At 41.4% G+C, this 57671-nt stretch carries 59 protein-coding genes and 1 pseudogene (1 of these 60 running past the window's edge); 24 read left to right on the top strand and 36 right to left on the bottom strand.

Annotated elements, in window-relative coordinates:
• Positions 1–270: 270 nt before the first annotated feature.
• Complete coding sequence (locus ACIQZD_RS21565; protein WP_241593563.1) at positions 271–1146, bottom strand: nucleotidyltransferase-like protein; 876 nt, start codon at positions 1144–1146, stop codon at positions 271–273.
• 177 nt (positions 1147–1323) lie between these two features.
• Between ACIQZD_RS21565 and ACIQZD_RS21570 the strand changes: the two genes are divergently transcribed.
• On the top strand, positions 1324–1677 hold the full coding sequence (locus tag ACIQZD_RS21570) for a YgzB family protein (RefSeq protein WP_101225973.1): 354 nt from the start codon (positions 1324–1326) through the stop codon (positions 1675–1677).
• Positions 1678–1777: 100 nt separating this feature from the next.
• Here ACIQZD_RS21570 and perR read toward each other — a convergent pair whose 3' ends face one another.
• The 5 genes from perR to ACIQZD_RS21595 all read right to left on the bottom strand — a co-directional run bounded on the left by perR (position 1778) and on the right by ACIQZD_RS21595 (position 5545).
• Positions 1778–2221: a peroxide-responsive transcriptional repressor PerR gene (gene perR / locus ACIQZD_RS21575; RefSeq protein ID WP_076371177.1), complete on the bottom strand. Its 444-nt coding sequence runs from the start codon at positions 2219–2221 to the stop codon at positions 1778–1780.
• Positions 2222–2377: 156 nt separating this feature from the next.
• The gene (locus ACIQZD_RS21580) at positions 2378–3322 is read right to left on the bottom strand and encodes a D-2-hydroxyacid dehydrogenase (RefSeq protein WP_402906285.1); all 945 of its coding nucleotides are present in this window, start codon (positions 3320–3322) and stop codon (positions 2378–2380) included.
• Positions 3323–3459: 137 nt separating this feature from the next.
• A complete protein-coding gene (locus ACIQZD_RS21585; protein ID WP_402906287.1) occupies positions 3460–4581 on the bottom strand; it encodes an aminopeptidase in 1122 nt (373 codons plus the stop codon).
• A gap of 11 nt (positions 4582–4592) precedes the next feature.
• Positions 4593–5063, bottom strand: a complete 471-nt coding sequence (bcp, locus tag ACIQZD_RS21590) for a thioredoxin-dependent thiol peroxidase (RefSeq protein ID WP_402906289.1) — start codon at positions 5061–5063, stop codon at positions 4593–4595.
• Positions 5064–5125: 62 nt separating this feature from the next.
• Complete coding sequence (locus ACIQZD_RS21595; protein WP_101225970.1) at positions 5126–5545, bottom strand: potassium channel family protein; 420 nt, start codon at positions 5543–5545, stop codon at positions 5126–5128.
• Between the two features lie 133 nt (positions 5546–5678).
• Here ACIQZD_RS21595 and ACIQZD_RS21600 point away from each other — a divergent pair.
• Positions 5679–6051 (top strand): annotated as a pseudogene (locus tag ACIQZD_RS21600) (acyl-CoA thioesterase).
• A gap of 42 nt (positions 6052–6093) precedes the next feature.
• Here the strand turns inward: ACIQZD_RS21600 and ACIQZD_RS21605 are convergent.
• From ACIQZD_RS21605 to ACIQZD_RS21615, 3 genes are read right to left on the bottom strand one after another with little or no spacing between them, the layout of a single operon-like run.
• Positions 6094–6879: an ABC transporter permease gene (locus ACIQZD_RS21605; protein ID WP_101225968.1), complete on the bottom strand. Its 786-nt coding sequence runs from the start codon at positions 6877–6879 to the stop codon at positions 6094–6096.
• Positions 6880–6883: 4 nt separating this feature from the next.
• Positions 6884–7675: an ABC transporter permease gene (locus ACIQZD_RS21610; RefSeq protein ID WP_402906292.1), complete on the bottom strand. Its 792-nt coding sequence runs from the start codon at positions 7673–7675 to the stop codon at positions 6884–6886.
• A gap of 48 nt (positions 7676–7723) precedes the next feature.
• On the bottom strand, positions 7724–8731 hold the full coding sequence (locus ACIQZD_RS21615; protein ID WP_034305344.1) for an ABC transporter ATP-binding protein: 1008 nt from the start codon (positions 8729–8731) through the stop codon (positions 7724–7726).
• 151 nt (positions 8732–8882) lie between these two features.
• On the opposite strand from ACIQZD_RS21615, the gene ACIQZD_RS21620 reads away from it, so the two are divergent.
• The 4 genes from ACIQZD_RS21620 (at position 8883) to ACIQZD_RS21635 (ending at position 16862) form a co-directional block, all read left to right on the top strand.
• Complete coding sequence (locus ACIQZD_RS21620) at positions 8883–9203, top strand: hypothetical protein (protein WP_402906295.1); 321 nt, start codon at positions 8883–8885, stop codon at positions 9201–9203.
• A 143-nt stretch (positions 9204–9346) separates the two neighbouring features.
• Positions 9347–10636: a glutamate-1-semialdehyde 2,1-aminomutase gene (locus ACIQZD_RS21625; RefSeq protein ID WP_402906297.1), complete on the top strand. Its 1290-nt coding sequence runs from the start codon at positions 9347–9349 to the stop codon at positions 10634–10636.
• Positions 10637–10976: 340 nt separating this feature from the next.
• Positions 10977–15449 carry a glutamate synthase-related protein gene (locus tag ACIQZD_RS21630; protein WP_402906299.1) on the top strand — a complete coding sequence of 1491 codons (4473 nt, stop codon included), beginning with the start codon at positions 10977–10979 and terminating at the stop codon, positions 15447–15449.
• A gap of 321 nt (positions 15450–15770) precedes the next feature.
• Entirely contained in the window at positions 15771–16862 is a 1092-nt protein-coding gene (locus ACIQZD_RS21635) for an FUSC family protein (protein ID WP_214923327.1), read from the top strand.
• A gap of 57 nt (positions 16863–16919) precedes the next feature.
• Here the strand turns inward: ACIQZD_RS21635 and ACIQZD_RS21640 are convergent, their stop codons facing one another.
• Positions 16920–17378, bottom strand: a complete 459-nt coding sequence (locus ACIQZD_RS21640; RefSeq protein ID WP_214747548.1) for a MarR family winged helix-turn-helix transcriptional regulator — start codon at positions 17376–17378, stop codon at positions 16920–16922.
• A gap of 325 nt (positions 17379–17703) precedes the next feature.
• Between ACIQZD_RS21640 and ACIQZD_RS21645 the strand changes: the two genes are divergently transcribed.
• From ACIQZD_RS21645 to ACIQZD_RS21665, 5 genes are all read left to right on the top strand, one after another.
• Positions 17704–18342 carry a biotin/lipoyl-containing protein gene (locus ACIQZD_RS21645; RefSeq protein WP_402906303.1) on the top strand — a complete coding sequence of 213 codons (639 nt, stop codon included), beginning with the start codon at positions 17704–17706 and terminating at the stop codon, positions 18340–18342.
• 40 nt (positions 18343–18382) lie between these two features.
• On the top strand, positions 18383–20002 hold the full coding sequence (locus ACIQZD_RS21650) for a DHA2 family efflux MFS transporter permease subunit (RefSeq protein WP_402906305.1): 1620 nt from the start codon (positions 18383–18385) through the stop codon (positions 20000–20002).
• Between the two features lie 18 nt (positions 20003–20020).
• On the top strand, positions 20021–20551 hold the full coding sequence (locus ACIQZD_RS21655) for an NAD(P)H-dependent oxidoreductase (protein ID WP_063234827.1): 531 nt from the start codon (positions 20021–20023) through the stop codon (positions 20549–20551).
• 13 nt (positions 20552–20564) lie between these two features.
• Positions 20565–20912 carry a hypothetical protein gene (locus ACIQZD_RS21660; protein WP_402906308.1) on the top strand — a complete coding sequence of 116 codons (348 nt, stop codon included), beginning with the start codon at positions 20565–20567 and terminating at the stop codon, positions 20910–20912.
• A gap of 294 nt (positions 20913–21206) precedes the next feature.
• Complete coding sequence (locus ACIQZD_RS21665; protein ID WP_402906310.1) at positions 21207–22127, top strand: EamA family transporter; 921 nt, start codon at positions 21207–21209, stop codon at positions 22125–22127.
• 73 nt (positions 22128–22200) lie between these two features.
• On the opposite strand, the gene ACIQZD_RS21670 is transcribed toward ACIQZD_RS21665, so the two are convergent.
• The 5 genes from ACIQZD_RS21670 to fabL all read right to left on the bottom strand — a co-directional run bounded on the left by ACIQZD_RS21670 (position 22201) and on the right by fabL (position 26483).
• The gene (locus ACIQZD_RS21670) at positions 22201–23949 is read right to left on the bottom strand and encodes an ABC transporter ATP-binding protein (RefSeq protein WP_402906312.1); all 1749 of its coding nucleotides are present in this window, start codon (positions 23947–23949) and stop codon (positions 22201–22203) included.
• Between the two features lie 249 nt (positions 23950–24198).
• Positions 24199–24729 carry a nucleoside tri-diphosphate phosphatase gene (ntdP, locus tag ACIQZD_RS21675; protein ID WP_048685440.1) on the bottom strand — a complete coding sequence of 177 codons (531 nt, stop codon included), beginning with the start codon at positions 24727–24729 and terminating at the stop codon, positions 24199–24201.
• 233 nt (positions 24730–24962) lie between these two features.
• Positions 24963–25217, bottom strand: coding sequence for a YgaB family protein (locus tag ACIQZD_RS21680; RefSeq protein ID WP_207439839.1), 255 nt, complete (start codon positions 25215–25217; stop codon positions 24963–24965).
• 159 nt (positions 25218–25376) lie between these two features.
• Positions 25377–25652, bottom strand: coding sequence for a gamma-type small acid-soluble spore protein (locus ACIQZD_RS21685; RefSeq protein WP_402906315.1), 276 nt, complete (start codon positions 25650–25652; stop codon positions 25377–25379).
• An 81-nt stretch (positions 25653–25733) separates the two neighbouring features.
• Positions 25734–26483 carry an enoyl-[acyl-carrier-protein] reductase FabL gene (gene fabL / locus ACIQZD_RS21690; RefSeq protein ID WP_230178804.1) on the bottom strand — a complete coding sequence of 250 codons (750 nt, stop codon included), beginning with the start codon at positions 26481–26483 and terminating at the stop codon, positions 25734–25736.
• Between the two features lie 68 nt (positions 26484–26551).
• On the opposite strand from fabL, the gene ACIQZD_RS21695 reads away from it, so the two are divergent.
• On the top strand, positions 26552–26776 hold the full coding sequence (locus ACIQZD_RS21695) for a hypothetical protein (protein WP_061461732.1): 225 nt from the start codon (positions 26552–26554) through the stop codon (positions 26774–26776).
• Positions 26777–26940: 164 nt separating this feature from the next.
• On the opposite strand, the gene mutY is transcribed toward ACIQZD_RS21695, so the two are convergent.
• On the bottom strand, positions 26941–28047 hold the full coding sequence (mutY, locus tag ACIQZD_RS21700; RefSeq protein ID WP_402906620.1) for an A/G-specific adenine glycosylase: 1107 nt from the start codon (positions 28045–28047) through the stop codon (positions 26941–26943).
• 220 nt (positions 28048–28267) lie between these two features.
• Between mutY and ACIQZD_RS21705 the strand changes: the two genes are divergently transcribed.
• Positions 28268–29245: a metal-dependent hydrolase gene (locus tag ACIQZD_RS21705; protein ID WP_402906319.1), complete on the top strand. Its 978-nt coding sequence runs from the start codon at positions 28268–28270 to the stop codon at positions 29243–29245.
• Positions 29246–29295: 50 nt separating this feature from the next.
• Here the strand turns inward: ACIQZD_RS21705 and ACIQZD_RS21710 are convergent, their stop codons facing one another.
• Positions 29296–29562, bottom strand: a complete 267-nt coding sequence (locus ACIQZD_RS21710; RefSeq protein WP_101225953.1) for a YfhJ family protein — start codon at positions 29560–29562, stop codon at positions 29296–29298.
• 113 nt (positions 29563–29675) lie between these two features.
• On the opposite strand from ACIQZD_RS21710, the gene ACIQZD_RS21715 reads away from it, so the two are divergent.
• The gene (locus ACIQZD_RS21715) at positions 29676–29831 is read left to right on the top strand and encodes a small, acid-soluble spore protein K (protein WP_034305387.1); all 156 of its coding nucleotides are present in this window, start codon (positions 29676–29678) and stop codon (positions 29829–29831) included.
• A 41-nt stretch (positions 29832–29872) separates the two neighbouring features.
• Here the strand turns inward: ACIQZD_RS21715 and ACIQZD_RS21720 are convergent, their stop codons facing one another.
• A complete protein-coding gene (locus ACIQZD_RS21720; protein WP_063234815.1) occupies positions 29873–30184 on the bottom strand; it encodes a YfhH family protein in 312 nt (103 codons plus the stop codon).
• A 75-nt stretch (positions 30185–30259) separates the two neighbouring features.
• Positions 30260–31057 carry a recombination regulator RecX gene (gene recX, locus ACIQZD_RS21725; protein WP_402906322.1) on the bottom strand — a complete coding sequence of 266 codons (798 nt, stop codon included), beginning with the start codon at positions 31055–31057 and terminating at the stop codon, positions 30260–30262.
• Between the two features lie 125 nt (positions 31058–31182).
• Between recX and ACIQZD_RS21730 the strand changes: the two genes are divergently transcribed.
• The 3 genes from ACIQZD_RS21730 to ACIQZD_RS21740 all read left to right on the top strand — a co-directional run bounded on the left by ACIQZD_RS21730 (position 31183) and on the right by ACIQZD_RS21740 (position 32573).
• Positions 31183–32103: a TIGR01777 family oxidoreductase gene (locus ACIQZD_RS21730; RefSeq protein ID WP_402906622.1), complete on the top strand. Its 921-nt coding sequence runs from the start codon at positions 31183–31185 to the stop codon at positions 32101–32103.
• 53 nt (positions 32104–32156) lie between these two features.
• Complete coding sequence (locus ACIQZD_RS21735; RefSeq protein WP_081088510.1) at positions 32157–32279, top strand: YfhE family protein; 123 nt, start codon at positions 32157–32159, stop codon at positions 32277–32279.
• A 108-nt stretch (positions 32280–32387) separates the two neighbouring features.
• A complete protein-coding gene (locus ACIQZD_RS21740) occupies positions 32388–32573 on the top strand; it encodes a YfhD family protein (protein WP_101225951.1) in 186 nt (61 codons plus the stop codon).
• A 381-nt stretch (positions 32574–32954) separates the two neighbouring features.
• Here ACIQZD_RS21740 and ACIQZD_RS21745 read toward each other — a convergent pair whose 3' ends face one another.
• The 5 genes from ACIQZD_RS21745 to ACIQZD_RS21765 all read right to left on the bottom strand — a co-directional run bounded on the left by ACIQZD_RS21745 (position 32955) and on the right by ACIQZD_RS21765 (position 38321).
• Positions 32955–34538 carry a fatty acid--CoA ligase gene (locus ACIQZD_RS21745; protein WP_402906324.1) on the bottom strand — a complete coding sequence of 528 codons (1584 nt, stop codon included), beginning with the start codon at positions 34536–34538 and terminating at the stop codon, positions 32955–32957.
• Between the two features lie 133 nt (positions 34539–34671).
• Entirely contained in the window at positions 34672–35823 is a 1152-nt protein-coding gene (locus ACIQZD_RS21750) for a thiolase family protein (protein WP_402906326.1), read from the bottom strand.
• 33 nt (positions 35824–35856) lie between these two features.
• Positions 35857–37002: an acyl-CoA dehydrogenase family protein gene (locus tag ACIQZD_RS21755; RefSeq protein ID WP_402906328.1), complete on the bottom strand. Its 1146-nt coding sequence runs from the start codon at positions 37000–37002 to the stop codon at positions 35857–35859.
• Between the two features lie 81 nt (positions 37003–37083).
• Entirely contained in the window at positions 37084–37851 is a 768-nt protein-coding gene (locus ACIQZD_RS21760; RefSeq protein ID WP_402906330.1) for a 3-hydroxyacyl-CoA dehydrogenase, read from the bottom strand.
• Positions 37852–37925: 74 nt separating this feature from the next.
• Complete coding sequence (locus ACIQZD_RS21765) at positions 37926–38321, bottom strand: MerR family transcriptional regulator (RefSeq protein WP_402906332.1); 396 nt, start codon at positions 38319–38321, stop codon at positions 37926–37928.
• Between the two features lie 164 nt (positions 38322–38485).
• On the opposite strand from ACIQZD_RS21765, the gene ACIQZD_RS21770 reads away from it, so the two are divergent.
• The 3 genes from ACIQZD_RS21770 to ACIQZD_RS21780 all read left to right on the top strand — a co-directional run bounded on the left by ACIQZD_RS21770 (position 38486) and on the right by ACIQZD_RS21780 (position 40488).
• The gene (locus ACIQZD_RS21770; RefSeq protein ID WP_137020306.1) at positions 38486–38911 is read left to right on the top strand and encodes a universal stress protein; all 426 of its coding nucleotides are present in this window, start codon (positions 38486–38488) and stop codon (positions 38909–38911) included.
• Between the two features lie 163 nt (positions 38912–39074).
• Positions 39075–39959, top strand: a complete 885-nt coding sequence (gene cidR / locus ACIQZD_RS21775; RefSeq protein ID WP_402906336.1) for a cidABC operon transcriptional activator CidR — start codon at positions 39075–39077, stop codon at positions 39957–39959.
• A 157-nt stretch (positions 39960–40116) separates the two neighbouring features.
• Entirely contained in the window at positions 40117–40488 is a 372-nt protein-coding gene (locus ACIQZD_RS21780; protein ID WP_402906338.1) for a hypothetical protein, read from the top strand.
• A 62-nt stretch (positions 40489–40550) separates the two neighbouring features.
• Here ACIQZD_RS21780 and ACIQZD_RS21785 read toward each other — a convergent pair whose 3' ends face one another.
• The 5 genes from ACIQZD_RS21785 to ACIQZD_RS21805 all read right to left on the bottom strand — a co-directional run bounded on the left by ACIQZD_RS21785 (position 40551) and on the right by ACIQZD_RS21805 (position 44638).
• Entirely contained in the window at positions 40551–41273 is a 723-nt protein-coding gene (locus tag ACIQZD_RS21785) for an amino acid ABC transporter ATP-binding protein (RefSeq protein WP_076371113.1), read from the bottom strand.
• Positions 41270–41926, bottom strand: a complete 657-nt coding sequence (locus ACIQZD_RS21790; RefSeq protein WP_402906341.1) for an amino acid ABC transporter permease — start codon at positions 41924–41926, stop codon at positions 41270–41272. Before ACIQZD_RS21790 ends, ACIQZD_RS21785 begins: the two co-directional genes overlap by 4 nt.
• Positions 41927–42006: 80 nt before the next feature.
• Complete coding sequence (locus tag ACIQZD_RS21795; RefSeq protein ID WP_137024064.1) at positions 42007–42828, bottom strand: basic amino acid ABC transporter substrate-binding protein; 822 nt, start codon at positions 42826–42828, stop codon at positions 42007–42009.
• Between the two features lie 337 nt (positions 42829–43165).
• Complete coding sequence (locus tag ACIQZD_RS21800; protein ID WP_230178816.1) at positions 43166–44185, bottom strand: AI-2E family transporter; 1020 nt, start codon at positions 44183–44185, stop codon at positions 43166–43168.
• A 222-nt stretch (positions 44186–44407) separates the two neighbouring features.
• Positions 44408–44638, bottom strand: a complete 231-nt coding sequence (locus ACIQZD_RS21805) for an excisionase family DNA-binding protein (protein ID WP_283900766.1) — start codon at positions 44636–44638, stop codon at positions 44408–44410.
• A gap of 249 nt (positions 44639–44887) precedes the next feature.
• Here ACIQZD_RS21805 and ACIQZD_RS21810 point away from each other — a divergent pair, with 249 nt between their 5' ends.
• Both ACIQZD_RS21810 and ACIQZD_RS21815 read left to right on the top strand, forming a co-directional pair.
• Positions 44888–45814 carry a glycine-rich domain-containing protein gene (locus tag ACIQZD_RS21810; RefSeq protein WP_402906345.1) on the top strand — a complete coding sequence of 309 codons (927 nt, stop codon included), beginning with the start codon at positions 44888–44890 and terminating at the stop codon, positions 45812–45814.
• A gap of 106 nt (positions 45815–45920) precedes the next feature.
• Positions 45921–46169: a hypothetical protein gene (locus tag ACIQZD_RS21815; protein ID WP_402906347.1), complete on the top strand. Its 249-nt coding sequence runs from the start codon at positions 45921–45923 to the stop codon at positions 46167–46169.
• Positions 46170–46335: 166 nt separating this feature from the next.
• On the opposite strand, the gene ACIQZD_RS21820 is transcribed toward ACIQZD_RS21815, so the two are convergent.
• From ACIQZD_RS21820 to ACIQZD_RS21845, 6 genes are all read right to left on the bottom strand, one after another.
• The gene (locus tag ACIQZD_RS21820) at positions 46336–51006 is read right to left on the bottom strand and encodes a hypothetical protein (protein WP_402906349.1); all 4671 of its coding nucleotides are present in this window, start codon (positions 51004–51006) and stop codon (positions 46336–46338) included.
• Positions 51007–51169: 163 nt separating this feature from the next.
• Positions 51170–52366 carry an MFS transporter gene (locus tag ACIQZD_RS21825; protein WP_402906351.1) on the bottom strand — a complete coding sequence of 399 codons (1197 nt, stop codon included), beginning with the start codon at positions 52364–52366 and terminating at the stop codon, positions 51170–51172.
• 138 nt (positions 52367–52504) lie between these two features.
• Positions 52505–53467: a sensor domain-containing diguanylate cyclase gene (locus ACIQZD_RS21830; protein WP_402906353.1), complete on the bottom strand. Its 963-nt coding sequence runs from the start codon at positions 53465–53467 to the stop codon at positions 52505–52507.
• Between the two features lie 242 nt (positions 53468–53709).
• Positions 53710–54504 (bottom strand): DUF4097 family beta strand repeat-containing protein, encoded by a 795-nt coding sequence (locus tag ACIQZD_RS21835; protein ID WP_402906355.1) that lies wholly within the window; start codon positions 54502–54504, stop codon positions 53710–53712.
• Positions 54497–55051, bottom strand: coding sequence for an HAAS signaling domain-containing protein (locus ACIQZD_RS21840; protein WP_402906357.1), 555 nt, complete (start codon positions 55049–55051; stop codon positions 54497–54499). The genes ACIQZD_RS21835 and ACIQZD_RS21840 overlap by 8 nt, the downstream gene beginning before the upstream one ends.
• Complete coding sequence (locus tag ACIQZD_RS21845; protein ID WP_101225495.1) at positions 55048–55368, bottom strand: PadR family transcriptional regulator; 321 nt, start codon at positions 55366–55368, stop codon at positions 55048–55050. The genes ACIQZD_RS21840 and ACIQZD_RS21845 overlap by 4 nt, the downstream gene beginning before the upstream one ends.
• A 234-nt stretch (positions 55369–55602) precedes the next feature.
• On the opposite strand from ACIQZD_RS21845, the gene ACIQZD_RS21850 reads away from it, so the two are divergent.
• Positions 55603–56661, top strand: coding sequence for a DUF2157 domain-containing protein (locus ACIQZD_RS21850; RefSeq protein ID WP_402906360.1), 1059 nt, complete (start codon positions 55603–55605; stop codon positions 56659–56661).
• Positions 56654–57190, top strand: a complete 537-nt coding sequence (locus ACIQZD_RS21855; protein ID WP_402906362.1) for a GDYXXLXY domain-containing protein — start codon at positions 56654–56656, stop codon at positions 57188–57190. The genes ACIQZD_RS21850 and ACIQZD_RS21855 overlap by 8 nt, the downstream gene beginning before the upstream one ends.
• An 86-nt stretch (positions 57191–57276) precedes the next feature.
• Here the strand turns inward: ACIQZD_RS21855 and ACIQZD_RS21860 are convergent, their stop codons facing one another.
• Positions 57277–57671, bottom strand: the 3' portion of a protein-coding gene (locus tag ACIQZD_RS21860; RefSeq protein ID WP_289348859.1) for a C40 family peptidase. The gene runs 85 nt beyond the window's last position; the window shows 395 of its 480 coding nt (coding positions 86–480); its start codon lies beyond the right edge, outside the window; the stop codon is at positions 57277–57279.

Consider the following 57671-nt stretch of genomic DNA (forward strand, 5'->3'; position numbering starts at 1 on the left):
AATGTTTGACTTGCTCATTTGCTTTTTTGATAGTGTGTGCTCACTTAAAATTTAACGTTGGCGCTTTGTTTTGTTCAGTTTTCAAAGAGCAATTTCGTTGTCGTTTACTTCGTAAGCGACTTTTACATCTTATCATGTCTTCAACGTTGTTGTCAACATGTTTTTTTAAGTTTTTTTATTTTGATGAAGCTGCGAAAGCTGATGTCCCGCAGCGACATGTATTAATATAACACCTATATTACTATTGGTCAACAATAAAAATGCATTTTTTTAAAAGTTTTTTGATACCCGATAAAACCGGTGATATACCTCGTGACCTTTTGTCTCCGCTTTGATGACGTCGATTACCTTCTTCTCTATCAAATATTCCAATAAAACACCCAGGTCGACTGAATAAAACTTAACTTCCGGATGCTCCATAAGCTCCGCAATCGTCCACGGATCTTCTTTCGTCCCCATTATTTCGACCAAATGCTGTGAACCTGCATTCGTCCTCGAATAAATAAGAAATTCGCTCGCAAGGAATAGAAGCTCCAATCTTTTTTCGAGAGTTTCCTCACTGCTGATCAATTCTTTATACAACTTATAGATCTCAGGTTCCATATGCTTCACTTGGTTCCAGACCGTAACCTCCGGATAAAAACCTTGTTCTATTATTTCCAAACGGGCCAAGTGATGCAGGGAATGAACGATATGGTTGTATGCCTCCAGATAATGGCCTTTTTCAAAGAAGCTTTTCCCATCCATGTACCTGCGAATTAACTTCGCAAACTCCATCCCCATCTTTAACTTCCTTCCATAGAAGGGGAACTCCCGGATTTCTGTTTTCAAACGGTCCAAATATTCATTCCGGTCAAAAAGAACCTTCCCGTTATATATCCAGTCAACCACTTTGCGGTTCGTACCTAATAGAAGCCATTCTTTTAATTGGTCTTCCTTTACGATATGTAAGGCTGCCTTTTTATCCCGGTAAGTGTAATGTTTTAAAAACACGGCCTCTTCGGCTTCGTCTGCAATCACAAAAAGGATGTAGTCAAATGTATCGGTAATCGGGCTATTATCATCCCTTTTTTCTATTAACAAGATTCCAAGTGTAGATTTTAAACTTGCTCGCTCTTGATAAATCGGGCGAAGGATATCTTCCATCATAAATTCCTCCAAAACCTTTTTTTTTTTAGATTTTCGACAAAACTCTTCAAATTCCTGCTTATGTCCCTTACCCCAAACCATCTCAATTCAAAAGTAATATGTATCCTTTATTTCTTTTTTGTTCCATCCATTGTTTATGTTATAGTTAAAGTTATATGTTAGGAGGGACAATCCATGGCTAAATATTCTAGCAAAATCAATAAAATACGCACTTTTGCTTTGAGTTTGATTTTCATCGGCTTCATCGTAATGTACCTGGGGCTTTTCTTCAAAACGCATCCTGTTGTCATGACGATTTTCATGGGGCTGGGCCTTTTATTCATAATCGCAAGTACAGGGGTTTATTTTTGGATTGGAATGCTTTCCACAAAATCGATCCAGGTTGTCTGTCCTAACTGCGGCAAACCTACAAAAATACTAGGGCGTGTAGATATTTGCATGCATTGTGAAGAACCATTGACACTTGACAAAAAGTTGGAAGGCGAAGAATTCAACGAAAAATATAACCGGAAAAGCCTGCATGACTAAAGGAATTCGGCTAGCTGAATACCCTTTAAAGAAGTCTTTAACAATTGTATCATTTCTTCATAACATGAAAAAAAGTTCCAACCAAGTGGAGGAACTTTTTTTAATGCGATTCTTTTTTCGCACAATCCGTACAGTCGCCGTAGATTTCCATCCGATGGTGACTAACATTGAAACCGGTGACTTGTGCTGCGAAGTGCTCGACTTCATCCAATGCAGGATAATCGAAATCCACAATTTTCCCGCAAGTTTGGCAAATTACATGATAATGATTCGTCGTTACAAAATCAAACCTTGCCGAAGAATCACCATACGTAAGTTCTTTTACCAAACCTACCTCACGGAACACACGCAGGTTGTTATAAACCGTTGCCACACTCATATTCGGAAACTTGCCTTCCAGCGCTTTATATATATCATCAGCGGTAGGGTGGGACATGGAGCTTATCAAATACTCAAGTATCGCATGGCGTTGAGGAGTTATTCTTACACCGGTATCTTTTAAGGAATCCAACGCTTCTTTTAACTGAACTTCAGACACCGTCATCCACCTCTTTTTCTCATTAAGTATGCATTCTTAAATTATAATGTTTATAAATAGTGTACCTTTTATGCGTTGAATTTGTCAATAATTCAATGGCTTAACCATTCTTTTTTAGTTTATTCATGAACACATTGAATCTTTCCCATTTTTGCATTGAGTTTAGTATCCCCTGGATAAGTCGATTACGTTGGTGAAGTCTTTTCCAGCTTTCAGGTATTCACGCATATTTTTTTCGAATATGGCAAAGGTTCTTGGTAAATATTCTCCGCTTTTACTTGAAAGATGCGGAGTGACTGTAACATTCTCCATCCTCCAAAACGGATGCCCTTTCCCTATAGGTTCCGGATCAAATACATCCAAGATGGCATGAGATAATTCCCCGGCATCCAGCGCTTCGATCAACATTTCATCGTTAATCAGGTCTCCGCGGCCAATATTCACGAATACTGCAGTTTCTTTCATTGCTTCAAAGTGTTCTTTTTGCAGAAGGCCCTTCGTTTCATCCGTACTTGGCAGGACGGATACGATATAATCGGCTCCCGGTATGGCTTCCAATAAATTATCCAGGGCATAAAGGTGATCGATGGATTCCACTGGTTTACCGCTCCGGTTCACTCCTATCGTCGTCATCCCAAAGGCTTTCCCCAGACGAGCCACTTCCCCTCCAATTGCACCCGCACCAATAACAAGCATCGTCTTGCCATTCAATTCCCCTACTTCAATCTTTCTATCCCACAATTCTTCCTTTTCATTCTTCATAAGCAGTTTCAATTTCTTTTCGTATTGCAAAAGCATCCCTATCGTATACTCTGCCATCGGGATTTTATGAATGCCTCTAGCATTCGTCACCAGAATGCCCCGTTTCTCTATGGCTTTAAATGGCATTAATTCCATCCCTGCACTCATGACCATGATCCATTTCAAGTTTTCAGCTTTCCCAATGATTTCTTCAGTTAAGTCTTCACCATATGTAATTAAGATTTCCGCTTCACGAAGCGGCCCATCCGTCCATCCTTTTTGATAAATGAAGCTCAAGTCAGGAAAAGCTGCCGTCATCTTCTTTTGGATGCCTTCATTCGGAATGACAGTTGAAAGTATTAACATGTTTATCTCTCCCTTTTAATTAACATAAAAAAAACACGGGCTCTATGTGTCCCGCGCAACTTTCTCTGAGGAGGTATTCCCTTAATAAAGCATATTCAGGTGTCCCCTTTTTGAGTTGGACAAAAGCCTTAGCCTTATTAAAAAAGGCTATATTTTAAGGAATTTGGGTTTAATGCATCTAATTCCGGCAAAATGAAAACGCCATCCCTTCTGATCAGGACGTCGTCAAAGAAGATGTCACCACCCCCATATTCGGGCCGCTGAATCAAAACCATATCCCAATGAATCGATGATCGGTTTCCATTATCCGCTTCTTCATAGGAAAGTCCAAGAGCCAAGTGCAGACTCCCGCTTATTTTCTCATCGAACAAGATATCGTCCATAGGTTCCAATATGTATGGATTGATCCCAATTGCGAACTCCCCGATAAACCGGGACCCTTCATCAATATTAAGAATTTGGTTCATTTCAGAGTCACGATTGGAAGTAGCTTTAATGATTTTTCCCTTTTCCAAGTTTAATTCTATGTCACTAAAGGTGAATCCTTCATAGGTTGTTGGTGTGTTGAAGGATATCCTTCCATTGAGACTATCTTTTATGGGTGCCGTAAACACTTCCCCATCCGGTAAATTCTTTTTTCCGGCACATATGACGGCCGGCATACCTTTGATGGAAAAGGTCAAATCTGTTCCTGGCGAAACGATCCTGACTTTATCAGTTCGTTCCATCAATTGTTTTAACGGTTTCAAGGCCGTCTCCATTTTCCCGTAATCCATGTTGCATACATTCAAAAGAAAATCTTCGTACCTGTCGAAGGTCATGCCGGCTTTTTGCGCTGATGCGTTGGTGGGATAATTAAGCAAGACCCAACGTCGGTTGTTTACATAGAAAAGAGTGGGCGAATTCATAGCCTCCCCTTGAAGACGGTGCCTCTCGATGGGAACATCGTTCATTTCCACATCGTTTTCTTCCCCGGTGATGATGATGACCGCATCGATATCCTTATATTTCTTCAAGGCCCATTGCGAAGAGGTGTCAAGTTGTTCCTTTACATTCCCTTGTAACAGGTGGCGGCTTATTTCATCGTCTTCGAGTTCTACATATGGGTAAGCACCCACTCTGTAAATTTCATCAATCAGCTCTTTCAATAATGGTTTCGTGTTGATATGCCCCCGTATGAGGATTCTCTCTTTTGGCTGTAATTGTATCGAATGATGAATCAGCCTGGCTGCAAGCTTCGTTATTCGCTCATCCTTCATCTGCCTGTCCCTTATTTTTCGAGGTCGCGAAGAGTTTGAAGAGCTTCTTCGACGTGGCCTTTGACTTTTACTTTACGCCATTCTTTGACTACCTTACCAGCCTTATCAATCAGGAAAGTTGAACGTTCAATGCCCATATACTCCTTGCCGAAGTTCTTTTTCAATTGCCACACATCAAAGATTTCAGCCGCTTCATGATTTTCATCAGCCAGCAGCAGAAAAGGCAATCCATGTTTTTCGATGAATTTTTCATGACGTGCAGCTGGGTCTGGGCTTATTCCAATGATGACCGCGTTCAATTCCTCAAATTGCTCATTATGGTCCCGAAAATCACAGGCCTCCGTCGTGCAACCTGGCGTCATGTCTTTTGGATAAAAATATAAAACAATATATTTTCCCTTAAAATCTGATAGGGACACCATTTCACCATTGTTTGCAGGGAGCTTGAAATCAGGTGCTTTTTCTCCAATTTTAACAGTCATATTGAACCCTCCATTTCTTTCATTATGGTAAGAGTACCCAATAATCGAAAGAAACACAACTTTCATTTATCCTTCCTATCTTTATGCTCCAGATCAATCACCGTCCGGATCACGAACGCTGCCGGCAGTGTATAACCGATGAAAGCCTGAATCGTAGCTATCATCCTGCCCATGCCAATCGGGGCTATATCTCCATACCCTACAGAAAACATCGTCATCGCACTAAAATAAAAAGAAGTCTTCAACTGTTCATAGAAAGTGCCATCCAATCGATTGCCCATATCAAGAATCACCGAATGATTCTGAAGTTCGTATAATAAATAAATCAGTGCAAACCCAACTAATATCGTCGCATATAAATTCCCAAGCCACAGCATATCCTCCAGAGAAAACTTCTTTCCTCCCGACTCAACAAGAAATAACGTACGAATGCTCATCACCATGCAAAAAATGATTCCTGCAATCAAGATGTAGAAAGTCATCCCCCACGCCCCATTTCAAAACGCCACTTCCTCTATACATACTCCCTGTCCAAACAATATATTCTATTTTAGGAACAGACCTCATCCTTATCACCTACACACCTAATAACCGGATACAAATCATCACAATACCATCTTTGGCGGGAAAGTAATGGCCTATGTTGATAAAATAGCCTGCATTTGAGCTATGCGCCATTGTCGAAAACCCGTTGTGACCGCTTCAAGCAACTCTTTTGATTTTTTGGCCCCCATCAAGACGGGGGAATGCGATCAACCTTGAAGCTTATGTCACCTGTGCCCATCGCACATCAATGGAGTATTCGTGAAAGTGGAGCGCGAGAACCTATTAACAGGTGAGAAACAACTTACGGCCCGTGCTTCTTTAACGATGCTGGCCATCGATGAAGACGGTAAGCCGACTAATGTAGGTCATTCCGGAAACCAAAGAGGAAAAGCAGCTATACGCACAAGCAAGATATATTGAAAGAAAGGATAAACGCAACTAAACAAAAACCCCTTCAACATGAATACTGTTGAAGGGGTTTCTTTCAGTTCCCTGCCCCGCGGTACCTCTTCACTCCCTGATTCCATATGAATACGGATATCATGAAAAAGGCTACCCCAATTACAGGTGTGGCAAATGCATATGCATACCACTCTTCTTTTCTAAGGAAATAAGATGCCGGATAGACACCAACAAACGCGAATGGCAGCACCCATGTAAGGACAAAACGAATGACCTTATTATAAATATCAACAGGATAGCGCCCATAGTTCCCGATATTGTACATCATAGGCATGATGGATGTTTTCGCATCCGACCAGAAACCAATGCTTGCTATCGCAACGAATATGGCTGCATAAGCAAGGGCCCCGCCTATTGCAAAAATGATGAAAAGAATCGGGTCATACCACGCAAGCTGCAGATCCAATGAAATCCCCGAATAGAATATAATGATCAATCCGGTCACAACACCAAATAACGCTTCAAGCTCGATTCTTTCTAAAATGACTTGAAACAGGCTATGTATCGGTCTGGTTAATATCCGGTCCATTTCACCTTTGACGATATAGCGGTCATTAAAATCCCAGATGTTGAAAAAAGCTGAAAAAAGGGCGAATGGGATAAGGAAAAATCCATAAATGAATATGATTTCTTCACGGCTCCAGCCGCTTAAAAATTGGGTATGTCCAAAAACGACTAAGATAAATACCAGATTCACGACCTGATTCAGCAGGTCAGATAGGATTTCCATGAAGAAATCGGCTCTATATTGCAGTCTTGTTTTCATATATTGACTCACATATTGAAAAAACATCGATACATAAAACATCCCGTCAACCTCCTTGAATAATCAGCTGTTTTTTTGCGACTATCCATAAAAGCTGAATCGGTATTATGAGAATGATGCACCAAATTAACTGCTGTAAAAGCGCCATGCCAATTTCGCCTGAACTGTACCCGTTCGTAAAAATCATGCTTGGTACATAGCTGATCCCTTGAAAGGGTAAATATTCCATCACTTCCTGCGCCCAAATAGGATAGAAACTGATGGGCAGCAGCAGACCGGAAAATAAATCAATGATAACCCTTTTAGCGCGGATTAATCCGGCATTATTATATAAGAAAAAGGTAGTGATTCCCGTCAATAAGTTGATTTGTGTATTGATGATGAAGCTGAACAGCAAGGAAATACCGAACATCCCCCACGTAGCCGGCTCGTGCGGCAATTCGATAGGGAAAATGAAAGCTACCAGCAGCATCCCCGGAATCGAGAAGAAGAAGAAACGGAATATCCCTTCCCCAAGTCCTTGCATCGTTTTCATGCCTAAATAGTTATAAGGCCTTATCATTTCAATGGCAACCTTGCCGTCTTTAATCTCAGTGGCGATTTCGCGGTCAATATTATTGAAATAAAAAGCGCGCGCCATCCATGCAACCGCGACATAGGTTGTCATCTGCATGCTTGAAAGTCCTTCGATGGAGCTTTTTTCTCCATATATCGCATTCCATAAGAAATAATAAGCACCGATATTAATGCTATAAATTAAAATGCCCGTATAATAATCCGTTCGATACGCAAGCATCATTAAAAAACGCATGCGGATCATGGCAAGATACTTCCCCATGGCCCTCCCCCTTCTTGATAGACACGTTGTTTCTTAATGATAAGAGAGTCAGACAGTGCCTTCTTCGTAAATATTGCGAACGATCTCTTCAATGGACGTTTCATGGATTTTGATGTCTTTTATTTTAAAATGTGATACGACAGCTGAAACAAGCTGTGAAATATGATCACTTTCTTCTTTCAACAAGGCAATGTAAGTTTGATTTTTCTCATCATAAACCCAGTTAGCGGTAAATGGGAGCGCTAATGATTGTAATTCCTTCAATGCAATCGGCTCGATGAATTGAAAATGGATCTGTTTTTCCTCAGCCCAGTTATCCTTCAAACTCTGCAATTCCCCATCATAGATGATTTGTCCTTCATCAAGCATGATTACACGCTCACATAATGCTTCAATGTCTCCTAAATCATGTGTAGTCAAAAGGATTGTCGTATTATATTTCTCATTGATTTCTTTCAGGAACTCACGAATCTTCATTTTCACGAGCACATCAAGTCCAATTGTCGGCTCATCCAGGAACAGCAAAGGCGGATTGTGGATCAAGGCTGCGGCAAGCTCGCAGCGCATTCGCTGACCAAGCGAGAGTTTACGCACTGGTTTGTCCAGCAAAGGACCGATATCAAGCGTCTTGATGACATGTTCCATATGATCGTTATATTGTTCATCCGTAACCTTATAGACCTTTTTTAACAGCCTAAACGATTCTTGAACCGCAATATCCCACCAAAGCTGTGAGCGCTGACCGAATACGACTCCGATTGTTTGAGTGAACTTTTCCCTTTCTTTATGCGGATTCATGCCATTGACCGTGATTTCACCTGCTGTCGGTTCCAAAATACCTGTCAGCATTTTGATCGTGGTCGATTTCCCTGCACCATTTTCCCCGATATAAGCTACCATCTCACCCTTTTTTACAGTAAAATTGATATCATTGACGGCAGGGACGACCTTATAATTTCTGGTAAGTAAATCCCGGAAGGCACCCTTTAGCCCTGAACGGCTTGATGCCGACTTAAATTCCTTCCGAAGCTGTTTCACTTGAATTGCATCACTCATCCTGTTACATCCTCCGTAATCTCTTGTCCTAATGAATTAGTTTATCCAAACCCTCCTTTTAAGACAATAAAAATGCTTGGATGCCATATACCATTTTCAGGGAGAAAATGGCCGTTGTACCAGAAAAATATATAAAGGAGACGAGTATGCTATGAATATCAAAAAATTATTACTATCCCAAATTGAAAAGGTCGTTTTCGACCTTCGATATGACTTCCTTTATGAAGATGAGTACGGTGAATTATTATGCCAGGTCATCCAAAGGGATTCCAGCGGGTCGATCGAAAGCACACCCATCAGTTTCCACCTTCGCATTAATGAAGAGAAAGGAACCGGCCAGCTAATCTATTACCAAGCCCAGGGCGAAATGAACCGCCAATCCTTCGACATCGAAAACCCTGACACCATCTTGGCCATTCTTACTTTCATAACAGGAGTTTTGAAATCCGACCCTATTTCGCAAACAAAATGAAGGCCCGGAACCCTGATGCTTATAGGCTGCAGCTCTTGCATCAGTGAATGAATCACATTTCCCAGCCTTCGACCCCAGATTTACGGACGGAAAAGTGCTATGATTAAGGGGAAATATGTTTATATTTTTAGGAGGTTTTAAGATTGGATTTTAGTAATTCGGAGCTTTTACATAAAGAGGCATTGGAACATATCGTTGGCGGGGTTAACAGCCCATCCCGTTCCTACAAAGCTGTAGGCGGCGGTTCACCTGTTGCGATGGATCATGCCAAAGGTGCTTATTTCTGGGATGTTGATGGCAATAAATATATCGATTACTTAGCAGCATATGGCCCGATCATCACAGGTCATGCGCATCCACATATTACGGAGGCGATCGTTAAAGCAGCAGAAACGGGCGTTTTATACGGCACACCGACCAAACATGAAGTCAAATTTGCCAAAATGTTGAAAGAAGCCATCCCATCCATGGATAAAGTCCGCTTCACCAATTCAGGAACCGAGTCCGTCATGTCCACCATCCGCGTTGCCCGCGCTTACACAGGACGCGATAAGATCATCAAGTTTGCAGGCTGTTATCATGGACACTCCGACCTTGTTCTCGTCGCTGCAGGTTCCGGCCCATCCACTTTAGGTACACCGGACTCTGCCGGCGTTCCCAAAAGCATCGCACAAGAAGTCATCACGGTACCTTTCAATGATATTGAGCCATTTAAAGAAGCACTGGATAAATGGGGCAATGAAATTGCTGGCGTGCTGGTTGAACCGATCGTCGGCAACTTCGGAATCGTGGAACCAAGCCCCGGCTTTTTGGAAGAAGTCATTTCATTATCTCATGAAGCCGGATCACTAGTCATTTTCGACGAGGTCATCACAGCGTTCCGCTTCATGTACGGAGGGGCACAGGACTTTTTGGGAATTCAACCCGATTTGACCGCGCTTGGAAAAATCATCGGGGGCGGGCTTCCTATTGGTGCCTATGGCGGTAAAAAAGAGATCATGGATTCTGTCGCACCGCTGGGACCAGCCTATCAAGCGGGTACGATGGCAGGAAATCCGGCTTCCATGCTTTCCGGGATAGCTTGCTTAGAAGTACTTAAAGAAGAGGGGCTGTATGAAGAGCTGGACCGGCTGGGGAAAATCCTTGAAGAAGGTATCCTGAAAGCAGCCCGCCAATATAATGTACCGATCACCATCAACCGCCTTAAAGGGGCGTTGACGATCTATTTCACTACAGAAAAAATTGAAAACTATGAGCAGGCGGAAAATACGGATGGCGAAATGTTCGCTAAGTTCTTCAAGCTCATGCTCAACCAGGGAATCAATTTGGCACCGTCCAAATATGAAGCCTGGTTCTTGACGATTGCTCACACGGATGATGATATCGCTTATACTCTAAAAGCGGTTGAACATGCATTCAAAAACCTAATATAATAAATCGAATCAGCATAATTATGCATTTTTTTATACACCCTCAGGATGTACATCAATCTTGAGGGTTTCTTATTTCCCTGTAATAAATCTTTAATATTGGCATTTGAAGCCACTCCTTACAAAAATCCCACCAATTACAGCATCCAGTCCATTGTATAAAAAATTGATTTCTGAATATTTAAATGATATGATATGGATACATTTATATACATTTATACACTTTCTTTCAATCTATCAAAACTTGGACTATTGTTCGGGTTTACTAATATTTCCCCCATTAAACACATGCTACAGGAGGTGAAAGGCAGAGAATAAGGGTAACCTTATTCAAGCCACATATATGACCCAACAATGGACACCTGCTACATTCAAAGAATTTCACAAGGAAGAACATGATGCCTGCGGTATCGTGTCCTGCATCGAAAAAAAGAAGATCCCTACTAACGAAAACATCTTTGCCTGTATCGACGCCCTGGTTAAAATGAACCATCGCTGCGGCTTCATCAATGGTGAGGGCGATGGCGCCGGCATCCATATCGATATTCCCCGGGCTCTTTGGAAAAAGAAGCTTGAAGCGGTAAATGTCGATTCAAGCATCGTCGATCAAGATTCCTTCATAGTCGGCCATTTATTTTTAAGCAAAAAAACAGAAGCTAACGACTTAAAAATCGAAGTCAAGGAGAAACTGCTCCAACATGGTCTCTCATTGATATTCGAAACGGATAAAGCCTACCGTTCCGAGGCATTGGGACCGATTGCCATTCAAGAAGACCCAGTGTTCTGGCAATTTGCCTGTTCCTCCACCATCAATAACAACCAGGAGCTTTCAAATGTTCTTTTTGAGCTGACTTCCGACATCGAAAAAAGTGATTTCATCCATGTTGCATCTTTAAGCCAGCATCATGCGGTATACAAAGTGATGGGTGCTGGAGATACGCTCCCTGCCTATTATCTTGATCTTGCCGACCCTTTGGCTGCCTCCACCATGACACTGGGGCATAATCGTTTTTCAACTAATACTCTATCAAGCTTCTTCCGGGTCCAGCCTTTCAGTGTACTTGGTCATAATGGCGAAATCAATACCATCGCCAAATTGCGTGATGAAGCGAAAATGATCGGAGTTCCCATCGCTAAAGACGGAAGCGACTCACAGGATTTAAACAAGACGATCGAAACTTTCATCTGCCGTCATGGCTACTCTTTATTTGAAGCTGTCGATCTTATGTTCCCGCCAATCATCAATGAAATCAAGGAATATCCCGAGCACTTACAAGACTTATATACGTATTTAAGGGAAGCATGGGGTCATTTTGCACAAGGTCCGGCAGGCATCATCTCCCGTTTCGGCGATGAAGCCGTGTTCTCAGTCGACTCTTTAGGCTTGCGCCCGCTATGGAATATTGAAACGGAATCATCTTATATGTTCACTTCCGAACCAGGAATCATCCCTTCCAGTGAATATACCGGAGATCCGAAACCGATGGGGCCAGGGGAAAAAATCGGTTTGAAATGGAACGGCGACCGTATTGAATTGTACACATACAAGGATTACCAGGATAAAGTATTTGAACTCTTCAATGATCGCTTCGTCCTTTCCAATGACAGAGTCCGCTTACAGCCCCAAGTGTTTGAAAAGGTTGTCTCCATGACAAATACGCAAGCCATTCATAATGGTCAGTATAAAGCCTTTGGGTGGGAGAGGGAGCATGTCCAATTAGTGGAACAGATGGCCGAAAAAGGCGCTGAGCCCATTCGTTCACTTGGTCATGATGCGCCACTCGCAGCACTTAATCCCCAACGGACCAACATTGCTGATTTCATTAAGGAAAGTGTGGCCGTTGTAACCAACCCTGCGATCGACCGGGACCGGGAAACCGAGCACTTCTCAACAAGAACGATCATCGGAAAACGTCCTTCCCTTTTCGAAGCGAATAAGGCAGGAAAGGTTACGGAGCTGCTGACTCCCTTATTGATTGAAGGGTCAACGGGTTATGAGTGTTCATCTATCGTATCGCAGCCAAGCTATGATCAGTTCATTAAATATAACCAAGATCAAAAACTCGTGCACTTCATTTCAAGCACGTTCAAAGAGGATGAAAACATCACGGATGCCTTGACCAGGATTACGGATGAAAGTGTCAATGCAGTGGATGAAGGAAAAACGCTGCTCGTTTTGGATGATGCCCTTGCCCATCAAAACGGAAACCTTTGGCTTGATCCCCACCTTGTCACTTCAGCCGTCGATCAAGCGTTGGTCCGCACAGGGAAGCGCCGTGATTGTTCCATCCTTTTACGTTCAGCATCGCTAAGGTCACTGCATGATATCATCGTTTCTTATGGTCTTGGGGCCAACTTAATCAGCCCCTATTATATGTTCCTTTCCTTATCTTCGGATGACCTCAAGGGGGTTACCAATCTATATAACTCCTTGACGAAAGGTCTTGAGAAAGTCATCTCCACCATTGGCATTCATGAGCTGCGCGGCTATGGAAGACTTTTCTCAAGCATCGGTTTACATGAGGAAATCGCGAAATATTTAAATGTGGCTAACTTCTTCGGATCCAATGATCTGGACTATAATTTTGATAAAATCAAGGCCGATGCCATCCAGCGTGCAGAAGATTACGGCAATGAAAAAGAACGGATGGGCAAAACCTTCCATTTGTTCCCAAGGATTTGGAAGTCTATCGGGGAAGTTGCTTCAACCGGGGACTATGATGCTTATCGCGAAAAGATCACCGAACAGGAAGAATCCAATCCTACGACGATCCGCCACTTGACATCATTAAAAACTTCAGATGCTACCATCCCTTCTGAAGAAGTCAGTCTTTCTGTCGGCGAACAGGAATTGCCGTTCGTCATAGCCTCCATGTCTTTTGGATCACAAAATGAGATTGCTTTCCGTGCCTATGCAGAAGCTGCCGAGAGGTTAGGCATGATCAGCATGAATGGTGAAGGCGGGGAAATAAAGGATATGCTTGGCAAGTACCCGAAATCCCGCGGACAGCAAATAGCTTCCGGGCGTTTCGGTGTCAATGCAGAACTATTGAACTCTTCAAATCTATTGGAAATTAAAATTGGTCAAGGGGCAAAACCTGGTGAAGGCGGTCACCTTCCAGGTTCCAAGGTCACAGCGAAAATCGCAGAAGCCCGAAATGCAACAATCGGTTCCGATTTGATCTCCCCTTCCAATAATCATGATATATACTCAATTGAAGATTTGGCCCAAATGATCCATGAGCTAAAAACGGCAAACGACAAGGCAAAAGTTGCCGTCAAAGTACCGGTCGTTCCAAACATTGGTACGATTGCTGTCGGCGTCGCAAAAGCGGGGGCCGATATCATAACGCTTTCCGGTTTTGATGGCGGAACGGGTGCTGCCAGGATCCATGCACTCGCACATGTCGGTCTGCCAGTTGAGATAGGCGTGAAAGCCGCCCATAATGCGCTGCTTGAGTCAGGTATCAGACAGAATGTCGAAATTTGGGCTGATGGTGGGTTAAAAAGCTCGATGGATGTATTGAAGCTAATGCTGCTTGGTGCAAACCGTGTAGGTTTTGGAACCCTTTCGATGATTGCCGTCGGCTGTACAACGTGCCGCGGATGTCACCTTGATACTTGCCATGTGGGCATCGCCACACAAATTGAATCGGAAGCACAGGCGAAAGAACACGGGCTGCGCCGTTTTGTTCCACGAAAATTTGATTTAGCCGTTCAGGGATTAACGAATATGTTCAGTGCATTTGCAAAAGAACTCAAATCTTTGACCGGATCACTTGGGGTGAAGAATCTTCAGGATATCGTCGGACGTTCTGATTTACTGCAGCAAGTTAAAGGTCAACAATCATTGGATTTAACCTATTTATTGAAAAACTTGGATATAACACCGTTCTCACATAAGGAAACGGCGGCATATTTGAATGAAGGCTCCATGCAGGTAGCCGTTGGCGCTGAATATCTTGATTCGCATGTAGATGATCTGCAGCAATCCCGCAGCTATAGCTCTATCACTTCCGAGCAGCGTGTACTCGGCAGCAGGGTGTCCTGTCACCGCGTTAGGGGCAGATTGGACGGATCATACAAAAAACTTCCCCCCGTTCACCTATCCTACCAGGATGGTTCCATCCCGGGTAATGGACTCGGGGCATACAATACGGAGGGAATTTCAATCAGCGTGAATGGCGGTGCCCAGGATGGTATCGGCAAAACATCGATTGGCGGAAATATTGCCATCTTTAAATCTCCAGGAAAAGATGGAAAGTTCTACAATGGCTCTGTAGGCAAGGGATTTGGTTACGGTGCACAGCATGGTCTTCTCATTGCCCAAGGTGATGCCGATGCCAGGGCGGGAATCCGGCTTTCCGGAGCGGATATGATCATTGGAGGATTATTGAAACAACCGCTTCCTAAAAAGGAAACCGGTAATATTGCGGTAACTTCCAATATAAAGGGATTCGCTTTTGAATACATGACAAATGGAAGAGGTTTGGTTCTGGGAGATCCCGGTCCATGGATTTGCGCAGGGATGACAGGCGGTGTCGTTTATTTACGGCAACAGCCTGAATCTGGATTAACGAAAGAGGTCATTAAGAAGCGGGTTGCGAAAGGGGCAAAGATTTCCATTGAGCCCCTATCCGCAAGGGGCTTGCAGGATGTGGCCGAACTTCTGGGCAAATACACGGCCCTCTTGAAAGATCATGGCCAAACCGAAGAAGCGGCCTCTTTAGAGGCACTGCTTCAAAATCCTGAAGAGCACTTCCTTCAGGTCGTTCCAGTTAAAGAACAGGCGGACCCTGCTGTTTCTACGGAGTGATGCCGAAAATATATATAAATAAAGGCTGATGCTCTTTAATGCGAGCATCAGCCTTTTCCAGTCATATACCTCTGGAATGTCTTCAAACGATGGAAAAACAAACTTGAAAGCAATCAAGAAATTGCCTATCGTTTCTTTATATATTAAACTTGATTTTAGCTATTGTAACTCTTAGGGAAATCCTGTATATTACTTTTTGTTTACATCTTCTTATTTTAGTGTAAAGTACTAACAAATAAGTTAGAATACAACTTTAAGCAGAAGCCTATATATAAATAGAGCCACGATCCATTACAATACAAAGAAAGGATTAACCCATATATGAAGTTTGGTGCCCGCATTCTCAAAACAGGAATAGCAATCGTTTTAGCGCTTTATCTCTCGGAACTGCTTAACCTTCCTGCTCCTGTCCTTTCTGGGATTGCTGCAATTTTTGCAATACAGCCGACCATTTACCGTTCATATCAAACGGTGTTGGAGCAAATTCAAGGAAATATCATTGGCGCATTGGTTGCTGTCTCCTTCGTTTTGTTGTTCGGAAATGATATTTTTATGATCGGTCTTGCCGTAATGGTTGTCATAACCATCAATTTAAAATTGAAAATGGATAAAACGATCGTCCTTTCCATCGTGACGGTCATCGCCATCATGGAAAGCCAGGACGGGGAATTCCTGAATTTTGCCTTTATTCGTCTCTCATCCGTTTTGCTTGGAATCGTTTCTTCGTTTATCGTGAATCTGGTTTTCATTCCTCCAAAATATGAAGCAAAGCTGTATACACGCATTACAGATGTAACCGAAGACATCTTGAAATGGATTAGAATCAGCACAAGACATGCTACAGAACACACTTTATTAAAAAAAGACATCAGCCGATTGAAGGCGGAGTTACTCGATCTGGAACATATCTATTCCATGTACAAAGAGGAACGGGAATATTTCAAGAAGAACAGTGTAGCTAAAGCCAGAAAGCTTGTCGTTTATCGGCAAATGATCATAACGACCAAAAAAGCGTTTGAAACCTTGAAGAGAATCCATAAATTCGAAAATGAAGTATATCAAATGCCTGAGGATTTCCAACGGAGTATCTTACAGCAGCTTGATTCCTTGATCCGCAAGCATGAACAGTTGATATTACTGCATATCGAAAAGATCAAGTCCATCGAGGAGATTGAAGATTGGGACCAGGATTGTTTAAGTCGTAAAGAGCTGCTCGCCCACTTTTTCGAACAGCAGAATCAAGTGGACGAAATGCATGATAATCTGGGCCATCTCTCTGCCCGCCTTGTACCATTGATTTCTGCGGTCATAGAATATGACGAGCAATTGGAACATCTTGAAAAGCTGATCGTCAGCTTCCAGTCCTTCCATAAGGAAGATAACGAAATATCTGTCCATTATGAAGAAGATTAAAAAAGACGGTTCCCGGGAACCGTCTTTTTTCGTCTCTATTTAGAGCATGCCCCTCATTCAATCATCCAAAAGGTTCTTATCTGCCGCCTTTTCAATCGTATCCAATTTCTTCAAAAGATCCTGCAGCTCATCTTCTGAGAATGAATTGAAGTTCTTGCCCATCAATTGGTTATGCTCCGCAAGGACTCTCCCCAAAATCGCTTCCCCTGCTTCTTTCAATTCAAGGTTGATGACCCTGCGATCCTTATCAGAGGGCTGCCTTTTTACATAATCCATTTCGACCAACTTATCTACAAATACGGTAATCGCACTTGGCTTAACGGTTAAGAAGTCAGCCAGCTGGGTCGATTTGATCGACCCCTCTTTTTTCAATATCAATAATATGAAAAACTGAGGCGATGTTAATCCATAAGGCTGAAGATTTTTTGCAACGATGGCCCTAAGCTTCTTCCTAATCCGAAAAATCTGCATTTCTATACTATTAGTTACTTCCCATTTAAATTCCAGCCTTCTCACTCCTTATATAGGACAATCCTACCTCTTAAATTTAATTAAATGGCATTCCAATGTCAACTTTACTTTCCATATATCCTTAAAACTAAAAAAAATTCAAATTTTTACTATTTTTACTGTATTTATTTCCCACTAATATTCCGAATAAATTACATGACAAAAAATAATTAAACTGGTAAACTCTTTACTTAATAATATTAATACTTATAAAAGTTAATATTTATTTAATTTAACAAATAAACATTAGAATAGGAGGGGTGTCATTTCTAGCTAATGAACAGTATCGAAAAAAGGAATACATCATCAATATTTTTTGGAGGCGAAACAAGTGAATAGAGGACGTTTAGTTTTAATCAATGTCATTGGTTTGGTTATTATCATAGCGGTACTAGCCGGTGGGGCTTATTACTATTATGAAAGCACGAATTTCATTAAAACGGATGAAGCGAAAGTGTCGGGAGAGCTATATACCATCGTTGCCCCCGCTGCAGGTAAACTAGCAGATTGGGACTTACATGAAGGAGACAGTGTAAGTAAGGATGACAATGTTGCCAATGTAACAACCTTAGACGGAAAAGAAGCGGTAAAAACCGCAGCTCAAGGTACAATCGTTAAAACACAAGTGCATGATGAGCAGCTTGTTCAAGCGGGTCAAACGCTGGCTCAGACCATCAATATGGATGATCTGTCCATAACGGCTAATATTGAAGAAAATAAATTGAAGGATATCGAAAAAGGTGAAACCGTAGATATTATCATCGATGGAGATCCCGATACTGTCTTCGAAGGTACATTGGAACAAATCGGTTATGCTACAACGTCTGTCTTTTCAGTGATGGGCAATCAAAACAGCAGCGGAAACTATACGAAAGTCACCCAAAAAGTACCAGTTAAAATTTCCATCAAAGCACCATCCGATAAAGTTCTGCCTGGAATGAACGCAGAAGTGAAGATTTCAACTAAATAAAATGGCTACACAGTTATACAGAAAGGAGGCTTTTCTTTAAATGGCTTCTCAAACCATCACAGTAAATGAAAACAAGGGAATGAAGCAGTTTGCCCCCATGTTAATTATCTTAATGCTAGGTTTGTTCATGGTCATTTTGAATCAAACCCTGCTTAGTGTCGCCATGCCCAGGATGATGGCAGAATTCAATGTAGCTGCGACTACGATTCAATGGTTATCAACTGGATTCATGCTCGTGAATGGAGCCTTGATCCCACTGTCCGCTTTTTTAATAGAACGGTTTGGCACGCGCATTTTATTCCTTGCTGCCATGTTTTTATTCACCGTCGGGACATTCATCTGCGGCATCGCACCAAATTTCCCTGTCATCCTTACAGGCCGGCTGATTCAGGCGGCTGGCGGCGGGATCCTGCAGCCATTGGTCATGACGATCATTCTTTTCATCTTCCCTCCGGAAATGCGCGGGAAAGGAATGGGAATCTTTGGACTTGCCATTATGTTTGCCCCTGCAATCGGCCCGACTTTATCTGGTTGGGTCATTCAGGAATATAGCTGGCGGGTCATGTTCTACGCAATGGTGCCATTAGGCATGATAGTCATGACACTCGCCTTTTTTAGTATGCGTAATGTAGCAGAACCAAAGAAAATCAAATTGGATTTGTTGGGTGCGTCTCTATCCTTACTGGGAGTTGCATCATTACTTTACGGTGTCAGTGAAGCGGGTTCCAAAGGCTGGACGGATCCCATCGTTCTTGGAACGATCATCATCGGGCTGATCCTTTTGACGCTTTTTGTGGTTCAACAGCTAAAATCGGAAACACCTATGCTCGACTTCCGTGTATTTAAGTATGACATGTTCGTATTATCGAATATCATTTCCGCCATCGTCACAGTGGCCATGTTTACCGGGATATTCTTATTGCCTATATATTTGCAGACTTTAAGAGGCTTCACACCAGTTCAATCCGGCCTATTGATGTTACCCGGAGCCCTTGTGATGATGGTGATGTCACCCATTTCAGGAGCATTATTTGACAAAATCGGACCTCGTCCATTAGCACTAATTGGTTTAGCGATTACTGCCGTCACAACCTTCGAATTCGCTAAATTGACTACGGAAACAACCTATTCGACTTTGGTCATCATCTATGCCATCCGCGCACTTGGAATGTCTTTACTGATGATGCCGATCATGACTGCTGGGATGAACCAGCTTCCTAAGCATTTGAATACACATGGTACGGCAATGAGCAACACGCTTAAACAAGTGACCGGAGCCATTGGTACGAGCTTCGTGACGACCATTTATACTACCCGTGCTTCTTTCCATGGAACTGCTTTAGGAACGGAAATGAGTACGAGTGATCCCGGATTTGTTCAGAATTTCCAAACAATCGTTCAATCCATCATGAGTTCGATGAATCAAACTAGTGAACAAGCACAGGAAACTGCCATGTCGCTTATTTCTTCACAAATCCAGGGTCAAGCAAATGTGATGGGAATCAACGATGCATTCTTTTGGGCAACAGGCTTCGCAATTGCCGGTATCGTTCTTTCACTGTTTTTGCGTGACGTTCGGAAGGACAAAGCAATGAAAAAAGCTAAACAAGAACATTTGGATGTACCTTTGCTTCCTTCACCAGTAAAAAAATCGGTTTAATTTAATGGGGGAATAAAAATGAAGATCTATGTTGTTTACGACAGTGAAGGCAACCATACGAAAGCACTTGCCGAATCAATAGCTCAAGGGGCCGCCGCGGTCCCTGGCGCTGAGGTTCTCATTGACCATGTGAACGAGGCGGATGTTTATAAGCTCCAGGAAATGGATGCCATCATTTGGGGCTGTCCCGGTCATTTCGGCACCATCAGTTCGAGTTTGAAAACATGGATCGATAAACTTGGGTATCTATGGGCGGAAGGTGCGCTGATCAATAAAGTGGGTGCTGTGTTCTGTACGACGGCCACCGTACATGGCGGACTCGAGGCCACCATGCTGAACTTAATCACCCCTATGCTTCATCAAGGCATGATCATTGTCGGCTTGCCCGGCACTGTCCCGGAAAACGCCTTATATGGTTCCTACTATGGAGTAGGGATAAGCTGTCCGCCCGGTGTGGATGACAACATTACCAAAAATGACTTGCAGCTTGGAGAAGCATTAGGAAAACGGGTTGCCCATGTCACCCGTTCATTCATAAACGAGCTCTAGGAGGCTTGATTCAATGGGCATAATTCTAATTATCATCGTTGCCATATTAGCGGTTACGGGCTTGATCACATACAATATCAAAGCCTTATCGCCTGAAGGTAAGCCGCCGGCAATCGAGGAAGAGAACTCGTTGGAAGAGTCCGCTTTCTCTTCGGCTGATGATTCCGTTAGCGAAATCATCTCCCCAACAGACAATGATGAATTGAAAATGAAAGATCAGGATTATCGTTTGGCACTTTCCAAGCTTCACAATCAAAAGCCAAATGATGAGCCAACTGCAGAAAAAAAGCCTAATCTTCGAAAAATGAAAGACGAGGAATACCGTGGTACATTGGAAGACTTCCGGCAATATGGCGATTGAAGCACTTCACCCCATTCGGCATATTCGCCTTTTTAGGGGTTTTCAATTACTTTGGGTGAAAGGAACATCTCCTACCTCTTACACCACCTTTAGCTTAAAGATCGACCTGCAGGCTTAACTTATTTTTCTGGTTGACAAATATTCACAAAGACTTTAAGCTAAGGTAATGCAACACAAACATTTTTTTAAACTCAGCTTTTGTTGAGAGACGGAATTTTAAAAGGATTTCCTTTTTTCGTTCGTCACTTGCCTTTTTGGCAGGTGGCGATTTTTATTTTTACAGGGGTGAAAAACATGCAACTTTTGAAGTATTCCATAATGGTCTTAATCGGTTCGATCTCATATGGCACATTATCCACCATGATGAAGTTTGGATTCATGGATGGCCATTCATCCGGAGAACTGGTCGGCAGTCAATACCTCGTCGGTTGGCTGATTGTCTCCGTGTTATTTCTTTTTTCGTTTAAATATAAAGTTTCATGGAAGAGTGCCGGATTACTTTTAATCACGGGCATGATGTCCACTTTCGTCGGAAAGGCATATGCCGTTTCCGTATCCGAGCTTCCCGCTTCGATTGCCGTTGTCTTTTTATTTCAATTTACCTGGATAGGCGTCCTTATTGAAAGTTTCATAAATAAAAGACGCCCGGATAAAAATAAACTCATTGCCATTTTCGTTCTCTTCATCGGAACATTATTGGCAGGCGCTATCTTTGGTCAGCCTCTATCCGGCTTAAGCCTAAAAGGCGTATTGTTCGGTCTATTGTCTGCCTTGCTTTTTGCGCTATATATGTATTGCAACTCTCAATTCGCAGTTGGGGAATCTTCAATGAAACGGCTGTTTTTCATTGCAACGGGTGGTATGCTGACTGCTGTATTCACGACTAACCCCGTCACACTTGTGACGAATCTTGTCCAAACGAACCTATGGTACTACGGTCTGCTGCTCGGCACATTGGGTGTTTTAGTTCCTTTCCTTTTCTTTGCTATCAGTTTGCCCAAAGTGGGTGTCGGGCTTGGAACGATTCTTTGTGCTGCTGAACTGCCTTCAGCGATGGTCGTTTCCGTCATCTTCTTGAATGAACAGGTTACGTCACTGCAATGGTTCGGGATGTGCTTGATCATCGTAGGCATCGCCTTGCCTGAGGGGATAAAACATCTGCCTCAATTCCTTACTGACAGAAAAAAAACGCTGCATGAAAAAAGGATTTCATAACGTGCATGCACAAGAAAGACCATTCCGTTAGCGGAATGGTCTTCTTTTGTATATTGTTTTATTCCTATTCTTCTTAAGAATCCAATTGTTGTACTTGAAACAGGTTGTAGTAATGCCCTTGCTTTTTCATAAGTTCTTCGTGTGTTCCCATTTCCGAAATTTCCCCATTATCGATATGAACGATCCGATCGGCATGGGTGATAGTTGATAACCGATGGGCCACGATGATGGTGGTCCGGTCTTTCGCTAAAATATCCAGCGCCTCCTGGATATAGTGTTCACTTTCCAAATCCAATGCGGATGTGGCTTCATCGAGAACAAGGATTGGCGGGTTTTTCAAAAATACCCTCGCAATGGCCACCCGTTGCTTTTGGCCTCCGGATAATTTAACTCCCCGCTCCCCGACTTTCGTTCCATATCCTTCTTTCAGACCCATGATGAAGTCATGGGCATTCGCCGCCTTTGCCGCTTCAAATACTTCTTCATCAGTTGCATCAGGTCGTCCCATAAGGATGTTGGCCTTAACCGATTCACTAAATAAAATATTATCCTGTAGAACCATTCCTATTTTATCTCTTAGGCTGCGGACTTGATACTTACGGATATCCGTCCCATCCAATAATACCCTTCCCTCCGTCACATCATAGAAACGGGAAATCAAACTGACAATCGAGGATTTCCCGCCGCCGCTCATTCCGACAAGTGCAATGGTTTCCCCTGGTTTGACATCCAAGTTTATATGTTTCAAAACGGGTGCCTCTTTCTCGTCATAAGCAAAGGATACATCCTGAAAGGTTATTCGGCCTTCCACATGCTTTAGCTCTTTCGCCCCTGGCTGGTCATCGATATCATACTTCTCATCCACAAACTCAAAAACCCTGTCCATGGACGCCAATGTCTGGGTCATTGTCGTCGAAGAGTTAACTAAACGTCTGAGGGGATTATAAAGCCGGTCAATAAAACCGACGAAGGCAACCATGGTACCCAGTGACAATTGTTCATGAATGACCTGATAACCGGCAAATCCTATAACGAGCAAGGGCGCAATATCCGTGATCGTATTCACGACAGCAAATGACTTGGCATTCCAGCTTGTATGCTTTAGGGCCTTATCGAGGAAATTCTTGTTTTGCTTCGCAAACAATTCCTGTTCCCTGTCTTCTATCGCAAAGCTTTTGATGACTGACATCCCTGAAACCCTTTCATGAAGGTGACTCTGTACATCAGCTAACGCTTGGGACCGAATCCTTGTATAGGTTCTCAGCTTGCCAAAGAAATGCTTAATCGAAAATGCGTAAAATGGAAGCATGATGATCGATACAACGGTTAACTTCACGTCCATCGTAAACATGATGACTATCACTATGATGATCGTTGCGATATCGAGCCAAAGGTTCATCAAACCCGTGATGACAAAGTTCTTCGTTTGTTCCACATCCGTGATCATCCTCGAAATGACCTCGCCCACCCTTGTATTGGAATAATATTTAAAACTCAGTTTCTGTATATGAGTAAATAAATCATTACGAATATCATATAAGATTTTCGTTCCGGTCCATTGCGCAAAATATTGTCTGTAATACTCAATCGGCGGTCTAACTGCAACGAAAATGAAAATCATGATGGCCATTGCCCATAAAAGGCGTTCGGACTTCACGGCTTTGGACAGGTCACCATTTCCGATGATGTCATCCACTATATACTTACTGAGCAATGGAAGCAAAAGCGGAATCGCGAACTTTAGCAATCCAATCAGTACCGTCCCGATTATCTGCCATTTATATGGTTTAACGAATTGCAAATATCTCTTAATGCTCCCCACGGAATCCCTCCTTTTCTGAATCATTAAATCCAAATGAAAAAAAGTCCATACCAGTCAATTGGAATCTTATAAGCACTTGTCCAATTATATTTTCCTTTTCGATGATTAAGTATCAAAAGGATTTCATTCACAAACTTTCACACACATTTAAAGGACTTTAATGGTTCCTGCATCGGGATAGATTGAATCAGTTTTGTAGATATGTTACACAATGAAAAAGCCTGCCAATTAAGCAGCAGGCCTTTTCTATCATCGATAGGTTAAAAAGCGTTCATACCAACTATCAATAAACTCTGCGGAGAATGGTCCTTTTCGCTGGCGTATCATATAAATCAAATAGTCTACGTTCTGTTTCAATATTGAATCGATGGCATCCGGGTAATTCATTTCTTTCCGATGCCTTTCATATTCATCCTCATCCAGCAAATTAAACGTCATATCTGGGAATACTTTAATGTCCAGGTCATAATCAATGTATTTCAATGCTCCCGAATCGTATGTGAACGGCGAACTGATATTGCAATAATAATAAACCCCGTCCTCTCTCAACATACCAATAACATTAAACCAATACTTTGAATGAAAATAGCAAATCGCCGGCTCTCTCGTAATCCAGGTCCTTCCATCTGATTCCGTTACCATAGTACGGTCATTCGCTGCTATCACCAGATTTTGGGTCCCTTTTAAAACGGTTGTCTCTTCCCAGATACGATGGATATGTCCATTATGTTTATAGCTATGGATTTGGATTTTTCCTCCTTCGGCAGGAACAATCCCCATTTATCTCTCCCTACTTTCTATAGACACCCTGACAGCGTACTGTGCCCTATTCCGTTTGCAGTTGTTGTGTGTATTTAAAATATATACTTTTTTCCATTTACCCTATATTCCTATATTATAGCGATTTATTCATAAATTTAAAACAAAAGTGGCTAATCTCCCAGTGAAAATGTGTAAATAAGTCGAAAAAGTCTGACCATCCACCCATTTTAACTAAGAAATTAGCCGGTTATTTATCGTATGGCTGCCTGTCCTTGCTGAAAATAACGTATGACTTCTTCCGTTTGCTTCTCGAACATATCATGGATACTTTTCAATTCCTGCTTTTTGAGTTGAATCTCTTCCTGAATGGTGACTGCTTCAATCTCCTCTTCCAGGGCAAGGAGTTGCTTCTCTATATCTTGGCATCTTTCGATTTCGGATTGTAAAAGTAAAAGCTTATCCATCGTTTTCAACTGGTTGTTTATAAGCCGGTTAAATTCCTCCATGAATGCACCTTCCTAATCTGTATTTTTTCTATAGTATGTATATTCTATTTTTATCCGTCTTTTCCTTTGACATAAAATGTAAACACGACGAAACATTTGTCGAATCCAATGGAAGGCAAAAAAAGCACCCTTCAAAAGAAGGATGCTTTTCATCGGCAATTAGCCTTGGCTTTTATTGCTTTGAGATTTTTGGTTTTGTTGTTTCACTTCTTGAACGTTAGTTTCAGAAGCAAACTCTGTACCGAATTGGCCTTGTGCTTGACCTTGACCTTTTTTTTGCTGAGATTGCGCGTTTTGTTGTCTCACTTCTTGAACGTTAGTTTCAGAAGCAAATTCTGTACCGAATTGGCCTTGACCTTGCTGAGATTGCGCGTTTTGTTGTTTCACTTGTTGAACATCAGTACCTGCTTGTGATTTATTCATGTTTTTAGCCATTGATATCACCTCCACGATAATAAGATAACCATTATCCAGGAGTGCTATCCAACAAAAATCATTTAAATTTTTCCAGTTACATTAAACAAGCAATGAAATGCCTCCATCAACTATTACGGTTTGTCCACGAATCATACTGGCTCCATCGGAAATTAAAAACAGGATGGTATTCACCATATCTTCCACCTCGACCATCCGTCCAGCGGGAGTCTGATCTGCCGCCTCAGCAAGCATTTCATCCCGATTCGGGAAAGACTTCAGGGCATCCGTATCGATCACACCGCCTGAAACGGCATTGACACAAATATTTTTTGCAGCCAGTTCGACCGCTAAATATCTTGTCAGGGCTTCAAGTGCAGCCTTGGAAACTCCAACAGCTGTATAATTTTTTAAATAGCGAATGGATCCCAGTGAACTGATGCTGACAATTTTCCCTCCGCCGTTCCTCTCCATTAATTTCGCCGCTTCCTGTGCGCAGAAAAGGAGGGCTTTTGTATTGATGTCCATGGTCCAGTTCCAATGGGATTCCTCCAGCTCCATCAATGGGCGCTGAACTCCAGAGGCAGCATTATTAATGAAAATATCCAAACGTCCATAATAAGCATCGATTTCCTCGAACATGCTTTTCACTTTCGCAACGTCACCGACATTTGCCTTAACTACAAGGGCTTTGCGCCCCAATGCTTCAATTTCGGCTGCCACTTCTAATGCTTTCGACTTGCTCCGGGCATAATTAATAACGAGGTCGTAACCTTCCTCTGCAAGCCTTATTGCCGTGCTTCTGCCTAAACCTTTACTGCTACCTGTAACGAGTGCCACTTTTTGTTCCATACGTTTATTCATCCTTTCTGAGTAAACACCAAGTATTTAAAATCATTTTTTTAAGGAGTGTTACTGTTATGTATGTTGGACGTGATATGACAGAGTTGTCGATGATGAAAAAATCGGATTGGGAAAATAGTGAACTTGCCTATTTTCATCACTCCCTTCAACAAATGGTACCTTATTTAAACCAAGAAGGACAGAGTATCCATAGCGAAATCGTCAAAGAAATTGAAAATAGAGGCGGACTTAATAGACAAGAAGCAGATTATACTCATGGAACAAAAACCATTTACGATTGATTTTATACGGATATCGCTTTAATAATCAACAAAAGGAAGAGGATATCTTAGCGGATATCCTCTTTTAGCATAATATCCCTGTTCCCACGGATTTACAAATCGCACCCAAAATATAAAGAATGTAATATGATTGAACCCACGATTGATTGAATGACTATAATCATTTATTCAATACACTCTTTTTCTTTATATGCTTTCATCATTTTTTGGTGGGAAACCGGAAATGCTAACTCATCCATCTCTGCTTCACTCACCCACTTAAGTTGCTGTTCTCTTAATGTCTCTTCACTGATGGCTTCTTTGACCACTCCGATATACGTGTCCACTTTCCAAACGAGGTGTGAGAAAACATGTTCAATTCTCACAAGTGATTCAGTGATTTCCGGTTTGACGCCATACATTTCCTGAAACCGACTCTCGAAGAACTCCCTCTTATGCAAAAGGGATGAATGGTTTTCGAAATTCGGATATTCCCAAAGATTTGCAAGCAATCCTTCTGGTGCTCGCTTGTGAATTAAAAACCCACCTTTTTCATTCGTTAAAACGGCAGCTACAATTGGTACATCCCGCGTTTTTTTCTTTTGGATTTTTACCGGCAATTCCGACTGAACCCCAGCTTCAAATGCTAGACAATGACTTTGAACGGGACATAATAGGCAGGCAGGCTTACCTGGTGTACAAATCAATGCTCCAAGTTCCATCAACGCTTGATTGAATGCAGAAGTATGCTCATGATCGATCAGCTTTCTGACGGCTGCTTCGAAAGTTTTTCTTGTCTTTGGCTTTGCTATGTCTTCATATATCATCAATATCCTTGATAAAACACGCATGACGTTTCCATCAACGGCTGGCTCCGGCTTACCGTATGCGATACTAAGTATCGCACCAGCTGTATAAGGGCCGACACCTTTCAATTTAGATATTTCCTCGGGATCATCCGGTACAATCCCATTATAGGATGCCTTCACTTCCTGAACGGCACTATGCAGATTCCTTACACGTGAATAATATCCCAGCCCTTCCCATGCTTTTAGGATTTTCTCTTCATCGGCATTGGCAAAATCCTCGAGTGTAGGGAACCATTCCACAAATCGGTTGAAATAAGGAATCACCGTGTCCACTCTCGTTTGCTGCAGCATTATTTCAGAAACCCAAACACGGTACGGGTCCTTATTTTCCCTCCATGGCAATTCTCTTTGTTCTTCGAGAAACCAGGAAACCAAATCTTTTTGAAATTCATCGATTTTTATTTTTTCTATTGTCGGGATCATTATTTCTTTCACATCAGTTCCTCCAAAGATGTTACACTCTTATCAAAATTGGGAATACCTATAGTAGGCCATTCTTTTTTTAATATCATGTTCATATTCATTTATTTTGTATAGGTTCACGGAAATAAATCAAAATTATATTCATTTGATGGTTAATATATAAATACGGTATGATGAAAGAAGACCATTTTTTTCAAATTGTGGCAGGGAGGTTAGTTTTTTGGATACAGGTACTCACTTTGTCATGGGAATTGCTCTTGGAGGTCTTGCCACATTAGATCCTGTCATTGCGCAGAGCCCAGTCACTGCAAGTGCAGTCATAGCAGGTACGATATTGGGATCACAAGCTCCGGACATTGACACTGTTTTAAAATTAAGGAATAACGCTGTATATATACGAAACCACCGTGGAGTCACGCATTCCATTCCCGCTGTTTTACTTTGGCCCTTGATTATCAGCGGAGCACTTTTCGCCTTCATACCTGAAGCAAATTACCTACATCTTTGGCTTTGGACCTTTTTAGCCGTTTTCCTTCACGTATTCGTGGATATATTCAATGCTTATGGGACCCAGGCTCTTAGGCCGATTTCGTCAAAATGGGTAGCTTTAGGGGTCATCAATACATTTGACCCGTTCATTTTTGGAATACATGTTGCCGGCCTGATATTATGGGGCTTTGGATTTCCTCCAGGCTATTTATTTCTTTCCATTTACGGAATACTCGTCATTTATTATATTTCCAGGTTCAGGGAACAAGCTTTTATAAAAAAAGTGGTCAAAAAGCAAATTCCAGGAGCAAGGAAAATTCTATTATCACCGACCATGCGTTTTCATCGCTGGAAAATTGCGGTTATTACCGAAAAGAATTATTATGTGGCACGGGCCGATAATGGATATGTGACGATTCTAGATACGTTCGATCGAGTGCCATTGCCTGAAAGTGAAATTCTCGAAGCCGCCAAGAAGGATATCAACTTGGCAGCCTTTCTGTCCTTTTCGCCGGTTTACCGCTTTGAAATCGAACAGATAAAAGAATATTATGAAGTCCGTTTTATCGATTTAAGATACCGCAGCAATGGATATTACCCGTTTGTGGCAGTGGTCCATTTAGACAGCGAATTGAATATCTTGAATTCTTATACCGGCTGGATCTTTAGCGAAGCGAAACTGCAGAAGAAATTGAATATTATTTTGTAGCGTACTGAAAAAAGAGCTGATTCCAGGGAACCCCTCTGGAATCAGCTTTTTTAATGCACTCGATTCTGCTGATTTAATAACTGTTGATATTTAGGGTTTTTTGCAATGAATTCGTGGAATTGCTCACCATAGTTATCAATCCAGGTCCTTACAACGCGCGATGTCATTTCTTCTCCGGCATATTCATGCCCGGCCTTTGCATAGGTCGCCTCGAAATCTTCCCATAATAATTCCACCCAAGTCAAAGCCTGCTCATACGTGATGTGTTCATTTTTCTCAAGCAGTATCTTGGTTAATCTTTCATGGTAATCATTCATTAGAACCACCTCATTGCCAATATTTTTACAGAATGAACTATACTGTTCCATACCCATACTAGTGGTAAGCGGAAACGCTTCTGTCTTTAATCTGATGCTTGGAGGAGAAAAATTTGCGAAATAAACAAAAAGGATTCCCCAACCAAAACAATAATAAATTCCAAGGCGAGCCTCGTGCCAAAGCAAGATATGCTTCAAAGCGTGCAGATGGCAGTATTAATACACACCCTCAAGAAAGAATGAAAGCATCAAACGAGCGATCGAATTAAAAGTTGCACCAAAAGGAATCGGGTACTTCCCCGGTTCCTTTTTATTTTAACATTGAAATCGGCAGTGCTTCTTCCTTACCGCTTCCACCTAAGCGGTATCCCCAGGCGAATACACCATTCATATAATCAATTTTGAAATAGACACCGGGATCTCCGTCAATTTGATATATTTCACCTTTTTTGAAATCATCCGGATTTAACAAATAGGCCTTGGCCATCGTCACTTTTCGTTCCAATACTGAAAATTCATTAACCATTCCCAATTGCTCTGCTTTTCTCGCTTTTTCAGTCAACGCTGCAATTTCCTGCTGTAGTTCATAGGCGGACAACTTGCTGTATCTTACGTCGCTCATATATATGACTCCTTAAATGAAATATTAATTTACCTCTATATTAAACAAAATTTTGAGATTTGGCTATCAATGCACTTAATCCCCATCAAGATTGGAAAGATAACGCTCAATCAATTCTATTGGAAAACCTTTTCGGTATAATGCCTGCTTCATTTTTTGTTCATATTCGAAGCCTTCATGGTTTTTATATCGACGTTGCATTTTTTCGGCATGGTGGCAAAGAGAATCCCATTGTTCATCTTCATCCTTTTCAACCGTCACATCTTCAAGTGCTTCATGGATGACATCTCTAGGGAAGCCTTTCCGTAACAAGGTTTGTTCAACCTTCAGCCTTAAAGCTCGTTCGGAAATGTTTTTTTCCTTTTTGACCGCTTTTCCAGCAAGTTTCCTTGCATGTTCAATCTGAATATCATAGGGGTATTCCTTCAATGCCTCGACAACCAACTTTTCTTGCACCCCTTTTTCCTTAAGCTCGAGCTTAAGGGTAGTGGGCCCTTTATTGCCTCCATTCACATGGGTCCGTACGTAAGCCTTGGCAAATTCAAGGTCGTCTAAATAGTTAAAGCTGTAAAGTTTATGTATCGCTTCCTTAATGATCGGCTCTTCCGTTTCCTTCTTTTTTAAATAAAGGCGAATTTCCGATTCCGATCGCATCCGGTATGATAAATAATTAAGTGCATCGGTAAATGCTTTTTGGATTTCATCATGGAATTGTATTTCAGCCAAAAGCAGGTCATCAAGTTCCATACCCTTTTTCAAATGAAATTTCAATAGCACTTCTTCGTCTACACTGAAGGCATATTTTTCGTCAACGAAAATGTTATAACGATCTTTACGTTTCTTTTGGGTTGTTATTTTTGTTATGTTTGGCATAAATCCACCCCCACCCCTACTTTACCCCTTTACGTTTACCATTTCTATATATAGCATGTCTAAAAATGAAAAAAGAACATGGGCATGTTAAAGTGAAGGAAAGAAAGGGAAAGGAAGTGGTTTTCATGAAAATAGCCATTGCTGGTGGAAGCGGTTTTGTCGGCACAGCCCTTATTGATGAATTATCAAAAGAAAATCATGATATATATATTTTGACCCGTCATCCTGAAAAATTTAATAAACAGACTAATTTGACATATATCGGCTGGTTGACCAAGGAAGCAAAGCCGGAAAAGCACTTGGCGGGGCTCGATGTTTTCATTAACCTTGCTGGTGAATCTTTAAACAGCGGGCGTTGGACACCTGAACGAAAACGCCGGATTGTCGAAAGCAGGGTCGAAGCTTCCAAAGAGATGAACCGGATCATTTCCTTACTGCCTGATAAAGTGTCCGTCATCATTAATGCAAGTGCAATCGGATATTATGGTATTTCGGACGATGAAACCTTTACCGAAACCTCTGAATCCATTGGTGATGATTTCTTGGCCCGTACTGTTCAACTATGGGAAAAGGAAGCGGCTAAATCACGCGCTTACAGTAAAAGGTTGATCCTGACAAGATTCGGGGTGATTCTTGGAGAAAAAGACGGTGCACTGCCAATGATGGTCCTCCCCTATAAACTATTCGGCGGAGGAAAGATGGGCAAAGGGAATCAGTGGCTTTCCTGGATTCATATCCATGACGTGGTCCGTGCAATCATCTTTTGCATGAACGATGCTCGGATAGAAGGTCCAGTCAATTTTACGGCACCGAACCCCGTTCAGATGGATACATTCGGGAAAACGATAGGAGCTGTCCTGCACCGGCCCCATTGGTTGCCCGTACCTCCCTTCTTCCTCAAGAAACTGCTTGGGGAGATGAGCATACTTGTACTTGAAGGGCAAAATGTCCTTCCCACTAAACTTAAAGAGGAAGGATTCACCTTCTCCTTTCCAACCCTTAAAGAAGCTTTACAAAATATCTTAAAAGAAGATTCTCACGTATGAAAGGGTCATTTTAGGAAAAAATAGGGATATTAAGTGGAATGGAGATGATCTAATTGCTCAAAAAACACGATAAAGAGAAAAGTAACTTAACTAGTACACAAGCGATTCTTTATGCTCGCGAATTTAAAAAAGCAGATCGAGCTGGTGGATATACCGAAAAGAAATCCCGTCGTTAAGTTTGGAGTTTTTTCCCGTACATTTTGAACAGCCACTCAACACAAAATAAGCTGGAGATGATTAATGAATTCATCTCCAGCTTATTTTTTATTCTAGGGGGCGCTAACATGGGACGCAATAACATACACCATAATCGAGATAAGAACAAACAGAAACTTCCTCAGGTTCCTAAAAACCTGAAAAGTGACGGACTTGACGTTGAATATTCTTCCGAACTGGCTGACCAGGAAGACATCGAGGCACAAGCCCGGGCAAATGCGGCTGACCGCCGTGCTCATAATCGCCGCTTATAAGCAGGAGAAACCAACCAAGGGGCTGTAAATCAGCCCCTTAGGTTTTCTTTATTTACATAGCTTATCCACAGCCCTGTGTATATTGTGGATATATTCTGAAAATACTGATAAAAAACAAGTACAATAAATCACCTTATCAACATGAAAATAATGTTATTTCTGGATAACCCTGTGGATTATGTGGATAAAGGGGATTATAAGCTAACCGCTCTGCATTATTGTTGTGGATAACTATTCTTTCTCCTTTAATTGTTCCACAGGATTATTATTTATATAATAACTATCTGTTACGGTCTTATTAAATGTCTTCCCTCCAAGTATTATCGCATGCCAAATGACTTTTCCAACCTTAACTTGTCATAGTTTTAAATTGACCCCGCATTAAAGAAGGTTCCCCAAACTTTTTCCATCAGCATTTTCTTCTTCCAACTGTTTACGAAGCAAGAATTTTTGCATCTTCCCACTTGCGTTTCGAGGCAGCTCATTACTGAAGATATATCTTCTTGGACGTTTATAGTTCGCCAGTGTTTCACTGTTCTTACACCAGGTTTCTAAGTCGGATTCCGCTAGCGAAGGGTCTTTGGCTACGATGAAGGCCGTCACCATTTCCCCCCAATGATCATCTGGCTGACCAAGGACTGCACAGTCGAGAACTCCTGGATGCTCATATAATGTATCTTCCACCTCACGTGGATAAATATTTTCCCCTCCAGAAATGATCATGTCGTCCACACGGTCCTTGACCCACAGATATCCATCCTCATCCAGGAAACCGATGTCACCGGAATGGTACCAGCCTTTGTAAAGCGCAGTTTCGGTCTCTCTATCTTTTTGAAAGTAACCCTGCATGATACATGGACCCTTCACAAGGATCTCCCCTGTTTCCCCAGGTTCAAGCATATCCTCGGGATCCGATGGCCCTTCATCATTCGGACGGACAATGATGATTTCATGATCGGAACATGCCTTGCCGGCAGATCCCGCTTTCCTAATTTGATCTTCCTCCAATAGGAGAGTGATGGCGGGACCCATTTCAGTCATTCCATAAGCTTGGATGAACTGGATGCCGAGTTTCTCCTGACAGGCCCTTACAAGTGAGGGGGCCATCGGGGCTGCTCCATAAAGCCCAAGCTTCAAACTCTGGAATTTATAATCATCCAAGTTTTCCTGAATGAGCATGTTCCACATCGTAGGAGCAGCAAAAAACTTGGTGATCCCCTCGGATTCAATCAGTTCCATGACTTTTCTGGGATTAAACTGATGTAATATGACATTTGCGGCACCGACCTGTACACGAGGTAAAAAGGAACAGTGCAATTCGGCACAATGGAACATCGGTGCTGTAATCAAACCGATATCAGAGCGTTCGTACTTCATTGCCTCTATTAAAATCGCTGCTTGTTTGACCATATCTTTATGAAGGTGAATGACCCCTTTGGGACGTCCGGTAGTCCCGCTCGTATACATGATGGCATAGATATCATCCTCGTGAACATCCACTTCTTCTGGCTTTGATGAGATACTGGCCATTTTCTGGCGGTAACCTTTGGCATATCCAGGCACATCATCATCAATATACCAGAAGGCCGTTTCCGAAAATCGCTTTTCAACCGCGGCAACGTTCGCTTCCAATTCGTGTTCGAATAAAACGACCTTCGGAGCAGCGTCGTTCAAGATGAAGGCCAACTCTTCCGGCATTAAACGGAAGTTGATTGGATTAAAGATTGCACCGATTTTTGCACAGGCAAAGAATGCTGTTGCAAGCTCTTCATTATTGTAAAGGTACGTAGAGACCCTGTCCCCTTTTCGCACCCCTTCCGCTTGAAGGGCCGCCGCCAACCTATTCACCTGCTCATTCCATTGAATGTACGTATAGCGGATATTTCTTCTCACGTCGTAGATAGCTTCTTTAATGGGGAATTCCTGAACCGTCTGATCAAAGATATTTTTAATCGTTACTGACATATCATTTTCCTCCTCAAGTAGGCCCACCATCAGCAGGAAGAGTTCAGGCAAAGCCTGCGATGGTCGGCTTCATCCCTTTTTCAGCTTTTACTTTCGTGCGAATTACGAATATTCATAAATGGAATGTCCAGATTCAGTCCAATCTTTCAATGATGGTCGCATTCGCCATCCCATGGCCTTCACACATTGTTTGCAGCCCATAACGGCCGCCCGTCCTTTCTAACTCATGGATCATTGACACCATCAATCTTGCCCCGCTTCCGCCAAGAGGATGACCCAAGGCAATCGCCCCGCCATTTGGATTCAGTTTCTTCGGGTCTGCCCCCGTTTCTTTTAGCCAGGCAATCGGTACAGGAGCGAAAGCCTCATTCACTTCAAAGATGTCGATATCATCAATTGTAAGACCTGCTTTTTCCAAAGCTTTTTGGGTAGCGGGAATCGGCCCCGTAAGCATCAGGGTGGGATCTGAGCCGACAACAACCCGTGTATGCACTTTAAAGCGCGGTTTCAATCCAAGCTCCTCAGCTTTACTGCGTTCCATCAATAATAAAGCGGCAGCACCGTCACTGATTTGACTTGAATTCCCTGCATGGATTAAACCGTCTGCTTGGAAAACCGGTTTCAATCCACCAAGTACTTCAAGAGTAGTTCCACCCCTTGGGCCTTGATCTTCCGTAACTTCGATATGATTTCCTTCTTTATCAGTACCCGATACTGTTATCATTTCACGGTTAAAATATCCTTCTTTTTGAGCACGTATTGCCTTGGCATGACTCTCCACGGAAAACTGATCACAATCTTCACGTGTTATTCCCCACTTATCGGCGATTCTCTCAGCTGATAAACCTTGGTTGATCACCTCATAAAGGTCCATATACTTTTGACTTGTTACAGCACCTTGATAATTAGACCCCATGGGAACTCGTGACATGTTTTCCACTCCACCGGCCACTACCACATCCATATCACCCGACAAGATGGCCTGGGAAGCGAAGTGGACTGCCTGCTGACTTGATCCGCATTGACGGTCAATCGTCGTTCCCGGAACTTCAATCGGAAATCCGGCAATCAGTGCAGCAACCCTTGCTATATCACCGGCCTGTTCGCCCGACTGTGAAACACAGCCTAAAATGACATCATCGATACTAGCCGGATCGATGCCCGCCTTTTCAATCAGCTTCTTCAATACTTCCCCTGCCAGATCATCAGGGCGGACGTCTTTCAAGACACCGTTCCTTCTGCCTACTGGCGTGCGAATCCCTTCAACGATAACCACTTCCCGCATATACTCTCTTCCCTTCTCATCCTATTTATTAAATTAAAGACCCATATTCTTAGCGATGATCTTCTTCATGATTTCATTTGTCCCGGCATAGATGCTCGCCACCGGAACATCCCGATACCTTCTGGCAATCTTGTATTCCTCCATATATCCATAGCCGCCATGGAGCTGCATGCATTCAATGGATATTTTTCTGGCAGTCTCCGTCAAACGCCATTTTGCCATCGAAACTTCCGTTACGACCTGTTCACCAGCCATATGTTTGGCGATCAATTGATCTAGGAAGGCACGCCCCATTTTGATTTCCGTTGCCATTTCCGCGATTTTGAATTGAGTATTTTGAAACTGACTTACGGATTTTCCGAACGCTTCCCTGCCCTTCACATACTCAATCGTATCGGCCAGCATATCCTCAGATGCGGTTTGAGCACAAATTGCCACCACAAGTCGTTCCTGCTGCAGTTTATCCATTAGGTAATTAAACCCTTTGCCTTCTTCACCAAGCAGGTTTTCCTTTGGAACACGGCAATCCTCGAAGATGAGCTCTGCTGTATCCTGACTGTGCAAACCAAGCTTCTTCAGTTTTCGCCCCCTGGAAAACCCGGGTGTATCCCTTTCGACCACGACTAAGCTAACGCCTTTATGTTTCGGAACGGCATTTGGATCCGTTTTACAGGCAACGATGACCAAATCCGAATGTATGCCATTCGTGATGAATGTCTTTTGGCCATTTACTATGTAATGATCTCCATCCAAAATGGCAGTCGTTTTAATATTGGCCAAATCCGAACCTGTACCAGGCTCTGTCATGGCAATGGCTGTAATGATTTCCCCCGTCGTGCATTTGGGAAGCCAACGCTGTTTCTGCGACTCATTTCCGTATGCGGAAATATACGGAACGGTGATGTCACTGTGAAGTCCGAAACCAATGAAACCAGAACCGACTCTTTCCAATTCCTCATTAATTATGACTGCAAAGCCCCAATCTACCCCTGAACCCCCATACTCTTCTCCTAGGTCCGGACATAAAAAACCCTGTTCCCCCATTTTCACCCAAAATGACCGGGGAATGATCCTCTCTTCTTCCCATCGTTCATAGTGGGGAACTGCTTCTTTCTCTAAAAACTTTCGGAATGACTTACGGAAAATCTCATGATCTTCACTTAGGTATGGATGTTTCATCTGTTTTATCTCCTCTCTTAATTCTTTGTCGGAGGCTCTTTTCCTGGATTTAGAATGGATTGCCCTGAAGGAATTAACAACTTACCTGGGTGACATTCTAATGGCCCCATCCAGTCTGATGGTTTCCCCATTCAGCATTGGATTCGTTATGATGCTTTCCGTTAGTTTAGCGTACTCTTCTGGATACCCGAGCCTTGATGGGAATGGTACGGTTTTCCCTAATGACGTCCTAGCTTCATCAGGTAACGAATCGAACATCGGAGTTTGGAATAGACCCGGTGCAATCGATACGACACGTATCCCTTTGCTGGCAAGCTCCCTTGCGATTGGCAGAGTCATACCAACAATCCCACCCTTGGAGGCACTATATGCGGCTTGTCCGATTTGTCCTTCAAAGGCAGCGACCGAAGCAGTATTGATAATGACTCCACGCTCCCCCTCTTGATTCGGCTCATTTTCGACCATTTTTTCCGCCGCAAGCCGGATTACGTTAAACGTACCGACCAAATTGATTTGCACGACTTTTGAGAACGCTTTCAATTCATGTGTACCTTTTCTGCCTATGACCTTCTCTGCAATTGCAATGCCTGCACAGTTGATGACCGCATTGATGCTCCCGAATTTTTTCATCCCTTCATCCAACGCCACCGATACGCTTTCTTCACTTGTTACATCCGTTTTAATAAATAGGACTGAATCTCCCAATTCCTGAGCCATTTTAGCGCCTTTTTCCTCAGAGAGGTCAAATATGACCGCTTTTCCACCTTTTTTAATGATGTTTCTTACTGTCGCGGCTCCAAGACCTGAAGCTCCTCCTGTCACAACTGCAATCGTTTCTTGAATTTCCAAAATCCTCACCCCATTTGTTTCTAGAATATATATTCATCTTTCACTATCATCAAAACCTATTTTCAAGATTAATTTCACCGCTTGCCTGTTTTATCGTTCACTTTCAAGTCATGAAGGGTTTCGGTAAAGCCTTTGATTACCTGTTCAAAATCCTGCTTCAACCCATCCAGCTCTTTAATGCGTTCATTTATTTCGTTCAGCTTCTGTCCTGCAGTTTCAATCGTTTTTTCCAATTGCTTTATGCCTGTCCTATCCTTATCGAATAAAAGGACGATATCCTTTATTTCCACTAACGAAAAACCATACTTCTTACCGCGCATTATGATTTTGAGCTGTGCATATTCCTTCTTTCCATAAACCCTTTTTCCCGTTTCGGTACGCTTTGGTTTAAGCATACCCAGTTCCTCATAATATCGGAGGGTCCTTGTCGTCAATCCGAATTCTTTTGCTAAATCAGAAATGGTGTACATGTTAAAACCACACTTTGCAAAGGGATTATTTACCTTCATTTTAACATTGACGTTAACGTAAACTTCAATAATTATTCACAAAATTTATAATATATGAAACTGTATGAAAGATATAAATTGATATACTAAGGGTATATTCTTTTATAGAAGGGAATGATCGCTCAATGCTATGTTCAAAAATATTAGTTGCTTATGATGAATCTGAATTGGCACTTAAATCTTTAGAAAAAGCGATTGAATTAGCGAAGCTGGATCCCGCTATTGAAATCCAGGTGCTTCACGCTGTTACGCTGCCAATCAAACCAAATATATATGGCAATGCCTTTCAGGAAATTGAAGAATCCATGCTCAAGTATGGCAAGGAAGTGATTAAAAAAGCGGAAGCGCTTTTATCCGAAATCCCGAATGCATCCCAAACATTTGTCGTAGAGGGTTCAGCCATCACGACTTTATTGGAACATGCAAAATCCCAGAATTGTGACCTTATCATCATGGGCAGCCGCGGATTGAGTGGCTTCAAGGAATTCCTAGGCAGCGTGAGTCACTATATCGTTCAACATTCCCCAGTTCCCGTCTTGCTGGTCAAATAATATTCACGGCAGTACTCTTTATGGCCAGCCCTTTCCTAGGCTGGGTTCCCCTTGGAATCCAGCTTATTTATGCGTGCACGAACTCCAAACTTATCATGTTTTACAAACACTTCCGTTTACAGGTAAAATGAAACTAATTTAAACAAGGATAACAGGTGACACAATGGATATTAAACATTTGCAATACTTTATAGAGGTAGCCAATTTCAATAGCTTCACTCGGGCTGCCGACCATTTATTCATTACCCAGCCGACCATCAGCAAGATGATTAAAAACCTGGAAACCGAGCTAGGTGTTGAGCTTTTTGATCGTTCACGCAAGCAACTGATCTTGACCGATGCAGGCAGGGTCGTCTTAGAGCAGGCAAAATTAATTGATAAGGCCTTTCACAATTTAGAAACGGAAATGGACAATTTATTAGGTTTGAAAAAGGGACATATACGCATCGGGCTTCCGCCGATAATAGACGCTTCTTTCTTCCCCCGGATACTTAGCCGTTTTCACGAGGATTATCCTAATATTACCTTTCAATTAGTAGAGGATGGTTCAAAGAAAATAGAAGAATCCGTTCAAAATGACTTAATTGATATAGGCGTAATAGTCCTGCCAACCAACACCGCACTTTTTCATCATTTTGCTTTTTTGGAAGAAGACATCAACTTGATTGTTCATCCCTCCCATCCGCATGCTTGTGTCGAAGAAATTGATTTGGCCGACCTGGAAAACGAGTCTTTCATCTTATTCAATAAAGATTACGTCCTTCGAGATCTCATCATTTCATCCTGTAATGAAGCTGGTTTTTCACCACATATCGTCACGGAAAGCTCACGCTGGGATTTTATTGAGGAAATGGTTTACTGTAAACTAGGCGTTGCTCTATTACCTGAAAGTTTATGCCGTCATGATGAGCGCGTAAAGACAATCAAGGTTAAAAATCCCTCCATTAGTTGGAATTTAGGATTTATTTGGAGTAAGGACCATTACCTTTCATACGCTGCAAAAGAATGGCTGAAATATACGAGGGAAGCGTTATCACATAAGCAGTGAATTTCTAGCATGATTGATGTAAGCACTATCATAGATTTAGGTTATGCACATGATAACATCTAACCATTTTACAATGGGTTACGGCGGGGTTAGACTAGTATAAGTAAAAAGCACGGTAAATGCTGATGAATCCATATATTCTAAAAAGGAGATATTCATGATCACTTTATCTAGTGTCGATGAGTTACAGGCAACAGAAGCAGCTCTGGAGAAAATTAAATATTCATACCCCGAACTATTTGATAAACTGCTCCATGTCGTTGCCTTAACACGGGCTCTTCAATTTAAATATCAATTTATGGGCACATTACTCATGGATAAAAACCCTAACGAATACACCCCTGAATTCGTTATGCCCTCCGTTATCGGATTATATATAGAGGAAGTTCAAAAGTTAAAGGATGATCCGAATATCCAGGCATTACTTCAGACCTTCTCCCAAAATGAAAATATTGGATATGCCAAAATCAGTATGCTTGTGCTCGGTAAAAGCCCTGAATCGCTTTTAGGCGCTTCATACATCAAATGAATCCCCCTGATATACTCCAAAAAAAACCTCCCTTTATGGAAGGTTTTTTTCTTTACGTGTAATTAAAGCACTTTGCTCAAAAAGGCTTTAGTTCTTTCCTGTTGGGGATTATTGAAAATCTCACTAGGAATATTTTCTTCAATAATATAACCTTCGTCCATGAAAATCACGCGATCTCCAACTTCTTTTGCAAACCCCATCTCATGGGTCACAACTACCATGGTCATGCCTTCCTTAGCCAGCTGCTTCATGACCTCAAGGACTTCGCCGACCATTTCCGGATCTAGAGCGGAAGTCGGCTCGTCGAATAGCATGATTTTCGGTTCCATCGCCAACGCCCTGGCAATTGCGACGCGCTGCTTTTGTCCCCCCGATAATGAATCCGGATATGCGTTCGCTTTCTCGGCAAGTCCGACTTTCTTAAGCAGTTCCATCCCTCTTTGGGAAGCCTGTTCTTTGGATATCTTGCGTACCTTTATAGGCGCAAGCATTATATTCTCAAGAACAGTCTTATGTGGAAATAAGTTGAAATGCTGAAATACCATGCCAACTTCCGTCCGGACTTTATTGATATTAACCTTTTTGTCTGTCGTATCAAGCCCTTCAATGAAAATATGGCCTCCCGTTATCGTTTCAAGTTGATTGATACACCTCAGGAAAGTGGATTTTCCCGAGCCAGAAGGACCAATTACCACGACTACTTCCCGAGGGGAAACGATTGCATTGATATTTTTCAATACATCATTATCGCCAAATGACTTCTTAAGATTCTCCACCTTTATCATTCTGTTTTCAACCTTCTTTCGAGTCTATTTAATACAAAACTTAAAATGAGGGTAAGGAATAGGTAGATGAAGGCACACGCCAAGTATGGCTCCCACACTTTAAAGTACTGACTCCCCATTGCTTTCCCCCAATACATCAATTCCGGGGCAGCAATGACACAAAGCAGGGATGAATCCTTCAATAATACGATGAACTCATTTCCTAACGGAGGAATCATCCGTTTGAAAGCTTGAGGCAATACAATATGTATCATTGTTTGGACATGGGTCATTCCCAATGAACGGGCCCCTTCCATTTGCCCTTTATCGATGGATTGAATGCCCGCCCGGAAAATTTCGGCAATGTATGCGGCTGCATTTAAAGATAAAGCAATGACACCGGCAGTTACTGCATTCGTTTCCCCGGTAAAAAAGGGCACAATTCCAAAATGGATTAAAAAGATTTGAACTAAAAGCGGTGTTCCGCGAAAAACCGTGACATAACAGTAAAATGGAAAGGCAAGCACCTTGTTTCTCATGATTTTCCCTAAACCGATCAATAACCCCAAAAAGGTTCCGATGAGGATGGAGGAAACTGACAACCCTATAGTAAGCAATGTTCCTTTTAATAAGAAAGGAGCATATTCAAAAATAATATCCCAGCGAAAACTCATTTTGTTTCCCTCCTAAGGCCAAAAAAACTGCGTAACTTCACACGTAAAGTTACGCAATCTTTTACTATCCATTTGTTTTTTTATTGTTGTGCTTTCAATGTTTCTATATCTGGATCAGTACCAAACCACTCTTTATAAATTTCTGCATATTTCCCATTTTCATAAATGGCATTCACGGCTTTATCGAACTCCGATTTCAATTCACTGCCTTTCGGGAACATAAGACCATAAAACTCCTCATTGAAACTTTTGCTATCTTCAACGACTTTCAGTTTTTGATCGGGGTTATTTTTCACATATTCTTCAACAACCGTATTATCAGCTACGACAGCCGCAGCTCCGCCTTTTAGTAATTCCTGAATGGCCAGGTTATTATTTTCGAATTTTTTGATATCCTTGTGATTCTTTCCAAGGAGTTTCTCTACCGCTTCCTGTCCGGTAGTACCAGTCTGAACGGCAATTACATTTCCTTTCAATTCACTTCCTGATTTTATATCACTATTCTCAGGAACGAGAATCTTGTTTGTGGATAAGAAATACGGAACCGAGAAGTCATAAGATTGTTTTCTTTCGTCATTCACTGTAATCGCAGATATGGCGACATCCGCTCTCTTACCTTCGATTTCAACAAAAATCGGATCCCAGCCAACACTTTCCAATTTAACTTCATAACCCGCTTCTTTTGCAACGGCATTGATGAAATCAACATCGAATCCTACAATCTTATCTCCTTCAAGATATTCAAATGGAGCATAGTTGGCGTCCGTCACGATCCTGAGTGTTTTTCCATTGGACTCTTCTTCCTTTCCAGTTGTCGAGACTTCCTTCCCCTTCCCGCATCCTGTCATGACTAGTAACAAAGAAGCTACCATGGCAAACACTAAAAAAGAAACCTTTTTCAAAATAATCCCCTCTTCTCTCTCGTAAACTCTCTTTTAAAAAAAACAGATAAATCTAACTTTAGAGAACATTCAGTATATTCTTTTAAGAATATTATACGTTTATTTGTTTTTTTATGCAATAAAAAGTCGATAAATAACTTTAGTAAAATAAAATTTTAATCAATTAACTTGGTAAATCAAAAACGCAGCTCTGCTCTAATCGGGAAAGTTACTCCCTTTTACCCTTTACTCGAATTAATGGATATTATATTGAAATCAGATAACGCCACCTTTCAAAAGGTTTAATAGAACAAAAAAAGCAGCGGCCATATTAGCGTGGCCGCTGCTCAAATGATTATTATGGAACTTCCTTATTCCCCTCTTCAATATCTAACATATCCAACAGGAAGATGAAGATCGGTATTCCGATGATCAATCCCCATATCCCAAGGAAATGCTCGGAAAATAATAGGATGATGAAGGTGAAAAATGTTGGAAGATTTGTTTTTGCCGACATGAATTTCGGATTTAAAATATAGCTTTCAATTGCATGGATCACAACAATCATGATTAATACAGCAATCACTTTGGGCATGCCGCCGATACTATAGGCAATCATGCTAAGTGGAATGAGGGAGATGATGACCCCTGCAACCGGAATCAAACCCAGGAAGAAAATCATGATCCCTAGACCGAGCAACTGCGGGAAGCCAAGAATCCATAAGAAAGTTACAGATAGGACAGCATTCGTAATGGCTATCAAGAACTGGACCTCAATCACCTTTCCGAATGAATTGATGAATTTGACGCCAAAGTGGCTTAAGTTTATAAAGAAAGATTTAAATTTGGCCCGCTTGAATTTAGAAGTGAAACGAATGATTTTATCTTTTTCCAATAAGAAAAATAGACTAAGCAACATGGAAATGAAAATTTGAAATGCCAGTTTACCGAAATCGGATATATAAAGATAGAGTGTATTCATTTGTGTTTGAAGATCCAGCGGCGATCGCAGCTCGTTCATTATATTAATGGCATATTGAATGACCCTGCTATCTGGTGGATGTTGAAAGAAGAAAACGATCTGTGTCACTAATTCCGTGAATTGTAGCGTAATGACCGGTAGATATTTATAAAGAACGATGGCTAAACAAGAAATGACGACTGCATATAAAAAGCTTATAACAACCTTAGAGTTGATATGCATCACTTTATTCAGCCGAATCATGATAAATTGCTCCAGCCGTCCCATCAGGAAAGTGAAAACAAATGTGAATAACACGATATTAACCATACTGCCGATGCTTATTAAAAAGAGAACTAACACAATTAATGTAATTAACCTTGAAAAACCTTCGCTTTGCAAATACTCTTTTACCACTTACCTATCTCCTAACTACCATTCTGCCGTGATAATTCCATCTACCTTTCATTTTACACGGAATTGAGGAATTCTACTACAATTACCTTGCATTGACAACAAAATTATTTGAATGATCAGTAAGACCCAGGATGGTGACGTAGCTAAGACCTTTTTCGAAAATTAGATCATTAAATTCACAGCTCTTTCTGCATGAAAAAACATCTGCCAAATCGGCAGATGCTAATCTTCATCCTTCACATCGATATCTTCGGGGATGGGTTCGTTATAATAATCCGCTAATTCCTTCTTATATTTCTCCATCTGTTCAAGATGCATATTGAACTGATCTTTAAAAATCAAATGCTGCTCACCATCATGAACGGTGCGAATTTTATTTTGAACGATCAAACTTTCTATATAAGATTCCGGCATCGATAGATATTCCGCAGTCTCTTTTACTGTCAAGTACATGCCTTCACCCCTTTTCCTCTCTACTATACTAGATATGAGGCATTATTTGAAGCGCTTGATTTTTAACTGAAAACCCCTTACATGCCAAGGAAAGGACGATACCCGATTCAGAGTATTGTCATGCAACCTCACCAGCTTAATCAATTTCCACCAATGGAATATCTTAGATAAAAAACTTACAATCCCTTCCAACAACATGTAAGATAATGTTAAAGCAATATATCCATAGATTAAGAGGAGTGGACAAAAATGACCTTCTTTTATGTCATTCTTGCGGCAATTTTTGCTGTTTTCCTGGTCAATTTCGTTAAAGGGCTAAGTGAAACGGCTAAATTAGAACGCTATCAAAATGAATTCCGTAAATACCATGGTGAAACTTTAGATCTGCATGCAACGGAAATCGTTTCAAAAGCATTGATAGAAAAGCTTAATAAAGCACTAGATTTCAATTATATGGAAAAGGTCAATGCTGAATTCCGCCTGAAGCATCCTCGGGACTCACAGTTAAAGGTCAATCAGGCTTGGCGTGAATTGAAACGCTACTTGATCATGACTGCTGTGTTTGGAAAAGTTGAAATGTTTAATTCAGTCATCGATGAGTTATGGCATATCATGCTGAACTATAGACAGGAATATGATGAGTTTTGCCAGGCTTTCATCGGTAGGACCATTCAGCACCATCCTCATTCAGAACCTGTTTTCAAACCCGAAGAGCGTACTCTTTTTGACTTTTACTATGTACAGCTATTTACGGTGGACTCCCATTCCATTCAAAAATGGGGCAAATTTTTCAAACATGATAAAGGGCTAACGCTTCTCCGCGATTTTGAAACGCTGGAGCTGGAGCAGTTAAAAGAGAAATATATGCGGAAACCGACAAGTATGCAAGCGGAACGGACCTTTGAATCTTTCACTTCCCAATTTAAAGAAAATCGCCCCATGACAGAATTGAATTGGCGGAAAACGTACGATCAGACTGACTACGCAGCTCCTGCCTATTTCACTTATGCAAGCACCGATGATTTTGACAGCGAATTTAAAGATATTTTCGGGAATGAACCGAACACAGTTTCCTCTGGATCCGGCCATGCAGATCATGGTGGCCATAACGGTTCCCATGACAGCAGTTCTGATTCCTCTTCTAGCTGTTCTTCATGCAGTTCTTGTTCGTCTTGAGCTTTTCGCTTGGAGAAATCCAAGCGTTTTTGTATACACAAGCATTAGATGAACTGGATTGATGAAGCATAGTTTTTCACTCAATTTTAAAGGAGTTACAACTGATATGCATGATAATGAGATACGAAAATTCAGACCAGTTTTTGTCTATGCAAATTTGGAAAGCAAAAAAAAATTAGTGCAAGGTTTAACTGAAGATCGAGTGAAATTAATTCAAGAATTAGAAAAATATAGAAATGTCCTTTCTCCATTTTTAATTAATATTTTGCAAACTAATATGGATCGGTGGGAAATAGAAATTCATGATTGGCAAGAGGAAATAAAAAAAATAGAAGCAGAGAAAGAGAGCTTTTAAGTGCTCTCGGTTTGTAGACAAAAGGGGGTCGGAATTTATAAATTCCGACCCCCTTTGAAATTTTGTTCCAAGGTTAAGAGATTGGCTATCTTCTTCAAATTAAAGGTAAGCATCGCCTTCATCGGAAATTTCTTAAGTCGTCTGACGCATTCCATTTCCTTCTTCATTAATTCCACCGATTGAACCAATTCTTGATCCTCTGTTTATTTTTCTCAAGAACCTCCTTAGAAGTCCTGTTATCTTTTTGTTTTTTCCATTCAAAGAAAGATGCAATTCCGATAAGCAGCCCTCCGCCGATGATTAAATACAGCCACCATGGCATCTCGCTCCACATCGAATTGGTATTCATATAGACATTGAATAAAATCGTCCCAGTCCCAGCGATGAAATAGGATTTGTATTTCATCATGAATCCAAACAGCATTGCTGCCAATGACACCGTGCCGATAATGAGGGCATCATATAAGGTGTTTCCTGCCATTGCATCAATGATCAGGGCTAGAAACAAGAGGAAAACAATACCACTTTCGATATATTGTGTGATTTTGCCTTTAACAAAGATTTTCCTCAGCAGAGTGGTGCTGACAATGAACAGCGGCAGAATATTCACCTCCTCCTCAAGTACAGGAGCGATCGTGAACTGATCGACAATGACCCAATACGGATATAGACTGAACAAAATCGCTGCAGCCAATTGGGTCTTTCTTTCCATCTTGCCTGTCGTCGTGCTTCTCATCAAAATGAAATAGGCTGGAATCAGAAGTGCCGCGAAGATTTCCAAAATGAAAGGTGCCGGTCCCCCCGTCAAAACATCCATGTTCATGGCAAGAAGAAACAACAGACCATAGACTCTGTAAAAATCCAATTGAAGTCCTGCCCCGCCTTTATCAAGCAGTCCTTTAAAGTATTTCCTGCTTAGCAGTACCATTATGGCCGTACACCCAAAAAGGACTGCCGTTCCAACGAAAGGCTGTAATGTGTCCGCGTACATGATGATGGTCCAATACGGATACAAACTGAGAACTCCCGTCAGCCAAACGTAGATGCCCTTTTCTTTTACATCCTTTGTGAAACTTCCAATCAAGATGAAGTAAACCGTGATCAAGAGCGATACAAAAACTTCGAGTAACTGGGTCAATGTTTCAGTTACTGGAAATCCCCGATTCATGGCCAGTAAAAACAGCAGGCCATATACCCTGTATGCATCGAAGGTAATTCCTGTTTCTTCCTTTTTGATTAAACCATCGAAATAACGCCGGCTTAAAAGCAGCATCCCTGACATACAGCCGAAAAGGAACATCAATCCCGTTACAACCGATAAGCTGTCGGCATAGCCGACGATGATTAAGAAGGGATACAGACTGACTAGTGCAGCAATATTGGAATAGATTTTCCTTTCTAGCTTTTCCGTTGTCAAGCTTCTCAGGAAAATGAAATAAGCGGTTAACAGCAGCGATACAAAGACTTGGAGTAACTGATGCTTAGTATCATTAAAAACCTCTGCATTCATATCGATCAAAAAGAATAAACCATAAATCCTGAAAGGATCAAAGCTGATGATGCCTGATCCGTTTTTCTTGAGTAATCCGCTGGAATACAGCCTGCTTAACAACAACATTCCTGCCAAACAGCCAAAAAGAACTGCCAAACTCGTTACGATTGGGAGTGTATGGGCATAGTCTATGATATTGATGAACGGGAAAAGGCCGATGATGGCCGCTATTCCCGAGTAAATGCTTTTTTCTTTCTTATAGATCGTGAATCTTCTCATCAGGATGAAGTAGCTAGGCAACAGCAGGGAAACAAAAATCCCCAAAATCGCAGAATCTGTATCGCTCATAAACACTTCCAGATTCAGAGTACACAGATATAACAAGCCAAAAATCCGATAATAATCAATGACTCTCTTCGTTCCCTCTTGGTTGGGCAATCCTTTGAAAAGGCGTCTGCTAGCCATCACCATCACAGCCATACATACAAGCAATACGATAATCGCCATAACCAGAGGTAATGTATTTACATACATATTATAGAAGATGTACGCCAGGCCTAGAGGAACCACAACATAGTTCCGCCAATTCCTTTGCATGAGCAGATACCAGGCAAACAAGAGTTGTACAGTCATCACCCCTACCCAGACCAACTCCCGGTTAAGTGGAAAGTCCCGGATTGCAGTTTCCAAAATGGATATGCTTATACCTAAATGAATGAATGGAATAAGGTAATACTCCATGATGCCTTTCCAATTCTTATTGGATAACGCCCACAGAATGGTTATGAGTCCTGCTGTAATCATCATGCATATTGATGTAATGAATACCATTTGCTCCATGTTTACCACAAATAAATGGACCTGTAGGAAAAGGACTGAAAATCCTAGGTACGTAAAAATACATTTGGCCCATTTCTCATGTGCCCTTAAAGCACTTAAAATATAAATCAACAGTTGTGCAACATATAGTAACGGTGAGCTTTCCGTATAAATAATGAGCAAATATCCAACAGGAATCGCCAGTAAATTGGCAAGGTGACTTGCGTAAAAGAAATACAGTTTCCCATTTTTTGAATATTTCCCAAGCCATTCCCCTAATAGGAAAAAGATAATGGGGCCGAGTAACACGAACGCAATCCTCAACACCATTGAACCAAAATCAAAAACATCGTAGAGTGAAGCATATAAGCTGGCACTTGTAATCACGACAGGCACCCAGAATATGTGCTTCCGATGGATATGGACGGACCAGCCGTTTATTGCAGTAGCTACGCCAATCACTCCGCTTGCCTCCAAAGGATTCAGTGAATCGAATGGAATCGATATCAAGGAAAGGAAGGAAAGAATCTGTCCGCTATATGCAAAAACAGGAAAGAATTTATGGTATCCCTTTTTAAATGTGTAAGCTGCACCGATGGAAATCAGTGAAACACCCATTAAATAGACGCTGAGCGGGATATTTGACCGAACCCATTCTAAACTCTCCCTCAAATATGGATAGAAAGCAACCAAAGCCAGTATGAAAGTGATTGGAAATCCGTATAAGGCATTTTCCTTCATATGCTTTGATTCGTCTTTTATATATGTGATGAAGAAAAGCCCAGAGATCATGGCGAGCGCCGCACTAACTGCAAGCCAATCCATTTCGCTGAATTTAATGGTCAGTATCACTAACATGATCATTGGGGAGATAAGTAAGATACTTTTCCTAAACAGGCTGTACCTTGGGTGACGATTATATAAATATGCTCCAAGATATTGAATGACCTGGATAACAAAAATAAGATTTAAGATGGTAGAAAAAGAAACTGGCAATGCAAAGAAAAGATATAGGAACGCTAAGTCGAAAATAACAACAGCCGGGTACGTGAGGCTTGAATTTCTCGATTGAAGGGAAACATAGGCAAGCTGAGCGGATACTAACATGAGCGCGACGAATATTTGCGCATAGTTCTCCTGATACACCATCGCGTTACTATACAAGAAAACGATCCCGCTCCCAATCAAACTGGTGAACATGAAGTTCTTGGAAAGCTTAGTCATTTTGGATTTAGCCAGATATTTCGATAGCATAGTAAAAATGATTGGTACAAGTGCAAATGCAGTGATCATGTACTCACTTAAAAACGAGTTATAAACAAGATGGATATATCCATACGTAAAAACGGCGCTAAAAGCCATTTCATAATATTTTTTTTGGAATTTGACCGAAAAAATTAAAAACAAAACAGAAAAGACCATCAACGTTAGCGAATACACCAAGTTGCTTGAAAATAACGTCAGGATCACAAAGGCCTCCACGATAATCTTAAACTGGATAAATTGAAAAATGAATGGTTTAAATAACGTTAATGCTTTTTGATTTTTCAATTGCTCAATATTCCATAATAGCATTAAATTAAGAACGCCAATCGCCAAAAACATCCACTCGATAGTCGGCGTCACAAAAGCCAATCCGAAATAGCAGGTAATGCCAAACGTGAATATTGAAATGAAAATGAATATTTTCGACTTGAAGTAGTCAGCAATCTTACAATAAATGACTAAGCAGAGTAATCCCCCAAGAAACCCCAGAAGCCCCCGCCCACCACCATTAAGTGAGAGGTACTCTCCAAAAATCCGATAATATGAAGCTGATAAAATCGTAATCGGAATGAATAAACCCGCAAGCGTCAGGAATGCAAAAGAGGTCTGTTTAATTTTCAGCTTCGAAGCGATGAAGGCCATCCCTGCAAAAATGACGGATATCATTCCAATGAAGAGAACTTTCAGGACCGCATCCAGATCCCCCCATGAAGTGGTTGCTAAAATCAACCCGCCAAACAGAAGCAATATGACCCCAGTGAGCAGGATGACAGAAATATTCCGTTCCCTGATTTGCTCAGGTGTTTTCTTCGGCTTTTCCGGTTTTACCGGTTTCTCCCGTTTGATGGCCTGCTGTTGAATAACCAGTTTCCTATCAGTGATCTTCTTGAAAGGTTCAAGGCTCTCCTCTAAACGGGATTCAATAGGAGCATATCCGGCCTTCTCATCCTTCATTATCGATTCGTTTAATCCACTGGATTCCTGTAATTGCAATGAAGATTCTTCAATCAGGCTATCCTGAACCCTCTTATCGATACTTTCACCGATAATCGTATCAGTACCATGGGTGGATTTCTTCTTTTCTTGCTCTAAGCGCTTTTGTTTATGGAGGGCTAATTGGAAATGCCGATTGTATGCCCTGCTAATCCGGATATATTCTGATTTAGGGATGAGCCGCCTTTCCCATAAAACATCCAGCTCTTCTTGGAAAATACGCTTCCTTCTTTCTAATGTCATTTCTTCGTTTGAAGAATCATTCATTCCAAGATTCCCCTTCCTTCAAATAGACCTTCTATCATCTTATGTATATTCTCTTTTCGATAATAACAAAGTTTTTCCATTTTTTAAATATTTAGGATAATAACCAAGGGTGTTCCTACTGACTCAAAAAAAGAATGACTTCCATTGAAGCCATTCAACGTCCCTATATTGATTTTACTTTATCCTCGCTCTTGATAATGCATAAATAAACGATCATTGAAATGAAAATCGAGGCGGCTGCCGTGATATAGATGCTCCTATAGCCGAAGAGGAAGCCTATCTGCCCGAACACGATGGCTCCTATGCCCACTCCAAGATCGAAAAATGAAAAGTATGTGGCATTCGCCATCGCCTTCCGATTTGGTGCCGTCTTTTCAATTGACCATGCCTGCAGCGCCGGCTGGACAGAACCGAATCCGAATCCATAAAGCACTGCCGCAATGTAAAGGACCGCTTCACTCGGCATCCACGCAAGCAAGAGCATCCCAGCCATGATGAGTACTGTTGAAGGCACGAATATGGCTCGATGTCCCCTTCGGTCATATAATCGACCCGCGAATAATCTCGTGACCATGAGGGCCATTGCATATACTAAAAAGTACCACTGAATTCCATCTACACCTTTTTCCGCTGTATACAGGGGAAGGAAGGTTGCAATTCCACCGAATGTAACGGAAATGAAGAAAATGAGCAATGATGGCTGAAGGGCACTTTTTTCATATATATCAAACCTTTTGGCTCTGACAGCCGCGGAAGGATCGCTTTCCACTTTTTGATACCGAATAAGTGATGCTGTAACGATGGCAAACAATCCTAATAATGAACAGATCAAAAACAGCTCTTGAAACGGAAGGACCGTAACTAGAAAAAGACCCAATGATGGCCCGAATGCCAGTGCTAAGTTACCCGATAATCCGTAATACCCCATCCCCTCACCACGCCGTTTCGCAGGGATTATATCGGAAGCAATCGTTCCTGAAGCCGTTGAAGAAAATCCCCAGCCGACGCCCTGTACAATCCGCATCATGAATAACAAGCCGATGCTCCCCATAAAACCGAAGGAACCCACTGACAATGCAAAAATGGCTAAACCGGCAAGAAAAACCATGCGCCTTCCCTTCGTCTCCAATAATCTGCCGGCAATTGGCCGAACGAGCAAGGCCGAAAAAGTGAAGATTCCAAGGACAGCCCCCACCAGGCGATCGTCACCGCCAAGCTGTTCCACAAACAGCGGGAGGGTCGGCATCGTCATTTGAAACCCCATGAAGATGCACATATTTGCCAAACAAATCATGATGAAATCACGTGTCCAGATCTTATCAGCCCCTCTTACACGTTCATCCACTAAGGTTTCCCTCATATCCCTTCACCTTCTAATTAAAATAGTCATTGCCAGTTTACTAAAATTGGTTAAAATAAGCGAGTAATTTATTTCGTGTACCTAAATATATATATATAAATAAAAGCCCAGTATGACACTGGACTCCCCCTATATCTTTCATCTACCCGCCCGAACGAGTTTCTGTTCTTTTCTTCGCCGTTTATCTTGAAACATTTTTTGATCCGCTTCCATGAATAAACTTTCCATATTTCCTTTTGAATGCGAACGGTAAGCATGCCCAAATGACATACTGATGTGAGGGCCTTTTTTTAGGGAGTTTTGCAAAAAAATTTCTTCCTTTAATAATTCACAAAGAGATTTTACTTCTCGCTTGCTTCTATCAATCAGCAGAATGGCAAACTCATCTCCTCCCACTCTCGCTAAAACAGCGATGTCCGAGAAAATCCGTTTCAATAGATTTGCCGCTTCTTTAATCAATTCATCCCCTTTCTTATGGCCATACGTATCATTCATATATTTCAGCTCATCTAAATCACACAAAATCATGGCAACCGGAGTATCAAAATCCAGATTGGATTTGGCAAATATATTATCAAAAAACTGTCGATTATGAATATCCGTTAATGGGTCATGGGACATTTGATACTCAATATCCTGTATGAATCTCACTCTTTCATCGATATTGCGAATGATTCCTTGAACGGCTACCAATTGCTCTTTTTCATATATAGGTGTAGCATATTCCTCGAACCACAAAAAATCCCCCTTGATATTTCTCCAGCGTTGAATGACTGGCTTAGTATAATCAATCCCAACGTATATCTTTTCATTCAGGATTTCAAAGTCATCAGGATGAATCCTTTCGAAAGGGGAGGAAGGGTCATTGTATGCTTCTTCCAAGACGCCATGACCTAAAAGTGTATTGATGGATGGACTTAGATACCTGAACTTGGAACTTGGGTTTGTTTCGTAGCAGTAGATAATATCCTTAGAACTTTCCACTATATTAAAAACCTTTTTTTGCACTTCGAATCCTTTCTTCTGATAGTCCTTTTCCCTTTTCTTGCGAGTGAAGATCGTACGTTTAAATATATCCAATGACAATTTATTGAATTTCATTCCACGCCCCCATACTTTTGATGTCATTTTCATTAAAATCTTATCCTTAGATTTGATGGCGGACTTACACTCATTACTTTTAACATAATTATCCTTTATATATTATAATTCCAAAAACATCTAAAAGGAAAAACTTTAAATGTTTTTCCTTATCTCCTTAAGTAAAGGGGAAAGCTTCTAGCAATGGCCGCATAATTGAAAAAAGCCGATTCCAATTGGATCGGCTTTTTCATGCTTCACGACTATTTCGTTATCTCGATTTTCCCATTATTCGTTTCCAATTTCACTAAGTTTTCACCTTTGCCAATGACAGTATCTCCCTCATACTTACCAAGGATATCCACTCTCCCATTGTCAACATGAACATCGAAAGTTGTATTTGTCGGTTCATTCTCCGTTTTGATCATGATTTTACCATTATTACTTTCAAAGTCGATCTCCCTATCCAAGTCTTTCGTGACCAATGTGATTTTACCGTTATTCGATGACCCAACCAGTTTTCCCTCCACATTATTAAGCTCTACTTTTCCATTAGCAGATTTCACTTCAACTTTTTCGGTTATTGTATCATTTAATTCTACCCGGCCATTTTGAGATTTCACATTTAGATCTTCACTTTTCAATCCTGATATTTGCAATTTTCCATTATCGGATTCGACGACCAAGGATTTATAGGATTCATCAGGCACATACACCTTTAAATGTAAGGATTGAATATGAAAACCAAAGCTAAAGGTACGTCGATCTTTTAATTGTACCGAAAGCTTCTTCCCTTCCACATCTGCGGTGAAATCCAACTTAGAAACATCCATCCCTTTTGAAACCAACTCTATCCTTGTCTCCTTATCCTTGGTTGGAACGATCTCTACAGCTGCATTGTCAGTGTCGATCCGAATGTCCGTTACGATTTCCGAAATCGTTTTTTCCTCTGTAGTCGTTTCCTTATTCGTCACTTGGGAAAACGTAAACAGACATCCTATTACTCCGATCAATAACAAAACAAGTGCAATGATCGATAATTTTTTTACATTAATCATTTTTCAAACCGCCTTTCACAAGAGAAGCGTTAAATTTTAAATAGCGAATGAATCCTTTAGTTAAAGCACTGGTAGCGACAAACATTCCCATCGCAATGAAAATGCCAATCCCACATAGTCCCATTGCGAAGAAAAGATCGAATAATTGAAAGTTACCTATCGCAAGGTTAAAAAGAACGCCCAACGGAGCTAGAATGAATGCTATCGCCGAAGCCCATCCAGCAATGACAACTCCGATCAATGCTATAAATGGTCCCAAAACGATCACTAAATTAAAGAATCCTAAACCAATGACTGCCCAAACTGCCCGCATTACATTACCTGCAGAAGTGGTTTGTTCGACCTGACCAAGACGATAGGATGCCATCAGTTCCTTGGAAATCTGTTTAGGATTCCCAAGCGATTTGGAGATTTCCTGCTCTGACTTCCCTTCTTCCATTCCAATTTCGAAGTACTCTTCGTAATCTTGAAGGATATCTTCCCGTTCCTCTAAGGAAAGTCTGGTTAAAGAAGCATTCAATTGTTTTAAAAATTGTTCTTTATTCATTGGTTCACACCTTCCTTGATTAATTGATTGACCCCATTGGAAAATTCATTCCATTCCGTCAACAGCTCTTGAAGGTATCTCCGGCCTTTGTCGGTCAATGTATAATACTTGCGCGGAGGCCCTTCTGTTGATTCTTGTAAATATGTCGTAAAATACTCTTCCTTCGTCAATCGTCGTAAAAGTGGATATACCGACCCTTCCGATATTTCAATTTGATCCGAAATCTTCTGTACAAGTTCATACCCATAGCGATCCTGCTTATCCAATAAGACCAGGACACATAGTTCCAGGACACCTTTCTTAAATTGCACATTCATAGCACCATCACTCCTTCCAAAAGTTCTTCAGTATAGTTCAATAAACAGTACTGAACACCGAACAATACATCTTATGTAAATAATTTACCATATGGTACTGTTCATTGCAAGGTACTGTTTTTTTTTTTTTTGGTACTACATGCATTCCAATAAGAGTAGAAGAAAATTAACATTATATTCAAAGCTGCAAGAGAATACGATATATAATAGTAAAGTATGGAAGGAGGAGTTACTTTGGCCAACAAAGAAATAACGAAAAAGCAATTCGAGTTTCTTGAACATGAATTTAATTACCTTGAAAAGGAAGGAGTCATCTCCCAGCAAGAGAAAGTGAGGATGTTAGATTCCTATGACGTAAAAGGTAATTTGAGCTTCATCACTATTCTATTATCCATTGGGGCACTTCTTTTAGGTTTAGGCGTATTGACCTTCGTAGCCAGCAACTGGATTTATTTAAGTAAAGCGGTTAAATTCCTGCTTATCATTGCATGCCTCATCGGAGTGAACTTTGCTGGCGTGAAGGTGCAGGTACGCTTTCCCAAAACGTCACGAAGTCTGCATTATGCAGGTATTCTGATCTTTGGTGCAGGGGTTTTTCTAATTGAGCAGATGTTTAATATCAGCATCAATTTCAACAGTTCCTTTCTTTTATGGGCGATCGGTACGGTATTCATTGGATATTATTTGAAGGATGTATTCGTTCTCCTTTTTACATCTTTCCTGCTTTTCATTTATATTAACGGAAGTATATTCGTTGATGAAACGTCCTATCCGCTTGCCATTCTTGTATTTCTACCGGCTTTATACATTATGTTAAAGAAATTCGATTACCCTAAATATCTGACCTTTTTCATTAACGCTTTAGCCATCAATACAATTGCCTTATTTCTTATGGAATTCGTGCCGAAGCTGGAGTTTGAAAATTCGAATACGATTGTCCTTTCCATTCTGTTTGTGCTGGGAATCGTACTTGCCTATATTCCGGTAAGAGCCAAATTACAAAACATCACCCACATACAAGGGCATATCTTACACGGTATTACTGCACTCTTCCTTACCTTTGATTTTTCAATCTGGTTCCCTTTAGCTTATTTCGTTTTTCTTCTTTATCTCATTCTAAAAGGCAGTTTGACCAGCATCGTGATAATATGTGCACTGATTTTCAGATATTACATCTATTCTTTTGACTTCCTGCCAAAATCACTTACATTCATCATCGGCGGAATCATGCTTATCGGTTTTGGCTTCTTCTTTGAAAATCAACGAAAAAAAGGAGGGGAGCTCAATGAATAATCCATTATTCCGGCCACTTATCGTATTTTCCATTCCAGTCTTGATCCTGTTAGTCTTGGCGACTCCTCCGGTCTGGACAACAATGACAGGAGATGTAATCAAGATCAAAACAGCCCCGGTCGACCCGACTGACTTGTTTAGGGGAAGCTATGTGGCTTTGAAATACGAAATTGAATCCGTTAAGCCATCACAGGTCGATGACTCGATTAAAACCGAGTTCCATACAAGAAATATGGGTGATTTTAAAAAGGTATATGTACGTTTAAAACAAAATAAGGATGGACTATACGTTGTCGATTACGTAACGAAAGAAAAACCTAGTAAAGGCGTTTACCTAAAAGGGGAATTGGAAATCCCATATGACCTGCAAAATGCTAAAACCATTCAGATCAGATACGGTCTGGACAATTATTTCGCATCCGAAGAAAAGGCAAAGGAAATGGAGAAGGAAGCATTGGCCAATCCTTCAGTCGCCGTCGTAAAGGTTCGTAATGGGAATGTTGTTTTAACGGATATCATCATTGAATGAATGAAACCGGAAATGACTAGCAAAAAGAGCATCGGGTTTACGATGCTCTTTTTATTGCTGGACTTTTTTCATATGAACATCAGATGTTACTTAATGACTCGTTTTGCCCCTATATATTTTTCTTTCCAATACTTATCACTCATTTTGACGACCTTGACCCCTTTGGTGGTGGTCCCGATAAATGTACCATTTCCATAATAGATTCCTACAAAAGACACCTGCCCTTTCTTACCTGTCGCATAGAAAACCAAATCTCCCGCTTTTAAATCTTTTTGCTTAACGGCCTTTCCGGTTTTATACTGTTCCGCACTCGTTCTTGGAATCTTCATTTCTGTCGCAGCATTTTTATATACATACTGGGTTAGACCGCTAGCATCAAACCCTTTTGGGGTCGTCCCCCCATATTTATAATTGCTTCCCACCTGCTTCTTTGCCAAAGCGGCAACTTCATCGCCATAATTGATAGAGGCTGAAGCATTAG

This window comes from Peribacillus sp. NPDC096447 (genome assembly GCF_044762725.1).
Classification (GTDB): domain Bacteria; phylum Bacillota; class Bacilli; order Bacillales; family DSM-1321; genus Peribacillus.

What these genes read in the sequence shown, in the direction of transcription:
- ntdP (WP_048685440.1), bottom strand. Translation starts at nt 24,729, where the DNA reads ATGGGGATTGTTCCTGCCGAAGGAGGAAAAATCCAAATCCATAGCTAT.
- ACIQZD_RS21855 (WP_402906362.1), top strand. Translation starts at nt 56,654, where the DNA reads ATGAATAATCCATTATTCCGGCCACTTATCGTATTTTCCATTCCAGTC.
- ACIQZD_RS21785 (WP_076371113.1), bottom strand. Translation starts at nt 41,273, where the DNA reads ATGATAAAGGTGGAGAATCTTAAGAAGTCATTTGGCGATAATGATGTA.
- ACIQZD_RS21835 (WP_402906355.1), bottom strand. Translation starts at nt 54,504, where the DNA reads ATGATTAATGTAAAAAAATTATCGATCATTGCACTTGTTTTGTTATTG.
- perR (WP_076371177.1), bottom strand. Translation starts at nt 2,221, where the DNA reads ATGACGGTGTCTGAAGTTCAGTTAAAAGAAGCGTTGGATTCCTTAAAA.
- cidR (WP_402906336.1), top strand. Translation starts at nt 39,075, where the DNA reads ATGGATATTAAACATTTGCAATACTTTATAGAGGTAGCCAATTTCAAT.
- ACIQZD_RS21695 (WP_061461732.1), top strand. Translation starts at nt 26,552, where the DNA reads ATGTATGTTGGACGTGATATGACAGAGTTGTCGATGATGAAAAAATCG.
- ACIQZD_RS21660 (WP_402906308.1), top strand. Translation starts at nt 20,565, where the DNA reads ATGGGCATAATTCTAATTATCATCGTTGCCATATTAGCGGTTACGGGC.
- ACIQZD_RS21680 (WP_207439839.1), bottom strand. Translation starts at nt 25,217, where the DNA reads ATGGAGGAATTTAACCGGCTTATAAACAACCAGTTGAAAACGATGGAT.
- ACIQZD_RS21820 (WP_402906349.1), bottom strand. Translation starts at nt 51,006, where the DNA reads ATGAATGATTCTTCAAACGAAGAAATGACATTAGAAAGAAGGAAGCGT.
- ACIQZD_RS21755 (WP_402906328.1), bottom strand. Translation starts at nt 37,002, where the DNA reads ATGAAACATCCATACCTAAGTGAAGATCATGAGATTTTCCGTAAGTCA.
- ACIQZD_RS21730 (WP_402906622.1), top strand. Translation starts at nt 31,183, where the DNA reads ATGAAAATAGCCATTGCTGGTGGAAGCGGTTTTGTCGGCACAGCCCTT.
- mutY (WP_402906620.1), bottom strand. Translation starts at nt 28,047, where the DNA reads ATGATCCCGACAATAGAAAAAATAAAAATCGATGAATTTCAAAAAGAT.
- ACIQZD_RS21780 (WP_402906338.1), top strand. Translation starts at nt 40,117, where the DNA reads ATGATCACTTTATCTAGTGTCGATGAGTTACAGGCAACAGAAGCAGCT.
- ACIQZD_RS21615 (WP_034305344.1), bottom strand. Translation starts at nt 8,731, where the DNA reads ATGAGTGATGCAATTCAAGTGAAACAGCTTCGGAAGGAATTTAAGTCG.
- recX (WP_402906322.1), bottom strand. Translation starts at nt 31,057, where the DNA reads ATGCCAAACATAACAAAAATAACAACCCAAAAGAAACGTAAAGATCGT.
- ACIQZD_RS21750 (WP_402906326.1), bottom strand. Translation starts at nt 35,823, where the DNA reads ATGCGGGAAGTGGTTATCGTTGAAGGGATTCGCACGCCAGTAGGCAGA.
- ACIQZD_RS21580 (WP_402906285.1), bottom strand. Translation starts at nt 3,322, where the DNA reads ATGTTAATACTTTCAACTGTCATTCCGAATGAAGGCATCCAAAAGAAG.
- ACIQZD_RS21665 (WP_402906310.1), top strand. Translation starts at nt 21,207, where the DNA reads ATGCAACTTTTGAAGTATTCCATAATGGTCTTAATCGGTTCGATCTCA.
- ACIQZD_RS21810 (WP_402906345.1), top strand. Translation starts at nt 44,888, where the DNA reads ATGACCTTCTTTTATGTCATTCTTGCGGCAATTTTTGCTGTTTTCCTG.
- ACIQZD_RS21740 (WP_101225951.1), top strand. Translation starts at nt 32,388, where the DNA reads ATGGGACGCAATAACATACACCATAATCGAGATAAGAACAAACAGAAA.
- fabL (WP_230178804.1), bottom strand. Translation starts at nt 26,483, where the DNA reads ATGGAACAAAAAGTGGCACTCGTTACAGGTAGCAGTAAAGGTTTAGGC.
- ACIQZD_RS21685 (WP_402906315.1), bottom strand. Translation starts at nt 25,652, where the DNA reads ATGGCTAAAAACATGAATAAATCACAAGCAGGTACTGATGTTCAACAA.
- ACIQZD_RS21770 (WP_137020306.1), top strand. Translation starts at nt 38,486, where the DNA reads ATGCTATGTTCAAAAATATTAGTTGCTTATGATGAATCTGAATTGGCA.
- ACIQZD_RS21710 (WP_101225953.1), bottom strand. Translation starts at nt 29,562, where the DNA reads ATGAATGATTACCATGAAAGATTAACCAAGATACTGCTTGAGAAAAAT.
- ACIQZD_RS21630 (WP_402906299.1), top strand. Translation starts at nt 10,977, where the DNA reads ATGACCCAACAATGGACACCTGCTACATTCAAAGAATTTCACAAGGAA.
- ACIQZD_RS21620 (WP_402906295.1), top strand. Translation starts at nt 8,883, where the DNA reads ATGAATATCAAAAAATTATTACTATCCCAAATTGAAAAGGTCGTTTTC.
- ACIQZD_RS21650 (WP_402906305.1), top strand. Translation starts at nt 18,383, where the DNA reads ATGGCTTCTCAAACCATCACAGTAAATGAAAACAAGGGAATGAAGCAG.
- ACIQZD_RS21805 (WP_283900766.1), bottom strand. Translation starts at nt 44,638, where the DNA reads ATGTACTTGACAGTAAAAGAGACTGCGGAATATCTATCGATGCCGGAA.
- ACIQZD_RS21655 (WP_063234827.1), top strand. Translation starts at nt 20,021, where the DNA reads ATGAAGATCTATGTTGTTTACGACAGTGAAGGCAACCATACGAAAGCA.
- ACIQZD_RS21610 (WP_402906292.1), bottom strand. Translation starts at nt 7,675, where the DNA reads ATGGGGAAGTATCTTGCCATGATCCGCATGCGTTTTTTAATGATGCTT.
- ACIQZD_RS21790 (WP_402906341.1), bottom strand. Translation starts at nt 41,926, where the DNA reads ATGAGTTTTCGCTGGGATATTATTTTTGAATATGCTCCTTTCTTATTA.
- ACIQZD_RS21815 (WP_402906347.1), top strand. Translation starts at nt 45,921, where the DNA reads ATGCATGATAATGAGATACGAAAATTCAGACCAGTTTTTGTCTATGCA.
- ACIQZD_RS21635 (WP_214923327.1), top strand. Translation starts at nt 15,771, where the DNA reads ATGAAGTTTGGTGCCCGCATTCTCAAAACAGGAATAGCAATCGTTTTA.
- bcp (WP_402906289.1), bottom strand. Translation starts at nt 5,063, where the DNA reads ATGACTGTTAAAATTGGAGAAAAAGCACCTGATTTCAAGCTCCCTGCA.
- ACIQZD_RS21745 (WP_402906324.1), bottom strand. Translation starts at nt 34,538, where the DNA reads ATGTCAGTAACGATTAAAAATATCTTTGATCAGACGGTTCAGGAATTC.
- ACIQZD_RS21595 (WP_101225970.1), bottom strand. Translation starts at nt 5,545, where the DNA reads ATGACTTTCTACATCTTGATTGCAGGAATCATTTTTTGCATGGTGATG.
- ACIQZD_RS21585 (WP_402906287.1), bottom strand. Translation starts at nt 4,581, where the DNA reads ATGAAGGATGAGCGAATAACGAAGCTTGCAGCCAGGCTGATTCATCAT.
- ACIQZD_RS21840 (WP_402906357.1), bottom strand. Translation starts at nt 55,051, where the DNA reads ATGAATAAAGAACAATTTTTAAAACAATTGAATGCTTCTTTAACCAGA.
- ACIQZD_RS21830 (WP_402906353.1), bottom strand. Translation starts at nt 53,467, where the DNA reads ATGAAATTCAATAAATTGTCATTGGATATATTTAAACGTACGATCTTC.
- ACIQZD_RS21605 (WP_101225968.1), bottom strand. Translation starts at nt 6,879, where the DNA reads ATGTTTTATGTATCGATGTTTTTTCAATATGTGAGTCAATATATGAAA.
- ACIQZD_RS21845 (WP_101225495.1), bottom strand. Translation starts at nt 55,368, where the DNA reads ATGAATGTGCAATTTAAGAAAGGTGTCCTGGAACTATGTGTCCTGGTC.
- ACIQZD_RS21765 (WP_402906332.1), bottom strand. Translation starts at nt 38,321, where the DNA reads ATGTACACCATTTCTGATTTAGCAAAAGAATTCGGATTGACGACAAGG.
- ACIQZD_RS21825 (WP_402906351.1), bottom strand. Translation starts at nt 52,366, where the DNA reads ATGAGGGAAACCTTAGTGGATGAACGTGTAAGAGGGGCTGATAAGATC.
- ACIQZD_RS21565 (WP_241593563.1), bottom strand. Translation starts at nt 1,146, where the DNA reads ATGGAAGATATCCTTCGCCCGATTTATCAAGAGCGAGCAAGTTTAAAA.
- ACIQZD_RS21720 (WP_063234815.1), bottom strand. Translation starts at nt 30,184, where the DNA reads ATGAGCGACGTAAGATACAGCAAGTTGTCCGCCTATGAACTACAGCAG.
- ACIQZD_RS21570 (WP_101225973.1), top strand. Translation starts at nt 1,324, where the DNA reads ATGGCTAAATATTCTAGCAAAATCAATAAAATACGCACTTTTGCTTTG.